The 57,671-nt window shown below is 44.4% G+C and carries 45 protein-coding genes (2 of these 45 cut by a window edge); 24 read left to right on the forward strand and 21 right to left on the reverse strand.

What is annotated here, in order from left to right:
- The 5 genes from ACZ2XM_RS04980 to ACZ2XM_RS05000 all read left to right on the forward strand — a co-directional run.
- Window positions 1–275 carry the 3' portion of a type IV pilin protein gene (locus ACZ2XM_RS04980; protein ID WP_490587269.1) on the forward strand. 217 nt of this gene lie to the left of the window's left edge, so 275 of the gene's 492 nt are visible here — the last part of the coding sequence; the start codon falls outside the window, past its left edge; it ends in the stop codon at window positions 273–275.
- Between the two features lie 447 nt (window positions 276–722).
- A complete protein-coding gene (locus ACZ2XM_RS04985; RefSeq protein ID WP_490587270.1) occupies window positions 723–1,184 on the forward strand; it encodes a pilin in 462 nt (153 codons plus the stop codon).
- An 88-nt stretch (window positions 1,185–1,272) separates the two neighbouring features.
- Window positions 1,273–2,955, forward strand: coding sequence for a phosphoethanolamine transferase (locus ACZ2XM_RS04990; protein ID WP_490587271.1), 1,683 nt, complete (start codon window positions 1,273–1,275; stop codon window positions 2,953–2,955).
- Window positions 2,952–3,566, forward strand: coding sequence for a fused MFS/spermidine synthase (locus ACZ2XM_RS04995; protein ID WP_490587272.1), 615 nt, complete (start codon window positions 2,952–2,954; stop codon window positions 3,564–3,566). Before ACZ2XM_RS04990 ends, ACZ2XM_RS04995 begins: the two co-directional genes overlap by 4 nt.
- Window positions 3,544–5,061, forward strand: a complete 1,518-nt coding sequence (locus ACZ2XM_RS05000; protein ID WP_490587273.1) for a fused MFS/spermidine synthase — start codon at window positions 3,544–3,546, stop codon at window positions 5,059–5,061. Before ACZ2XM_RS04995 ends, ACZ2XM_RS05000 begins: the two co-directional genes overlap by 23 nt.
- Before the next feature lie 399 nt (window positions 5,062–5,460).
- Here the strand turns inward: ACZ2XM_RS05000 and fdxA are convergent, their stop codons facing one another.
- Together fdxA and mutS are read right to left on the reverse strand one after the other, a co-directional pair.
- On the reverse strand, window positions 5,461–5,784 hold the full coding sequence (fdxA, locus tag ACZ2XM_RS05005) for a ferredoxin FdxA (protein ID WP_201498013.1): 324 nt from the start codon (window positions 5,782–5,784) through the stop codon (window positions 5,461–5,463).
- 78 nt (window positions 5,785–5,862) lie between these two features.
- The gene (mutS, locus tag ACZ2XM_RS05010) at window positions 5,863–8,976 is read right to left on the reverse strand and encodes a DNA mismatch repair protein MutS (protein ID WP_490587274.1); all 3,114 of its coding nucleotides are present in this window, start codon (window positions 8,974–8,976) and stop codon (window positions 5,863–5,865) included.
- A gap of 232 nt (window positions 8,977–9,208) precedes the next feature.
- On the opposite strand from mutS, the gene secA reads away from it, so the two are divergent.
- Together secA and ACZ2XM_RS05020 are read left to right on the forward strand one after the other, a co-directional pair.
- The gene (gene secA, locus ACZ2XM_RS05015; RefSeq protein ID WP_490587275.1) at window positions 9,209–12,037 is read left to right on the forward strand and encodes a preprotein translocase subunit SecA; all 2,829 of its coding nucleotides are present in this window, start codon (window positions 9,209–9,211) and stop codon (window positions 12,035–12,037) included.
- Between the two features lie 107 nt (window positions 12,038–12,144).
- Window positions 12,145–12,660 carry a hypothetical protein gene (locus ACZ2XM_RS05020; protein ID WP_490587276.1) on the forward strand — a complete coding sequence of 172 codons (516 nt, stop codon included), beginning with the start codon at window positions 12,145–12,147 and terminating at the stop codon, window positions 12,658–12,660.
- Between the two features lie 105 nt (window positions 12,661–12,765).
- On the opposite strand, the gene ACZ2XM_RS05025 is transcribed toward ACZ2XM_RS05020, so the two are convergent.
- The 5 genes from ACZ2XM_RS05025 to ACZ2XM_RS05045 all read right to left on the reverse strand — a co-directional run bounded on the left by ACZ2XM_RS05025 (window position 12,766) and on the right by ACZ2XM_RS05045 (window position 18,880).
- Window positions 12,766–13,386, reverse strand: coding sequence for a YsnF/AvaK domain-containing protein (locus tag ACZ2XM_RS05025; protein ID WP_490587277.1), 621 nt, complete (start codon window positions 13,384–13,386; stop codon window positions 12,766–12,768).
- Window positions 13,387–13,664: 278 nt separating this feature from the next.
- Window positions 13,665–14,510: a DUF2382 domain-containing protein gene (locus ACZ2XM_RS05030; protein WP_490587278.1), complete on the reverse strand. Its 846-nt coding sequence runs from the start codon at window positions 14,508–14,510 to the stop codon at window positions 13,665–13,667.
- A gap of 721 nt (window positions 14,511–15,231) precedes the next feature.
- Window positions 15,232–16,413, reverse strand: coding sequence for a thiolase family protein (locus ACZ2XM_RS05035; protein ID WP_490587279.1), 1,182 nt, complete (start codon window positions 16,411–16,413; stop codon window positions 15,232–15,234).
- A 192-nt stretch (window positions 16,414–16,605) separates the two neighbouring features.
- Window positions 16,606–17,937, reverse strand: coding sequence for a homoserine dehydrogenase (locus ACZ2XM_RS05040; RefSeq protein ID WP_490587280.1), 1,332 nt, complete (start codon window positions 17,935–17,937; stop codon window positions 16,606–16,608).
- A 169-nt stretch (window positions 17,938–18,106) separates the two neighbouring features.
- Entirely contained in the window at window positions 18,107–18,880 is a 774-nt protein-coding gene (locus ACZ2XM_RS05045; RefSeq protein ID WP_490587461.1) for a DsbC family protein, read from the reverse strand.
- Between the two features lie 691 nt (window positions 18,881–19,571).
- Here ACZ2XM_RS05045 and ACZ2XM_RS05050 point away from each other — a divergent pair.
- Window positions 19,572–20,495 carry a DUF808 domain-containing protein gene (locus tag ACZ2XM_RS05050; RefSeq protein WP_490587281.1) on the forward strand — a complete coding sequence of 308 codons (924 nt, stop codon included), beginning with the start codon at window positions 19,572–19,574 and terminating at the stop codon, window positions 20,493–20,495.
- 138 nt (window positions 20,496–20,633) lie between these two features.
- Here ACZ2XM_RS05050 and ACZ2XM_RS05055 read toward each other — a convergent pair whose 3' ends face one another.
- A complete protein-coding gene (locus ACZ2XM_RS05055; protein WP_490587282.1) occupies window positions 20,634–24,758 on the reverse strand; it encodes an Rne/Rng family ribonuclease in 4,125 nt (1,374 codons plus the stop codon).
- A gap of 1,372 nt (window positions 24,759–26,130) precedes the next feature.
- On the opposite strand from ACZ2XM_RS05055, the gene ACZ2XM_RS05060 reads away from it, so the two are divergent.
- Window positions 26,131–27,126, forward strand: a complete 996-nt coding sequence (locus tag ACZ2XM_RS05060; RefSeq protein WP_490587283.1) for an RluA family pseudouridine synthase — start codon at window positions 26,131–26,133, stop codon at window positions 27,124–27,126.
- Complete coding sequence (locus ACZ2XM_RS05065; protein ID WP_490587284.1) at window positions 27,119–27,802, forward strand: HAD family hydrolase; 684 nt, start codon at window positions 27,119–27,121, stop codon at window positions 27,800–27,802. The genes ACZ2XM_RS05060 and ACZ2XM_RS05065 overlap by 8 nt, the downstream gene beginning before the upstream one ends.
- A gap of 151 nt (window positions 27,803–27,953) precedes the next feature.
- Here ACZ2XM_RS05065 and yihA read toward each other — a convergent pair whose 3' ends face one another.
- The gene (yihA, locus tag ACZ2XM_RS05070; protein ID WP_490587285.1) at window positions 27,954–28,646 is read right to left on the reverse strand and encodes a ribosome biogenesis GTP-binding protein YihA/YsxC; all 693 of its coding nucleotides are present in this window, start codon (window positions 28,644–28,646) and stop codon (window positions 27,954–27,956) included.
- A 328-nt stretch (window positions 28,647–28,974) separates the two neighbouring features.
- Here yihA and ACZ2XM_RS05075 point away from each other — a divergent pair, with 328 nt between their 5' ends.
- The 4 genes from ACZ2XM_RS05075 to ACZ2XM_RS05090 all read left to right on the forward strand — a co-directional run bounded on the left by ACZ2XM_RS05075 (window position 28,975) and on the right by ACZ2XM_RS05090 (window position 32,317).
- A complete protein-coding gene (locus ACZ2XM_RS05075) occupies window positions 28,975–29,409 on the forward strand; it encodes a c-type cytochrome (RefSeq protein WP_490587286.1) in 435 nt (144 codons plus the stop codon).
- A 268-nt stretch (window positions 29,410–29,677) separates the two neighbouring features.
- Window positions 29,678–30,346, forward strand: a complete 669-nt coding sequence (locus ACZ2XM_RS05080; protein WP_490587287.1) for a c-type cytochrome — start codon at window positions 29,678–29,680, stop codon at window positions 30,344–30,346.
- Between the two features lie 373 nt (window positions 30,347–30,719).
- Entirely contained in the window at window positions 30,720–31,847 is a 1,128-nt protein-coding gene (locus ACZ2XM_RS05085; protein ID WP_490587288.1) for a hypothetical protein, read from the forward strand.
- A 104-nt stretch (window positions 31,848–31,951) separates the two neighbouring features.
- Window positions 31,952–32,317, forward strand: coding sequence for an RnfH family protein (locus ACZ2XM_RS05090; protein WP_490587289.1), 366 nt, complete (start codon window positions 31,952–31,954; stop codon window positions 32,315–32,317).
- Window positions 32,318–32,357: 40 nt separating this feature from the next.
- Here ACZ2XM_RS05090 and ACZ2XM_RS05095 read toward each other — a convergent pair whose 3' ends face one another.
- Window positions 32,358–32,786: an outer membrane protein assembly factor BamE gene (locus tag ACZ2XM_RS05095; RefSeq protein WP_490587290.1), complete on the reverse strand. Its 429-nt coding sequence runs from the start codon at window positions 32,784–32,786 to the stop codon at window positions 32,358–32,360.
- A gap of 556 nt (window positions 32,787–33,342) precedes the next feature.
- Here ACZ2XM_RS05095 and fur point away from each other — a divergent pair.
- Entirely contained in the window at window positions 33,343–33,780 is a 438-nt protein-coding gene (gene fur, locus ACZ2XM_RS05100; protein ID WP_490587291.1) for a ferric iron uptake transcriptional regulator, read from the forward strand.
- 363 nt (window positions 33,781–34,143) lie between these two features.
- On the opposite strand, the gene ACZ2XM_RS05105 is transcribed toward fur, so the two are convergent.
- A complete protein-coding gene (locus ACZ2XM_RS05105) occupies window positions 34,144–35,265 on the reverse strand; it encodes a PilT/PilU family type 4a pilus ATPase (protein ID WP_490587292.1) in 1,122 nt (373 codons plus the stop codon).
- A gap of 109 nt (window positions 35,266–35,374) precedes the next feature.
- Entirely contained in the window at window positions 35,375–36,412 is a 1,038-nt protein-coding gene (locus ACZ2XM_RS05110; protein WP_490587462.1) for a type IV pilus twitching motility protein PilT, read from the reverse strand.
- 563 nt (window positions 36,413–36,975) lie between these two features.
- Between ACZ2XM_RS05110 and ACZ2XM_RS05115 the strand changes: the two genes are divergently transcribed.
- Window positions 36,976–37,683 carry a YggS family pyridoxal phosphate-dependent enzyme gene (locus tag ACZ2XM_RS05115; protein WP_490587463.1) on the forward strand — a complete coding sequence of 236 codons (708 nt, stop codon included), beginning with the start codon at window positions 36,976–36,978 and terminating at the stop codon, window positions 37,681–37,683.
- Window positions 37,684–37,840: 157 nt separating this feature from the next.
- Here ACZ2XM_RS05115 and paeA read toward each other — a convergent pair whose 3' ends face one another.
- On the reverse strand, window positions 37,841–39,118 hold the full coding sequence (gene paeA, locus ACZ2XM_RS05120; RefSeq protein ID WP_490587293.1) for a polyamine export protein PaeA: 1,278 nt from the start codon (window positions 39,116–39,118) through the stop codon (window positions 37,841–37,843).
- 224 nt (window positions 39,119–39,342) lie between these two features.
- Window positions 39,343–41,028, reverse strand: a complete 1,686-nt coding sequence (locus ACZ2XM_RS05125; protein ID WP_490587294.1) for an NAD+ synthase — start codon at window positions 41,026–41,028, stop codon at window positions 39,343–39,345.
- A 1,018-nt stretch (window positions 41,029–42,046) separates the two neighbouring features.
- Here ACZ2XM_RS05125 and ACZ2XM_RS05130 point away from each other — a divergent pair.
- The 3 genes from ACZ2XM_RS05130 to epmA all read left to right on the forward strand — a co-directional run bounded on the left by ACZ2XM_RS05130 (window position 42,047) and on the right by epmA (window position 45,511).
- Entirely contained in the window at window positions 42,047–43,216 is a 1,170-nt protein-coding gene (locus ACZ2XM_RS05130; protein ID WP_490587295.1) for an AI-2E family transporter, read from the forward strand.
- A gap of 97 nt (window positions 43,217–43,313) precedes the next feature.
- Window positions 43,314–44,417: a 4-phosphoerythronate dehydrogenase gene (locus ACZ2XM_RS05135; RefSeq protein ID WP_490587296.1), complete on the forward strand. Its 1,104-nt coding sequence runs from the start codon at window positions 43,314–43,316 to the stop codon at window positions 44,415–44,417.
- 122 nt (window positions 44,418–44,539) lie between these two features.
- Window positions 44,540–45,511: an EF-P lysine aminoacylase EpmA gene (epmA, locus tag ACZ2XM_RS05140; RefSeq protein WP_490587297.1), complete on the forward strand. Its 972-nt coding sequence runs from the start codon at window positions 44,540–44,542 to the stop codon at window positions 45,509–45,511.
- Here the strand turns inward: epmA and ACZ2XM_RS05145 are convergent.
- The 5 genes from ACZ2XM_RS05145 to ACZ2XM_RS05165 form a co-directional block, all read right to left on the reverse strand.
- Window positions 45,508–45,957, reverse strand: a complete 450-nt coding sequence (locus ACZ2XM_RS05145; protein WP_490587298.1) for a YaiI/YqxD family protein — start codon at window positions 45,955–45,957, stop codon at window positions 45,508–45,510. The two genes, epmA and ACZ2XM_RS05145, sit on opposite strands and share 4 nt — an antisense overlap.
- 15 nt (window positions 45,958–45,972) lie before the next feature.
- On the reverse strand, window positions 45,973–47,172 hold the full coding sequence (locus tag ACZ2XM_RS05150) for a 5-(carboxyamino)imidazole ribonucleotide synthase (RefSeq protein WP_490587299.1): 1,200 nt from the start codon (window positions 47,170–47,172) through the stop codon (window positions 45,973–45,975).
- Window positions 47,173–47,407: 235 nt separating this feature from the next.
- Window positions 47,408–47,941 (reverse strand): 5-(carboxyamino)imidazole ribonucleotide mutase, encoded by a 534-nt coding sequence (purE, locus tag ACZ2XM_RS05155; RefSeq protein ID WP_490587300.1) that lies wholly within the window; start codon window positions 47,939–47,941, stop codon window positions 47,408–47,410.
- A gap of 152 nt (window positions 47,942–48,093) precedes the next feature.
- A complete protein-coding gene (locus tag ACZ2XM_RS05160; protein ID WP_490587301.1) occupies window positions 48,094–49,071 on the reverse strand; it encodes a metallophosphoesterase in 978 nt (325 codons plus the stop codon).
- Window positions 49,072–49,428: 357 nt separating this feature from the next.
- Window positions 49,429–49,584, reverse strand: a complete 156-nt coding sequence (locus ACZ2XM_RS05165) for a DUF1328 domain-containing protein (protein ID WP_490587302.1) — start codon at window positions 49,582–49,584, stop codon at window positions 49,429–49,431.
- 802 nt (window positions 49,585–50,386) lie between these two features.
- On the opposite strand from ACZ2XM_RS05165, the gene ACZ2XM_RS05170 reads away from it, so the two are divergent.
- From ACZ2XM_RS05170 to bfr (ACZ2XM_RS05180), 3 genes are all read left to right on the forward strand, one after another.
- A complete protein-coding gene (locus ACZ2XM_RS05170) occupies window positions 50,387–50,596 on the forward strand; it encodes a (2Fe-2S)-binding protein (protein WP_490587303.1) in 210 nt (69 codons plus the stop codon).
- Between the two features lie 419 nt (window positions 50,597–51,015).
- Window positions 51,016–51,504 (forward strand): bacterioferritin, encoded by a 489-nt coding sequence (gene bfr / locus ACZ2XM_RS05175; protein ID WP_490587304.1) that lies wholly within the window; start codon window positions 51,016–51,018, stop codon window positions 51,502–51,504.
- Between the two features lie 66 nt (window positions 51,505–51,570).
- Window positions 51,571–52,041 carry a bacterioferritin gene (gene bfr, locus ACZ2XM_RS05180; protein WP_490587305.1) on the forward strand — a complete coding sequence of 157 codons (471 nt, stop codon included), beginning with the start codon at window positions 51,571–51,573 and terminating at the stop codon, window positions 52,039–52,041.
- Between the two features lie 205 nt (window positions 52,042–52,246).
- Here bfr (ACZ2XM_RS05180) and ACZ2XM_RS05185 read toward each other — a convergent pair whose 3' ends face one another.
- Window positions 52,247–52,861, reverse strand: coding sequence for a rhomboid family intramembrane serine protease (locus tag ACZ2XM_RS05185; protein ID WP_490587306.1), 615 nt, complete (start codon window positions 52,859–52,861; stop codon window positions 52,247–52,249).
- Window positions 52,862–53,453: 592 nt separating this feature from the next.
- On the opposite strand from ACZ2XM_RS05185, the gene ACZ2XM_RS05190 reads away from it, so the two are divergent.
- Window positions 53,454–54,971 (forward strand): hypothetical protein, encoded by a 1,518-nt coding sequence (locus ACZ2XM_RS05190; RefSeq protein ID WP_490587307.1) that lies wholly within the window; start codon window positions 53,454–53,456, stop codon window positions 54,969–54,971.
- Window positions 54,972–55,492: 521 nt separating this feature from the next.
- Window positions 55,493–57,232, forward strand: coding sequence for an OmpA family protein (locus tag ACZ2XM_RS05195; protein WP_490587308.1), 1,740 nt, complete (start codon window positions 55,493–55,495; stop codon window positions 57,230–57,232).
- 233 nt (window positions 57,233–57,465) lie between these two features.
- On the opposite strand, the gene nagZ is transcribed toward ACZ2XM_RS05195, so the two are convergent.
- On the reverse strand, window positions 57,466–57,671 hold the end of the coding sequence (gene nagZ, locus ACZ2XM_RS05200; RefSeq protein WP_490587309.1) for a beta-N-acetylhexosaminidase. 871 nt of this gene lie beyond the right edge of the window; the window shows 206 of its 1,077 coding nt (coding positions 872–1,077); the start codon falls outside the window, past its right edge; its stop codon occupies window positions 57,466–57,468.

The following is a 57,671-nucleotide window of genomic DNA, read 5'->3' on the forward strand; positions in this document are numbered from 1 at the left end:
AAAAGCTAGCTACAGGTAGTTACACTAGTGTCAAGATTGATGGGCTAGCAGGAAACTTTCCACGTCAAGGATCTGCTGCATATACAATTGCTATTACTCCTATCTCAACTACTGCTGATGGCACTAAACTTACTAGTGGGAAGTGGACTATTACAGCAGCGCCAACCGCTGGACAAAGTGGAGATGGAACTTTAACCTTAGGGGCGAATGGTACTAAATGTCGTGTTATAAATAATGTGAGTAAATGCGGTATGGCAGACGAATGGAATAAATAACCCTAACTGGCTAGTGTATTTAGTTGCATCAGGTAGGTTTCCATAGCAATGCTTTAGTGACAATTTGCGTACGAAAATTGACGCTATGTTTACTCAACTATCTACGAGTGACGTAAATTGTCAGTAATTGACGCATTTCGTCACTATGAATTTTCTTTAAACCTTGATTTAGATGGTCACAACTTAGATGTCTGTTGCTAATTAAATTTTATCTTTTAGTAGCTACCGTTAATCGGAGCATTGATCAGGAAGTGTTAGACAAGGCTAGTGAATAGTAATAATATGCACAAGTTAATACACAGTTGGCATATAACCTGCAACATAGTTTATAACAAGAGCATAAAGCTCAAAAATTACTTATTAGGATGAAATCTTAGAGGATTCACCAGTCAACTTAACTGACGGTATTACTTAGATATTATCTTCTTTACTCAAAAAGGATGCATTATGAACGCTCAAAAAGGTTTTACCCTTATCGAATTGATGATCGTTATCGCTATTATTGGTATTTTGGCTGCTATTGCTATTCCAGCTTACACTGATTATACAACTCGTGCACGAGTTTCAGAAGCTATGACTACTGCTTCTTCTATGAAAGCAACAGTATCTGAAAATATTATCAGTACTGGTGGTGATACTATAAAAACAACAGTAGATAATTGTGCAGGAGTATTAACTTTTGCAGCAGCAAGCACTAACTCTACTAAAAACGTATCTTCAGCAGAATGTACGCCTGCTTCAGGTATTATCAAAGTGACCACTACAGCAGATGCCAAAAATGTACCATTAACTTTAACGCCTACATATACAGGCAGTAATGTGCAATGGAAATGTACTACTGATGCAGCTAGCCAGAAATATGTACCTTCTGAGTGCCGTGGAACTGCATCAAGCTCTTCATCTTCATAAGTAAAACTTCCTAACATTAAAAAAAGAGACGCAATTGCGTCTCTTTTTTATTTTAAATTTCTATAACTCTGTAGGATTGTATAAATAAATGATAAAAAGATATATTTCCATTATATTTATAGGTTTAATTCTACTCCCTAATATTTATTTATATTCTATAAATTTAAATATTCGCTCTTTAATATTAACTATCTTCAGCTTATTTTATTTAGGAAGTTTTTTTAAAAATAGTAGATGGATAGGATTTTTAATCCCATTATATATGTTATTACCTGTTGTCTTGGGGTACATATATTATTATAAGATTATGCCTGAAGAGCAAGTGTTTAGTATTATTTTAGAGACAAACTGGCAGGAAGCAAGCAATTATATTGGTACTATGATTAACTATTATATATTTTTAATAAGTATATGGATTTTTTCTTGCTTTTATTTCCTATATATAAATACTGGTTTTCCTTTACGATGGACACATCGTAGTAGGTATTGGGTGTTAATTGCAGGAACTATAGGACTAGTAGTTACTTTATTATCCGAATATAATTTCAAAAACGAAGCAATTAAAGATTTTGAATTAAACGATACATTCTTAGCTGAAACTAAAGCAAATATTAATAGTGAGCTTGAGCAGATTTATCCATTTGGAATTTTTATAAATTTATATGATATGTATTATGAACAGAATAAAATAAACAGTGCATTCGAGAGAAACTCTAGTTTTAATTTTAACGCTAAGTCAATGGAAAAAAATGATAAAGAGCAAATCGTAATACTAGTAATCGGTGAGACGAGTCGAAGAAATAACTGGCAACTTAATGGTTATAATAGAAAAACTAATCCGTTATTATCTCAGCAGTCAAATTTAGTTAATTTAACAGATATTATATCTGTATCTAGTGTTACAAGAACGTCAGTACCCATAATATTGACTAGAAAGCCTGCAGAACTTGTAAACAAATTTGAGTTTAATGAAAAATCTATAATTACAGCATTTAAAGAAGCCGGATTTTATACCTATTGGATATCCACACAGCAGAAATTTGGTTCATATGATACAAGTACTTCGGTATATGCTAAAGAGGCTGACGTTATGATGTTTTTAAACAGAACAAATTACAGTTATCGAGGCGATACAGATGCTGTAGTTTTGCCGATAGTTAAAAAAATATTAAATAAAAAGAATAAAAAAATATTCATTGTATTACATACGTTAGGAAGCCATTATAACTATTCTCACCGCTATCCTGCAGAGTTCAATTATTTTAATCCCTCATTAAGTAATTTGAAAAAGTATAGTTTACAGAATAGAAAATATAAGCAGCAACTGATTAATAGTTACGATAACTCTATTTTATACACTGATTATGTTCTTAATGATTTGATTGAAATTATTAAATCAAAGAGTGAAACAGAATCTTTTTTATTTTATAGTTCGGATCATGGTGAAGATTTATTTGATGGAAAATGTAATAAAACTGGGCATGGTAATGATACAGCTTATAATTTTGAAATTGCTAGTTTTATATGGTATTCAAATGAGTTTGAAAATAACAATTTTAGTAAAGTAAAAAATGTTAAAAACAATGCTAATAAAAAGATTAATCATACTTCGGTATTTCCGACACTAATTGACGCTGCTGGAATTAAAATTCCAAATTATCAGAAAGAGAAAAGCTTATTAAATAACTTACATTATTACCCTCGTATAGTAATGGGTAGCCATAATTATGATAAGACTAGCTATGATAATATTTGTAGAGAAATAAAATGAATAAAGAGCAAAAAAATATACTTTCTAACCTAGCCGCCATATTCTTTATATCAGGTTTTAGCGCTCTAATCTATCAAGTTAGCTGGCAGCGTTTACTATTTACAGGATTTGGGGTTGATTTAACATCTATTACTGTAATTATTTCTGTTTTTATGATGGGTTTAGGGGTAGGAGCTTTTTTTGGAGGGAGAATAGCAGATAAGTTTTCGAATAAAGTAATATTGATATTCTGTTTAGTAGAAATGTTTATTGGTATATTCGGTTTGTTCAGTTATATCCTAATATTAGGACTACAGTCTTTATTAGTACAGGCAAGCTTATATATTCTATCTATATTTACATTTTGTTTGCTATTATTCCCTACATTTTTAATGGGTTTAACACTACCGCTTCTCACCGGGTTTTTTAATAATTTTATTGATAATATTGGTCAATCAATAGGTATGCTGTATTTTTATAATACTTTAGGTGCTGCTATGGGATCACTTGCAACAGGGTTTATATTATTTAACTATTTGACCCTATCGCAAACAATTCAATTAGCTGCAGTTCTCAATATAATGATAGCTACTGTTATATATATATTATATGGAAGAAATGATGCCTTATAAAAACTATATTTATATTATTTCTTTTTTTAGTGGATTTCTAAGCTTATCGCAAGAAATAATTTTGATGCGTCTAATATCATTTGTGGGCATGTCAGTACCTCAAGCTTTTTCCTACACATTATCTATATTTCTATTAGGTATAGCGATAGGTTCTCAAGTCGGTAAAAATACTTGCAAACGTAGATTGGAAATTGATATTTCAACACTAGGTATTTTATTAGTAATTGCTGCATTCGTTGATGTTTTTCTTATAATTTTGCTATATGTATATTCTTTTATGTATGGCCCTTCTATTATATTACTAGGTATAATTACATTTGTTTGTGCTGCAGTAAGAGGTATAGCCTTTCCATTAATACATCATGTTGGTGCAGCCAGTAAAAAAACAGGGACGCAAGTCTCTAATATCTATTTTGCCAATGTTTTTGGCAGTACTCTTGCACCGCTATTGATAGGTTTTGTCGCATTAGATTACTTCAATACTCAACAAGTATATTTATTGATTTGTGTGATGACTTTAATTGTAGGGCTTTTCTGTTTTAAATCTTTGAAATTAAAGTCACTCTTGTTTATTCTAAGTACTGTACTACTAACCACCTTAATATTACCTGAAAAAATATTTCATGAATTATCGAAAGACAGTCATAAAATTAACCAATATCCTAGTCAGCTTATCGAAAATAAATATGGATTTATTCAAGTTTATGACGATAACGATGATAAAGTAATTTTTGGTGCAAATGTATATGATGGGAAGCTAAACACTAATATATTTAAAGATACTAATGGTATCGATAGAGCTTATTTGTTGGCAACGGTTAAACCAGAAGCTAAATCTGCTCTAATTATAGGTCTGAGTACAGGATCTTGGGCAAAAGTTATAAGCACTATGCCAAGTCTAGAGAAAATTACAATTATTGAAATTAACCCTGCTTATGTAGACTTTATCAAAGACAACCCAGAGGTTAGTGATTTGTTAAAGGATGATAGAGTTGAAATCATATTTGATGACGGTCGTAAATATTTAAGACAGCATACTAATAGTAATTTTGACATTATATTAATGAATACTACATGGCATTGGAGAGCATATACGTCTAATCTATTAAGTATTGATTTTCTTAATATTATTAAAGGTTCATTATCAAAAGATGGTGTGTTGTATTACAACACTACTAAATCAATAGATGCTTATTATACAGCACAGAATACATTTGACTACGTTTATCAATATAAGTATTTTGCATTGGCTTCTGATAGAGAAGTTACTCTTAATGAAAAATCTATAGAGAGTAACTTATGCTTATTAAAAAACTATATTACTAAAGAGCCAGTTTTTAGAAATGAGCAAGAGTGTCTTAATGCTGCTAAAGTCATCATGCTTAATCCTTTTTTACCATATAAAGACATAGATATGTTACAGATTAATAGAGAGCCGGTTGTCATTACTGATAATAATATGGCTACCGAATATAAATATGGTAAAGGTTTATAGAGACTTCATAAATTAATTACTACTAGTTTAAATTCTTAAATATTACTGGCTATATATGTATAAAAGTAGTAAATTTATTCTGATCAATATATAGATACAAACCTGCAAATTTTCAATAACCTTTGTTGCTAATGATAGTTATATTACTGATGCGATAAAATGTTCTTTCATTAATATACCTATAATTTCAGGGGAATATATATTCTTAGATAGGGAATAGTCTAGCAAATAGGTTTGTACACATTCTGCAGTTAGTGAGTCAGGATTACTACCTAACAGCTATCAATGGTAATAATTTAATCGACTATCATGAAAAAAGCCAAGCATAAAGCTTGGCTTTTCTTACTCTAACTCTAACTCTCTTAAAAGTAGCTAAGAGTATTAAATCAGTTTAAAGTCCTAACGCTCCAAATACTGAATCTTACCTTCCACGCCATCCCATTTCTCAGCATCCGGCAGCTTATCACCCATCTCAGTGATGTTCGGCCACTCTTCCGCGAGCTCAGCATTCAATTCAATAAAGGCTTCTTGACCCTTAGGCACTTCGTCTTCTGAGAAAATCGCATTGGCTGGGCACTCAGGCTCACACAGGGCACAGTCGATACACTCGTCTGGGTGGATTACCAAGAAGTTTGGGCCTTCATAAAAGCAGTCGACAGGGCAGACTTCGACACAGTCAGTATATTTGCAGCGGATGCAGTTATCAGTCACGACAAAGGTCATAGCGATGGCTACCTTAGGGTTTGTATCAGCAAGGTTTAATATAATTTAATGGCGTATTTTACTCTTTTACACCCCATTTCACAAATGTGTCTGAACACTGGCTAGTTGCTGCAATTGATAAAGTAAATCATGCGCTTCTTTAGGGCTCAGCTCATCAGGTTGGATTTTTGCGAGCGCAGAATATACCGCGTCTTCTTTATTAACCTGTTGATTTTGTTTAATTTGCGCTGTGCAAGAATCTTTCTCGCTAGCAGTAAGGTTATCAGCAGAGTAGTCACTAGTCCCATAATCAAGTTCAGGTTGAGCTACCATATCAGCAGTCCGCGACTTAGCTAAGTCATTTTTTTCATGAAGTAACTGTTTCTTCTCGCTATTATCACCGTTAATACTGCCGTTATGCGTCTGTTTTAGTTGAGCTTTCAGATAATGCTCAGCGGCGACGAGCACTTTCTGTGGGATGCCAGCCATCTTCGCTACGTGGAGACCAAAGCTAGAGTTGGCTGCGCCGTCCTTAATCTTATGCAGTAGTAACAACTGGCCATCGATTTCGCTAGCAGCGACATGGACGTTACGGATATGATCTGCCAAATCAGTCTGCTTTGTAAGTTGAGTTAGCTCAAAGTAATGGGTGGCAAATAGGGTTAAGCAGCCCATTTGTGCCAGTTGCTGAACACAAGCATGGGCAATGGCTAAACCATCGGTAGTGCTGGTGCCGCGACCGACCTCATCCATTAATACTAATGATTTTTCGCTAGCTAGATTGAGAATATGCGCGGTCTCTATCATCTCTACCATAAAGGTCGATTTACCACCGGCGAGGTCATCAGCAGAACCAATACGGGTAAAGATACGGTCGATATCACCGATTGTGGCAGATTCAGCAGGCACAAAACTGCCGCAACAGGCTAGCAAGACAATTAAGGCAGTTTGGCGCATATAGGTCGATTTACCGCCCATATTGGGCCCAGTGATTAGCAATAGCCGCTCTGGATGAGCATCGCTACCTAGTGCACAGTCATTGGCGACAAAGTGCTGAGCGGTACTTTGTAGTTTCTTCGCTGAATCCCTTTGAGCTATTGCGGCTTCGACGACCACATGGCGACCTTGGCTGATTTCAAGGCTGGGTTGCTGTTCGCCTTCTACCAGAGTAGGGCGCTGCCATTGATACTGCTGTGCTAATACGCTCCAATTGATTAATACATCAAGCTGGGCGATAGTCTGTGACAGTTGCTGTAGCTTGGGTAGGGCAGTGCTAAGAATACTAAGTAGCTCGTTATAAAGCTGTTTTTCTTTAGCCAGCGCTAAGGTTTGTGCGCCAAGGTATTCGGTCTCGATGGTTTTTAGCTCATCGGTAATAAAGCGCTCGCAATTTTTCAAAGTCTGGCGACGGATAAAGTGCTCGGGTGCCGAGGCCGCTTGCGATTTAGGCAGCTCAAAATAAAAACCACTGACCTTATTAAAGCCGACTTTCAGACTGGGCAGCTGATACTGCTCACGAACGGTGGCTGCCATCTCGTCTAAGGTCTGCTCGATATTGTCATGCAGGTGGGTAAGACGATCAAATTCTGCATCATAACCATTGGCAATCATGCCGCCATCTCGGATATGCGCAGGCGGTTCGGGCACGATAGCTCGTTGGATTAATTCAGCGACCGCTAAACTGGTTAAAGGTTTAGGGTTTTGCTCATCAGCTGCTAAGTCATCACTCACTTCAGTATTGGGCAAGGTATTAGCGTCATTATTGACGTTAGTCTCTACGTTTGAAGCATTCTGAGAGTTGGGCAATTGGCTTAGTAATAGTGGCAGTAATCCTGTCGCAGTAGGGTCAATACCCGCATTTACTAATTGCTTTTGTAAATTAGCCGCATAAGTAATACTTTCGCCCAATCGCGCAAGATCGCGAGGTTTGGCAGTAGCAAGCCCAATCCGGCCACTAATACGCTCGATATCAGCGATACCGGCTAAAGTATCTTGCAAATCGTCCAACTGTTTGCCGGTATGATTTAACAAAGCGTCAATAGCATCTAAACGTTGATTAATCGTGCTGCGCTGACGTAAAGGGCGTTTAAGTTGTTGCTGCAGCAGACGTTTACCCATTGCTGTTTTGCAATAATTTAGGACGGAAATCAGCGCCGTACCTTGCGCACTCGCGGGCGTGAACAGCTCTAAATTACGCTGACTGCCCGCATCGATGATCAGATAGTCCTCAGAATGCTCATGAATCAATTGATTGACATGGGGAATCTGTCGCTGCTGGGTCTGCCGCGCATAATGAATCAGTGCAGCACAGCTGGTTTGGATTAGTGGTTGGTCCGCTATGCCTAGCCCTTCTAATTGGCGCACTTCAAATTGCTGACATAAGGTCGCTGGTGCATGGGTAGGGTGAAAGTCGGCGGCGGCCACAGTGATAAGGGGACAGTCTAGTTGCGACGCTAACCAGCGTTGCCAAGTCTCTTGAATGGCCTCGCTAATAATACATTCGCTAGGAGCAAAACGCGCTAGGACAGTTAGTATTTGCGACTGTAGGTCTTCAGCGCTACTGGCTGTTAAGGCTTGCGTGACCACTTTACCGGCGGCCAAATCCAACTGACTCACAGCGGCTTGATAACTCGGGTTATTGACCTGTCTAGCTTTGGGTAAGGCAATATCGATAGCTACCACCGTTGGGGTTTTATCTGGGGCAATCAACGCATCATCAGTCAGCGTGCCTGCGGTCAAAGTACGCACAACCTCCCGGTGCATGATGCCTTTTTTATTGTCTGGTTTTTTATCGATGGGCTGTTTATGACTAGATTGTGTGGTGGTAGCATTTACCGTATTAGCATCGTTACTGGCCTGACTTTGGTTATCTTCCACATCTTCGACTTGCTCACAAACCACCACGGTTTGACCGGCAGCAATCAGCCGCGCCATATAACTATCAGCGGCATGAAAGGGCACCCCAGCCATCGCGATGGTATTGCCTGCTTTATCCGTGCCACGTCGGGTCAAGGTAATATCGAGCAGTTGCGCAGCTAATTTCGCATCTTCAAAGAACAGCTCATAAAAATCACCCATACGATATAGCAATAGCGCATGCGGATATTGCGCCTTCATAGTCAGGTATTGCACCATCATCGGCGTATGTAGCGCTAAGTCATAGGTTTGGCCAGCAATATTAAGGATGTTTGGCGAATTGTGCGGGTCAGTCATAAAGTTATTTGCCATAGATAGTTAGTGACCCATTTTAACATGACTGCTGTGACTTGCCCGGCAAAGACTGCTGCAAATTTGCCCTTGTATCCTTGAACTTCATAACCATATATAATGACGACACAATAAATTTGGGTGATAGCGTCAAGGCTTGGTATGGTCAGCTTTATATGGTCGACTAATCATAGTTATATGGCAAAGTTATCAGGGATTTCCATAGGTTAAAATAATTATGTTATCAAAGATTGTAGGCAGTGTGGTCGGCACCAAAAACGACCGTGAACTCAAGCGTATGCGTAAGATAGTGAGCAAAATTAATGCTCACGAGTCCAGTATTCAAGCACTGTCTGACGAGCAGCTGAAACAAAAGACTGCGGATTTTCAAGCCCGCCATCAAAACGGTGAAAGCTTAGACGCCTTATTACCAGAAGCTTTTGCGGTCTGCCGTGAAGCCTCTTTGCGGGTGACCGGCATGCGTCACTATGACGTACAGATGATCGGTGGTATCACTTTGCATGAAGGTAAAATTGCAGAGATGAAGACCGGTGAAGGTAAGACGCTGATGGCGACCTTAGCGATTTATTTGAATGCGGTCAGTGGCAAAGGCGTGCACGTGGTCACGGTCAACGATTACTTGGCCGCGCGTGATGCCGAGTTGAACCGTCCGTTATTCGACTTTTTGGGGTTGACGGTAGGGGTGATTTACTCGCAGCAGCCGCCACAAGAAAAAGTGACTGCCTATCAGGCGGATATCACTTATGGTACCAATAACGAATATGGCTTTGACTATCTGCGCGATAATATGGTGTTTAGCCTAAAAGAGAAAAAACAGCGTACGCTAAACTATTGTATTATCGATGAAATTGACTCTATCCTAATCGATGAAGCGCGTACGCCACTGATTATCTCGGGTCAAGCCGAAGATGCCTCGCGCACTTACGCCTTAATCAATACCATTATCCCGCGTCTGCAAAAATCTAAAGATGAAGAAGCCAATAAAAATAATGAAGAAGGCGACTTTTGGATTGATGAGAAAAACCGTCAAATCGAAATTAGCGAAAAAGGTTATGAGAAGATTGAGCGTTTCTTAATCGAAGTCGGTGAGCTTGACGCTAATGAAAGCCTCTATAGCCCCGTACGCCTGCCGTTATTAGCGCATGTGCAAGCCGCTATTCGCGCGCATCATATCTTTGTGAAAAACGTCCACTACATCGTCGATGATGGCGAAGTGGTTATCGTTGATGAAAACACCGGTCGTACTATGCCCGGTCGTCGTTGGTCTGAGGGTTTACACCAAGCGGTAGAAGCTAAAGAAAACGTCGAAATCCAAGCGGAAAACCAAACGCTGGCTACGACTACCTTCCAGAACTACTTCCGACTGTATGAAAAGCTGTCGGGTATGACGGGTACAGCCGATACTGAAGCGGCAGAATTTAAGTCTACTTATGACTTAGATGTGGTGGTCATTCCTACCCATAAGCCTATTGCTCGTGTCGATTTAGACGATCAAATTTTCTTGACTAAGCTCGGTAAATACAAAGGTATTATCCGCGAGATTAAAGAGATTCAGCAGAAAGGCGCGCCTACCTTGGTGGGTACTGCCACGATTGAAGCCAGTGAAGAATTGTCTTACTTGCTCGATCAAGAAGGCATCAAACATAACGTGCTAAACGCCAAACAGCATGAGCGTGAAGCCGATATTATTGCGCAGGCAGGTAGTCCAAAAGCCGTGACCATCGCTACCAACATGGCAGGTCGTGGTACCGATATTATCTTGGGCGGTAACTGGCAAGCGTATATTGAAAACCCAGAAGAAGTTAGCCCCGAAGAGATGCAGCGCCTTAAAGCCGCGTGGCAGATTAAGCATGATGAAGTGGTCGCTGCGGGTGGTTTGCATATCATCGGCTCTGAGCGCCATGAGTCGCGCCGTATTGATAACCAGCTCCGCGGTCGTGCGGGTCGTCAGGGTGACCCTGGGATGTCGCGTTTCTTTTTATCGCTAGAAGATGATTTGATGCGTATCTTCGCCGGTGATCGCGTGGTCAATATGATGCGGGCGATGGGCCTCAAAGAAGATGAGGCTATCGAGCATAAGATGGTGTCAAAATCGATTGAGAATGCACAGGGCAAGGTCGAGAGCCGTGACTTTGACTCGCGTAAGAATCTATTGAAATATGATGATGTTGCCAATGAGCAACGTAAAGTTATCTATGGCCAGCGTGATGACCTATTGGCTGAGATGGATTTAAAAGAAGCCATCGAAGTCATGCATCATGATGTCTATACGGCTTTGATTAATCAGTTTATCCCACCTGGCTCTGTCGATGATCAGTGGAATATTGATGGTCTAGAAGACGAGTTAGAGGACGAGTTCAAAGTCTATATGCCAATTAACGATTGGCTGGATCAAGACCGTCGCCTCGATGAAGAAGGGCTGCGCGCTAAGATTATCGAGACCGCTATTGCTCGCTATCATGAGCGCCGTGAGCTGATGGGTGAAGAAAATGCGGCTCAGCTTGAACGCCATTTTATGCTGCAGAGTCTAGACCGCCATTGGAAAGAGCATTTAACCCAGATGGATCAATTGCGTAAAGGCATTCATTTACGCGGTTATGCCCAGAAAAACCCTGAGCAAGAATACAAGCGCGAATCTTTCGAGCTGTTCCAAATGATGCTAGGCGCTATCAAATCAGAAACTGTGCAAGATTTATCCCGCGTCCATATCCCAACGAAAGAAGAAATGGAAGCGCTAGAGGCCCAGCAACGTGCTGATGCTGAACATATGCAAATGCACTTTGAGCATGATGAAATGGATAGCTTGACGGGCGAGACGCATGAAGATCCACGCATGGCCGCTCGTAATGCGCCTCAACAGCGTGCCAATGGTCAAATGCAGGTCAATCTAGGCGGCGCAGCGGTGGCTGGCCAGGCACAAGCGACTACCAATACTGGCGATGCTGACGTAGAAGGCAACCCTTATGCGGATATGAATATCAGCCGTAATGCGGTTTGTCCTTGTGGGTCTGGTCTGAAATACAAACAGTGTCATGGTAAGATTTAGAGTAAGACTATGCTAAGATATTGCTTATACTTAAACTAAAAATGGCCTTGGCTATTCGATAAACCTTTTTAATAAAAAAGTCTTTATAAGACCAACTGGGAGCCGCTATGCAATTACAGCAATCGAAGACGTCACTTTTGATGGTGGGACTGCTTACAGCAGTTATGGGCTTATCAGGCTGCCAAAAGTCGGCAGAACCAGAAGCAACAGATACGGATACTACCGCAGTAGAAAAAGATGTGCCTATGTCAGCTGAGCCGGCTGAACATGATGACCCAACGGCTGTTGAAGTAGCTGATGATACGGTAGCTACCGTAGTCACTCCAGTGATTAGCCAGGCCTCTTATCTTTGCTCACCAGAGCTAGAGTTCAGTGCGACTTATAACGACGAAGCTGGTCAAGTGACCCTAAAATCAGCTCAAGGCGAAGTCACGCTAGCAGCGGTAGGCGAAGATGGGGATAATTTTGAAGCTGCAAAATCTTTAGATGGTGGCGCAGGACTGACGCAGTGGCGTGTCGCTGAAGCCCGTGACAACTCAGGGGTACTGCGTGTCTCTGCTGGTGAAGGCCAAGACGTGACCGCGTATAACTGTGATGCGGTTGATGAGACTGCTGCTAACTAGTTATAGATAGCGAGATGTAGAGCGTAAAAACTAGCCCGTTAGAAAAAAGAAAAGCAGCGAAATATCGCTGCTTTTTTTATGGTCTAATTTTACTGAAACCTAAGGCTATGGGTTTTTATGATCTAAAAAGCCTTCTTCATTCACATCCAGCTCTTCGTGCTGTAGCTCGACAGTAATGTTATCAGTATGGGTATGCACAGACTTTTCAATATCGATGTCTTGGATAGCATAAGTCTCTTTGGTGATGGTGGCGACTTGACGTGAGATCACAATCTCCACAGGCTCACTACCCAGCTCAATCTTTTGGCCATTGATGGTGACGACTGCCGTGCTGCCTAGCGTGGGCTCAACATGGCGCAGGATATCTTGCTCATCATAGTTGCCGGTCAATAAGGCTTGGCTGTCTGCATCTTGATAGTCGGTGCGAATGGTGAGTACCTCTTCGACCAATTCGATAGGGACAGTCACGGTTTTGGTTCGCTGGTGCTTGGTCACAGTGACTTTACCGACGTCTAGGCGCTCTTTTTCTACGACAGCGCGCTCTTCTAAAAGCTCGATATGACCCACTTGTGAGCGATTGCCTTGCGCCGCCAGAGGGGCTTGCTGCTCAGTCAATGAGGCCGCCTGCGTGACCTCGCTATGAGCCGCAGTGTGGTCATCACTAGTAAACAGTGGGGCAGTGGTGTTATTAGTCGGCGTGTTGTTCAGGTTGTCTGATGGGTTCACGAGTATCTTCCTATGATCAATCTAACGGTTAAGTAGGGGTAACTTGCAGCAGTCAAGCGCTTAAAGCTTGTAAGGTCTTATTTCTCATATGGTACTTATTATCTAAGCCTTCTCTTTTATAAAATAGCACAAAAAAGGTCAGAGACTGGCTCTGACCTTTTTGTTTGAGCCAATAAGACTCAATGCCTATTTGACAGCGTTAGTTATAAAATAACAAATATAAGCTAACGGTCAAATACTATGCGGCTGCTAGTAATAAGCAAAGTAGCGCTTATTAATTAGATACCACGAGCGCGGCGTACGTCATCAGCAGTAATGCCATCACGGTTTACTAAGTTGCCTTCACGGTCAACTACGTTACCATCACGGTCAACATCAAGCTCTTCACGTTGGATAGTCTCAACGATAGTTTCAGTATGACGTTCAACAGTTTTGCCTACGTTGACTTCTTCAGTTACGAAGGTTTCTTTGCCAACACGAGCACGTTCCGCTTCAAGTTCGATTTCTACAGTCGCACCGGCGTCATCACCAATACGGCGGTCAGTAGGACGGTCTACGCTAGTACGTTCGATATGCGCATGCTCTTCTTCAAGCTCAACTTCTACATTACGCTCTTCAGTAACGATGTGCTTACCGATTTTTACTAGGCCCGCTACAATACGGTCCTTATTAACCGTTAGACGCTCTTCTAGTAGCTCTAGCGTGTTTGGTGCATCATAATGAGCATCAGCGATTTCTACACGCTCTTCTGTTGGGACAGTGTCAGCAACAAAAGCTTGGCGATCTTTTTCAAACTGCTCTTTATAGCTGTACTGATAGTCATGGTCATACTCTTCCATGGCTTCAGCTTGTGATTTAGTTAAGCTATCAAAGAATACGTCGTCACCAACGATACGAGCTAGACCTGCAGGGACTAAAACTTCTTTTGAGCTAAACCAGCCACCAGCATCAACGATTAAATAACGGATACGGCCAGTAGTGTCTTCTACTAAAGCGCCTTCGATTTTACCGATTTTTTCTTCGTTAGCACCATAAGCGCTTTTGCCTGTTGGATCGTAGTAGTCATCACCAATTAGGTCGCGGTGAGTAGCTTGAATGTCCTGTAAGCGAATTAGTTGACTCATTATTGTGTTCCTTTAATTGGTTAGTAAAATATAAAAATTATGGTTAATAAAAGCAGTCGATAACTAGCTATATTAAAATTAAAGATTTATCTTAAAACTTTAACGTTGCTAAATACTTAACATCAGTTCATTAGTTAATAGCGCATTAAAAATAGCCAATAGAATGACAAAGAATTTATTATTTAACTGTCTTTTTAGATAATTAAAAAGCATTATCCTCAAAGTGACTCTTTATCTGTTCTTTTATATATCTTCAAATTGTATTTCTTGATATTTCTAATCTTGCTACTTATTCCGCTATCGAGCTGATGTTACTAGCTTACGAGCGTGCTTGCCTCATCAACTTGGAACTATAGTAGCACTCACTTTTTACCTTGGATATATAATCCGAGTATCAAAATGTGCGTTGCACGTAATTCCCTGTTAATGGCTGTAAGTGCTATAACAGTCTAGAGAAGAAAAGTAACCTATCTTTACAGCTGTCGTCATACGCCTGTCATAATCGGCATTTGTTGCACTATAATGCTGCATTTTTTATTAGCGGTTATTGTTATTAACGCCTATTTTTATTAGAGATAGGGGGTGGTGGCAAACGATAGGCAATAAAAAAACGCCCAACCATGGACGTTCTTCTTTATATAAATAAGTTTTTATCTAAATGCTTTTCATCTCAATACCTAGCCTAGATGAGTAAAGCGTCTAAGCCTAAGTAGCTTATAGACTAAGCCAGTTCGATAGCTACCGCTACCGCTTCACCGCCACCGATACATAGTGAGGCCACACCTTTCTTACCGCCAGTACGCTGTAGTGAGTTGATTAGCGTGACTAAGATACGGGTACCAGAACAGCCTACTGGATGGCCTAGAGCACAAGCGCCACCTTCGATGTTCACTTTATCATGCGGGATGTTTAAGTCATCCATAGCAATCATCGTGACCATAGCAAAGGCTTCGTTGATTTCCCAAAGATCGACGTCTGCTACTGACCAACCCGCTTTTTCAAGTACTTTTTCCATAGCTCCGACTGGCGCTAAGGTAAACTCGCTTGGGTGACGTGAGTTAGACGCTGTAGCGATGATACGAGCTTGATAAGACAAGCCTTCTGCAACCGCTTGTGACTCTTTCATCATCACGACTGCAGCCGCACCATCAGAGATAGAGCTGGCGTTTGCAGCGGTAATTGTGCCGTCTTTAGCAAAAGCCGCACGTAGCTTAGGAATACGCTCAGCATCAGCAGTAGCAGGCTCTTCATCCGTACTAACTACGGTATCGCCTTTACGACCACTGACCGTTACGGGTACGATTTCATTCTCAAAATGACCTTCTTTATCGGCGGTTAAAGCACGGTTAAGCGATTCGATAGCGAAAGCATCCATCTGCTCACGGGTGTAGCCTCTCTCGTCTGCTTTTTCTTGCGCAAACTGACCCATAAGTTTACCAGTATCAGCATCTTCAAGACCGTCTAAGAACATATGGTCTTTGACTTCTTTGTGGCCCATACGGTAACCACCACGGGCACCTGGCAGGATATAAGGAGCGTTGGTCATAGACTCCATGCCACCAGCGACTGCCACATCAAAGCTACCGGCTTTAATGCCGTTATACGCTTGCATGACCGCTTTTAAGCCAGAACCACAAAGTTTGTTAATAGTGACCGCGCCCGTAGTATCCGGTAAGCCAGCTTTACGCATCGCTTGACGAGCAGGGCCTTGACCAACACCAGCGGTTAGAATACAGCCCATGATTACTTCTTCGACTTGCTCAGGTTTTACGCCTGAACGCTCGACTGCCGCTCTGATGGCCGCAGCACCTAAATCGGTTGTAGTAGCGTCTTTTAGTGAGCCTTGGAAGCTGCCCATTGGAGTACGAGCGCCGTTTAAGATGACAATTGAATCATTTGACATAGTGAAGTCCTTTTTATGTGAGTCTATAAAAATAGAAGTAATTAACCAATATAGAAGTCATTATCTAATATAAAACTAGCAGGTCTAAATAATAAGTCTAAATGCCAGTCTATATAATGGGGCTAGATGTAGTCCGTTCAATATATAGACCGTTCAATAAAAACTGAGTTTTAGCAAAGCTTGGTTAATCAATTAAGCAAGCTCATCAAGACGAATGCGCACAACCTTATCGGTAATGGCGGCTAGCTGCTCTATTTTTTCGATAGCTAGGTTCATCTGGCTCTCAACGACCGGTAGGGTCAAGATAATGACCGGTACTTGGCCGACTTTATGAGCCGGTTTCTGTAAAATAGCGTCGATATTAATACCGGCATCGCTCAGGATACGGGTAATGTCTGCCAATACGCCCGGGGTATCTAGCGCATGTAGGCGTAAATAATAGCCAGTGACCATTTGCTCAGCCGCCAATACGGGTGTGTCTGATAAGGCCTCAGGAACAAAAGCTAAATGCGGCACATGATGACCGTGACCATTGGCGCTCAGTACTCGCACGAGGTCCATCACATCTGCCATGACGGCAGAAGCAGTGGCCCCGGCGCCAGCGCCATCGCCATAATAAAGGGTTTGACCTAGCGGGTGCGAATTGACCAACACCGCATTTTTGACGCCATTCACATTGGCTAGTAGTGCCTCTTGTGGAATCAAGGTAGGGTGCACGCGCAGTTCAATACCCTCAGCGCTGTTTGAGTCGTCGCCCTCTTGCGTACGGCGAACCGCAAAACCAAGGTGTTTAATACGGTAACCTAGCTCTTCGGCATAATCTACATCTTGCAGGGTGATACCGGTAATGCCTTCGCAGTAAACTTTATCGAATTGTAGCGGAATACCAAAAGCAATCGAGGCGAGTAGGGCCAGTTTATGCGCTGCATCAATCCCTTCAACATCAAAGGTAGGATCCGCTTCAGCGTAGCCTAACTCTTGCGCTTCGGCTAAAACATCGGCAAAAGGGCGACCTTTATCACGCATCTCTGACATGATGAAGTTGCCCGTACCATTAATAATCCCTGCGAGCCACTCGACTTTATTAGCCGCTAAGGCTTCGCGCATGACTTTAATGATAGGGATACCGCCCGCTACTGCAGCCTCATAGGCGACATGCACGTTATGAGCTTCCGCTAATGCGAAAATCTCATTGCCATGTTCAGCTAATAAGGCTTTATTGGCGGTTACGACATGCTTGCCATTTTTGATAGCGTGCAAAATAAGCTCTTTAGCGACCGTAGTGCCGCCAATGACTTCAATGACAATATCGACATCAGCAGCGGCAACAATGGCCATAAGGTCATCACTTTGCTGAATACTTGGGTCGATATCGTCGCGTTGACGGCGCGTACCGACGTGGGTAATACGAATATCATAACCGCTGCGGCGTTTAAGCTCCGCTAAGTTATCATTGATAAGGCTGACGACACCCGTGCCGACAGTGCCAAGACCAAGTACCGCTAGATTGATAGAATGGCTCACAGTATCCTCAAAAAATAATGGAATGAAACAAAGTTATAGATTAAAAAAGAGGGCAAACTAGCTGACTTTTAATAAAAGACGCTTTTAATACAGATAATACTCTAAGCATGGCAGGGTAGCCCTAAAGAGGTTGACCCAAAATAGCAGCCCCCTTAAATACATCATTAGTCTAAGAAATACCTACGGCTTGAGCCATTTGCTCAGGAGGTAAGTACCCGCCAATTTGGCGACCATCTTCGGTATAGATAGCAGGGGTGCCATTCACGCCCAGACTCATGCCCAGCTCAATTTGCTCGCGCACTGGGTTTTGGCAGGTTGCCGCTGCAATATCACTGCCTGCCATAGCTTGGTTCATAGCTGTACTACGGTCTTTACTACACCAAATGGCTTCTGATTTCGGAATAGATGGCTCACTTCTTGGCCAAGCTAAATAACGAACTTCAATACCTGAGGCATTAATTTGGTCGATTTCTTCATGCAGTTTGTGGCAGTAAGGGCAATCGGCATCGGTAAAGGCATAGACCACCGCTTTAGTCTCACCTTTAGCGGGGTAAATAATCATATCTTTCTTATCAACCGCTGCCAACTTCTCTTTAGCGCCACTAGCCAGCATGGCCGCACTGATATCGACAGGAGCACCATCGCCAACTTGTACGATTTGACCTTGAATAATATGACGTCCTTCAGTATCTGTAAAGAAAGAAGGCAGACCTTCAGCGCTCACCCAATAGATGCCGGGCATGTCAGTGGGTACCGCAGAAGTAATGGTTTCGTTAATGCCAGAAGCCTTTAAGTTGGTCTGTAAGGCTTTCACAATAGCCGGGTCACTTTCTTTAGATACTGGGGTTTTGCTCGCTACTTTATTGGCATTGGCCTGGGTCACAATCTCAGATTTCTTAGCTGTGGTATCTTGCGCACTATTAGAGCAACCAGCACTGAGCATCGCTACAATAGCGAGCCCTAATAAGGAGAGACGCTTACTATGACTAGGAGCAGAGGGAGATAACAACATATACAGTATCCTTTGGCACTTATCAGCAACCTGTGCCCAGTCAGACTCGAGGCTTGCAATAAGCTAAAATTATAAGACGCTATCATTAAGTGTAGCGCGGTCCATCATGAGCTTTAAGCCCTGGGATGCGCCTAATGATTGCAGCAATTATGGTAGCATAGTTTGCTGCGTAACACTCCTATCCTACAGATATTTGCGCCAGTCTGCAGCCAAATATGTAGCGAAGCATTACAAAAATAGCTGCGAGGTCAATGGAAAAAATAGTGGGCAATGATACGGCTAATACAATGGCCTTAAATGTCGCTTCTAGCAACTGTGTACCGCAATTTGTAAACGGCTGCTTATATGGGTTGTGGCAACGTTACTCTTTATTTAGGCGGTTGTCATTTGCTTTAGCTGGGCTAGTGATACGGACTGTTATAAGTGGCGAGTAACTTGGAAGTTTTAATAAAGACAGCTATTAAGATACAGTTATGCTATTTAAATTGTGGGAAGGTACGCTAGACTAACGAAAAGTCTGCATAGAGTTCTGTATCTTAGTACTCTGCCAGCTTAAGACTATCCATCTACTATATATAACTGAGATAGCCTTTTTAACTACTGCTCAACTTAAGGAGAATTTATGGCAGGTGCCAGTTTATTAACATTACTCGATGACATCAGTGTAATTTTGGATGATGTCTCCGTGATGACCAAAGTCGCTGCGAAAAAAACAGCCGGGGTACTCGGAGATGATCTCGCACTCAATGCTGAGCAAGTCACTGGTGTGAAAGCCGATCGTGAGCTGCCTGTTGTCTGGGCAGTGGCCAAAGGCTCGTTTGTCAATAAGCTCATCTTAGTACCTGCTGCGTTATTAATCAGTGCCATATTTCCGCCTCTGGTGACTGTTTTATTGATGTGTGGTGGGCTGTTTTTATCTTATGAAGGTGCGGAGAAAATCATCCATAAGTTTTGGCCGCAACTGCTGCCACACGATGAAGTACAAAACGAGCGCATCCGGGCCAATGCAGACGAGAGCATAGACTTGGTCGCTTTCGAAAAAGATAAAATTAAAGGCGCTGTACGCACTGATTTTATTTTATCAGCAGAGATTATTGTGATTGCCCTAGGTGCCGCTGCAGGAGCCACCTTGCTAGAGAAGACTTTAGTGCTATCTATCATTGCGATAGCGATTACGGTAGGCGTCTACGGTTTGGTGGCAGGTATCGTCAAAATTGATGATCTTGGCTTATATCTGACCAAAAAAGACAGCGCATTCCAGCAAAAACTGGGTGAGTTCTTACTAGCTGCAGCCCCTAAGTTGATGAAGTTTTTATCCATTGCAGGTACCTTAGCCATGTTCTTAGTCGGTGGGGGTATCTTGGTACACGGCATTAGCTTCTTACACCATAAAGTTGAGGATTTAGCTCATCTAACCGGGATGTTTGATGGCCTCACCACGATGTTGCTCAATGCTTTAGTGGGTCTAGTCGTCGGGGTAGTACTAGTGGGTATTATCACCATGATTGGCAAGATGCGTGGTGGCAATCAGTCTGCAGCTCATTAATCTAACGGGTATTAACACGCAATAAATTACCCCACATAAAAAAGCCTCATCATTGGATGAGGCTTTTTATTGGTCGAAATAACTAACTCAGTAACTACCTATATAGCATGTTTGCCAATAGATTTAACTAACTGCTACTTAGTCTTCATTGTTCGAGTCAGGGTTACTTTCTACAGCAGCATCCTGGGGCTTTTGCTCAGACTGAGTGGGCTTTTTAGGCTCATTTTTAGCCTTACGACTGCGGGCTTTAGGCACCTTAGGGGTGGTTAGATTAAAGCGATTGTTTTGCTGCGGCAACAGTTGCTCCGCCACATTCTCAATCATGTTTTTATAGCTAGCAATGGTCGTCTTCGAGGGAGCTGCTTGCTCCTCTTCCGATTCTGCACTAGCTGCACTAACGTCCTCTTGAGGAGCAGAAGCTGCAGTATTTTCTACCGACTCCTCTGCTACTTCCGCAGGGGTTTCTTCGTCTACCGGTGCTGCTATAGACTCAGGTTTTTCTGCGACTTCTGCTAGATGCTGTTTTACTTCAGCATCTTCAATAAGCAATGCAGCACTTTCCTGTTCCACTTCTGCCGTTTTTGGCTCGCTGGTTAGGGCACTGGCCACTACCTTATGGGCATCAAGATCCGCTGTGCTTGGCGCTTGATACTCAGGGTGCTGACCGCGTGGATCGTTGCTAGCACGACGCGTAACAGGGCGAGGGTTGACCGCAGTCTTACCTTGCTCGATAGCCACTTGACGGACGGCTTGGGTCATACGGTTAAAACGACCCAGATAAGTCTCATCCAACGGGGCATAGCCGTAGTTGCTAAAGTTAAACTCAGCCACCGTTTCCGCAGGGCTAGTGGCCGCCGCTACTGGGCTTTGCGCCGCTGCTACAGCCTGAATGAAGCTGGCTATGACGCCTTGGTCTTCTAATAAAGCCGCAGCATTCGGTAGCGCCGCTTGGATAAACTCACCCACGGTACCGCGAATAGGCGTGGCCTTTTTCTCAGTCGCAGACGACTGCACCGCTTGTCCCGTTTGCTGAGCTTTGACAGCACGCGGATCATTGGTGGCTAGACCAAACTTCTTGGCAGTGACATAACGGTCAGCAAACAAGGCGCTAGCATCATAACTTGGTGCAGCCGCAGTATCGTCTGCAGTAGCAGCCTGAGCTGTATCAGCCTTAGCAGCTTCCTCTTTTACAATCACTTGACTCTCTGTAGCAGCCGAGGCTTGTGCAGTAATAGCCGTGCTAGTTTCGCTACTGTTGAGAGCGGGCGTAATCTCCGTCTGTTGCTGGGCAGCAGGTTGCGCTTGCTCAGGAGTCTCTGTTGCTGCCGGCTGGGTAGTCTCAGCAGGGGCGGTAGTCGTAACAGCCGGCTGACTAATAGCAGTGCTATTTTCTGCTACCGAATTAGCAGCAGCCGGAGCACGCTCGCTTACTGAGCTCGCCGATAGCGCAGTAGTAGAGGTTGCTGGCGTGACGGTTGCAGGTTCATCGCCCTTTTTTTTAGCATCTACAGGAGCAGACTCCGTCGTAGAAGACGACTGTTTCGTCGTTTCTGCCGCGTTGGCAACCGCAGTGGTGATACCGCGTGAGCCGTTTTGCTGCGCTTGAGACGCCTGATTACTCTGGGCTTTGCTGTCGTCTAAAGACAAATGCACGACTTCTTTCGGCTTGTGCTGCACCGGAGCCTCATTCACTTGTAGTGAGACTTCATTCGGGCTAGTGACTTTGTTGGCATCATTTCTACGGCGCTCATGGTCTGCACGGCGTGATGAGCCAGCGTCTCTCTGCTGATTTCTGTCGTTAGCTTTGGGGCTCGAGCGGTCAGCGTTTCTGTCATTACTTCTATCGCTGTGTCTCTCCGTATTTCTACCCTGGCCTTTATTTTGCTCATCCGCCTGGTTGCTGCCATTAGCATGGTCGGCGTTCTCAGCAGTAGCATTGGCCTCTTGCGGAGCTAGCGTTTCGCCACGCGGCATCTTGCCACGTGAGTCACGACGACTGTTCGCGCTACGACGGTTCGGGGTCGGTTTATTCTCATTATCCGAGTCTGTCTCTGCGGCTACTGGCTCATTACTGGTAGCCGATTGCGATTGCTCAGTATCATCACGCTTGTCTCTTCTTTGGCGCGGCTTATTGGTTTTGCCTTTACGCGATGACTTACGACGGCGACGCTCTTGCTCGTCTTGGTCCTCAGAACGCTCGCTATCAGTAGCTTCGTTATTAACGGCAGTGCTATCCGTGCTACGTGCCGTCGTTCCAGCATTGTGTTGCTCACGGCGTTGGGCGCTGGCCGCTTGAGCAGCGAGTGCCGTAGCATCGACTTGGCCCTGCACGCCCAGACTCTGTGCGCCTGTATTAACAATAGCTTCGATGGCTTCAGCCGCGGCTTGACTGCTAATAATATCGGTAGTCTTAGCTTGCGGGGTCGGCGCAAAAAGGTTAGATAACCAAGCAACTGCGTGTGGCGCTTGGGTCGCTGCAGGTGCATTATTGGCAGAATGAGCCTGCGCTGCTACCGGTTGCGAGCTGTTAGCGGCTCTCTGCTCTTGTTGGTTATTAGAGCGAGTAGGGCTATGAGCTTGAGCATTTTGGCTATTATTACTCTGCTTAGTGGCTGAGTTTGAATTGTGCGGGGCAGGCGCGTTACTGCGTGAGTTCGCTGATGCCTCTGACTGACGCGGCTGGCGGGTAGGCTGCTGCTCAGGACGCTCTTTATCAGCGGTCTGCCAATCCACGTCATAGCCCAATTCATTAGACTCTTGCAGCTGCATATCCGTGATACGCTCATAGCTCGACGGTGCAAAGCCATCGCGGTTAAAGTGCAGCTTAAAGTTTGGCGACTCTAAGTGAGCATGCGGTAGGATAGTAATACGCGTGCCACTGTCTTGCTCAAGGTAAACCAGGCTGTCACGCTTTTCATTCAATAAGAAAGCCGCGATATCGGTAGGCACTTCGGCCTGTACTTCACCTTGGCGCTCTTTTAGCGCAATTTGTTCGATCTGACGCATGATAGACAGCGATAGCGAGCGCAAATCACGAATCATGCCATTGCCATGACAGCGTGGGCAGATATAGCCGGTCGACTCTTCTAGCGAAGGACGCAGACGTTGACGGCTCATTTCCATCAAACCAAAGCGCGATATCTCACCAAACTGTACCCGTGCGCGGTCATATTTGGTCGCATCAACCAAGCGCTTTTCGACGTCTTTTTGATGCTTACTGTCATTCATATCGATAAAGTCGATGACGATAAGGCCGCCCATATCGCGCAAGCGCAATTGACGAGCAATCTCATCAGCCGCTTCTAGGTTGGTATGGTAAGCCGTTTCAGCGACATCAGACCCTTTGGTAGATTTTGCTGAGTTAATATCAATAGAGACTAAGGCTTCGGTCTGATCGATGACGATAGAGCCACCAGAAGGCAGGCGCACTTCACGCTGATAAGCGGTTTCAATTTGTTTTTCGATACCAAAACGCGCAAACATTGGCTCAAAGTCAGTGTATTTACGCAGTTTATCGGCTTGTTTAGGCATAACCGCATCGATAAAGCCAGCCGCTTCAATATAAGCGTTTTCGTTATCAATCCAGATTTCGCTGATGTCATCACGTAGGTAGTCACGGACGGCACGCGTGACCACGCCCGCTTCTTGATGGACTAGGCGAGGTGAAGGGTATTTGCTATTTTGCTCTTGGATAGCTTGCCAGATATTCAGTAGGTGGTTTAAATCGTGCTGCAAGTCTTCTTGCGTTTTGCCAATTCCTGCCGTGCGAATGATGACGCTCATTCCTTTTGGCAAATCAAGGTTGCCTAGCATGCGTTTCATATCTTCGCGCAATTTGCCTGAAATCTGACGAGAAATCCCACCACCACGTGGGTTGTTTGGCATCAATACTAGGTAGCGACCGGCGAGCGAAACATAAGTAGACAGTGCTGCGCCTTTATTACCGCGCTCTTCTTTTTCTACCTGAACGATGAGCTCGTCGCCTTCTTTAATCAGCTTACGAATATTCTCATCACGGGCATTGCCGGCCAGATATTCATTGGCAATTTCGCGAATAGGCAAAAAGCCTTGACGGCCCGAACCATACTCAACGAACACCGCTTCAAGCGAAGGCTCGACGCGAGTGACATGACCTTTATAAATATTGGATTTTTTCTGTTCGCGGGTACGATTCTCTAAATCGAAATCGTATAAATGATTGCCTTTACATAAGGCGACACGAATCTCTTCGTTATGAGTAGAATTGATTAAAATGCGTTTCATATCAGTTTCCTATGAATACGCTGAGCGCTTGAAGGGCGTTATAACCGCAGCTTAAACGTTAATTTACTCTGTTCAATATCCCCAGTATTCCTAGGCAAGGTAGAGCAAAATTAACTGAGCGAGCCAATAGCAAAAATGGCTATCTTAACGCTGGTGAGTCGCTAAAGCTGGGAGCATGTCGCTACTGACGGGCAGTAAGGACGGGAGAGTAGGGCAGAACCAAAGTACTATGTCGAGTAAGTCGTAACCTAATGGGCAGGCTCATCTGGCGATGAAGCGGTCATTAGGTCGCTAACTAAGGCTGCCATGATAGCTATCGTTATCAGCTAAGTAGTGAATTTGAAAGTCATAAGTCTTTTTTATAGGATTAAAGTGTCAGCGCAGTCAGCGCGACCAGATATCGCCAGATGGTCAAAAATGACCTTCTGCTAGCAGTAAATAAAGGACAACTTCCGTATTAATATGAAACTTCCAAGTACTGTACTACTAATTCATTATCTTTTGCCGTGCGCTTTGCTATCCCTAAAGGGTAATACTTTCAAGGTTTCAATACTGTAGGTAGCTAGGGATAAGTGACGGTGTAAGGGTCAATTATCGGCAGTTACTCAGTCAAAATATCGCTATAGATAACTTTATATAAATTTATTTATAACGATAAAAATGGGGGTGACAAAGTCTATTATTACTTGTGTTTACCTACCAAAAACAGTGCAATCCTATTAGCGGGGCGTACTTGGCAAATAAAGAACTCTCTATTTGACCGCTAACAATCAATGCAGGGTAGACACACTTAGACCAGTGACTTATTTTGGTTTTACCTTCATCTACAACTCGCAACGGCGACGGTATTCAGCGCGGTTACCACGTCCAATCAACTCAGCTAAAGGTTTTGTAAGAACCCACATCAAGCGGTGTAAGGGCTTAATTTGCAAGCTGATCAAGCGTCGAGCGTATTATGAATAAAGTAAGTAAAGTCGTCAGCTCATTGAGTAGGATAATCCCAAATAGGATAGACCCAATCAATCAGCGACTACTCAATAAAAACAGCAACCACATGGTGCCATCTTGGTATCAACTTGCTAGCATCGTGACCTGGTGTAAGGAGGTTACGAGTGCCATAAAACTATAATGGTGGTCGAGCAAAGCAATGATAGCGTTAAGTCTGCTATAGCCCTCTGAATAGTAACTTATGCAAGCTTTTTAACAATGGCTTTTTATAAGTGCTTTAGAGGTAAGCCAACTTAAAGTAAATCGCAGATAACACTGTAATAATAAGCCGATAAATCGGTCTAATTCTACTTATTGATACCTGCTTAATTGCATCTCAACGTGATAAACTATAACAAATCTTTGTGTAAACACCTAACTAAATATGTCAAATACCCCCAAAAGCGCGCCAGCGACCAGTCAATATTTTCCGCAGAGCGCCGACGATGAAATCGAAAACTTTAACCTAGTCAACTATCTAGAAGTGACCCGTCATCAGCATGACCAGCGTGTGGATAACTTTTTATTGGCCCGCCTAAAGGGCTTGCCGAAGTCGCACCTTTATAAGATGATTCGCTCAGATGAAGTGCGGGTGAACAATAAGCGCTGTAAGCCTTACGATAAGCTATATCGTGGCGATGTGGTACGTATTGCGCCTGTAAAACTGGCCACACGTGATAAACCTATTATTAGTCAAGACTTTGCTAATGGGTTGCTAGCGCGCGTCGTCTATGAAGATGAGGGGCTTATCGTATTAAATAAGCCTTCTGGCATCGCTGTTCATGGCGGTAGTGGCTTGGATTTTGGCGTTATTGAAGCCATGCGTGAGGTCACTGGTAAGAAATATCTCGAGCTGGTACACCGTATCGATAAGGACACCTCTGGGCTATTAATGATCGCTAAAAAGCGCTCAACCCTAAAGACTTTGCAAGAATATCTGCGCGATAAGACTATCCAGAAATCTTATCTTTGTATCGTGAAAGGTCAACCGGTCCTGAACGAGCAGCAGATTGATGCCCCGTTATTGCGCTATACCTTGGCCAGTGGCGAGCGCCGTGTCAAAGTGGATACGCAAGATGCGCAGTCTAAGCCCAGTCAGACCGATATAAAAGTATTAGGACGTTTTGAGCTAGCCGGCGCCCCCGTCAGTCTGATTGTAGCCAAGCCTCTGACCGGGCGTACCCATCAAATTCGCGTGCATCTCACCCATATTGGTCATCCTATCCTCGGTGATGATAAGTATCATGCGACCGATAAGTCAGGCACGCATCGCTTATGCTTACACGCTTGGCAGCTTGAGGTGCCGGGTTATGAAGTGATTACGGCACCCCTACCAGAAGATATCGCGCAGCTGCTACCTGACACGGTTGTCTATGAGTAATCTACTGGCCGATAAATCCCTGATTATCTTTGATTGGGATGGCACTTTAATGGACTCGATTGGCCTGATTGTCGAGGCCATGCATGTGGCCGCCCAAGCGCAAGGGTTCACGACTAGCGACGAGGCCGTGAAGGGTATTATTGGCCTGAGTCTTATGCGTGGTATCGAGATACTGTTTCCCAATAGCACGGATGAGCAAAGACAAACGCTGCAAGCAGATTACGCTGAGTACTATATTGCTAATAGCCATAAGACCCCGTTTTTTAAGGGTATTGAAGCTATGCTGCAGACATTGATTGAGCAAGGCAGACAATTGGCGGTGGCAACGGGTAAAAAACGAGCCGGTTTAGACCGGGTGCTCACGGCATCTGCCAGCCATAAGTATTTTATCAGCAGTCGCTGTGCCGATGAGTCAGGCTCTAAACCAGACCCGCAGATGTTGTTAGATATATTGCAAGAGACCAGTCATAGCATTGCAGACGCGGTATTTATTGGCGACAGTATCCATGATATACAGATGGCTCAGGCCCTAAATATGACCAGTGTCGCGGTGAATTATGGGGCAGCAACGGCGGCGACGCTGACGGGTGAAAATCCTACCTATCAAGTCGACTCGCCCCAAGCGTTGATAGCTTTATTAACCAGCACCACACATATGACCGCCACTCAGTCCTAGCCTTATTTATTGCCCTAATTAATTACTCTAGTTACTTTCTCCTAAACATAAAAAACCCTGCCATATGGCAGGGTTATTTTTATTCACGGTTTAGAAAAAGGTTAAACCAGATATTGTATGGACCGTAACCGGCCTCTCTCTTATCTTTCCCTTATAGCTCTTCTTCTCTAGTGTCGGCTAACGTAGAGTTACCAAATTCTAGCCAATTGCCCATGACGCCAGCTAACTCATCAATGCCTTTTTTACGCAATGCTGAAAATAGCTGAATCGTGCAGGGCAACTCTAATTTTTGCAGTTGGCGTTTGGTCTCAAGTAGGGCTTTTTGTGAAGCGCCATATTTAAGCTTATCTGCTTTGGTCAGCAAGATATGCACGGGTAGGCCGCCATCTTTGGCCCAGTGCAGCATCTGCTCATCGAAAAATTGTAGGGGGCGGCGAATATCAGTCAACAGCACTAGACCTGCTAGACTTGAGCGAGACACCAAATACTCCTCTAACTCTACCTGCCATTCCTTTTTCATCTCGAGCGGTACAGCCGCATAACCGTAGCCGGGTAAATCGACCAGTCGGGTCGCCGGCGTCTCAATCTGAAAAAAGTTAATCATTTGTGTACGGCCTGGCGTCTTTGATGAGCGTGCCAGCTGACGTTGGTTGGTCAGTGCATTGATAGCCGAGGACTTGCCTGCATTCGAGCGTCCAGCAAATGCCACCTCAAACCCTGTATCTGCTGGGCACAGGCGAAAAGTCGGCGCAGAAAGCATAAACTCAGTCTGCTGAATACGCTGGCGTGACTGAGTGTTAAAAGTAGCCGCATCAACGTTAAGGGTGTCGGGAGAGGTCGTCATAAAAGGTCTTTATCTCGTTAAAATAGAGGGGGAGCAGTCAAAATACAGGAGCAGTGCTATATAGTCATTGTCATATTTGCACTGTATTATCGGCACTGGCATATCGGCACTGGCATCATATTAGGTACTATCATATCATGCCCGCTGATAAACAATGTAGTACGCCATAAAATTGTCTGAACGCATCTCAAAAATTACCTGAGATAAGTCTTAATAATTAGTAGGATAGGTAAATGTATGTGAGTGTTTGTACACTTAGTTACCCATGGTATACTGAAGTCTAGACCTGTCCTAAATTAATGGGCAGCTCTAACAAAGGAGATATCCTATGCGCTTTAAGTTTGTTCAGCCAATAGCTAGCCGTGGTGCTAACGCTGCTGCCAGCCAAAATAGCCAGAGTCAACCAATGAGCTTTTCATTCACGACCCTTTTCCTCCATAAAGCCTTTACTAGCGCCAAGCTATTGCTAATCAGTGGGGCTTTATTAGCGGGTGCGCAACTTGCGCAGGCTGATGTGGGTAGCCTCTATAATGACTCTTGCGCTGCTTGTCATGACAGTGGTGCTCTAAACGCGATCAAAAAGGGCGATACAGCCCGTTGGAATGCACTCATTCAACAAAAAGGCATGGACGCTCTGGTGAAATCGGTCAGAGTAGGCATGATTCAGATGCCAGCAGGTGGCTTATGTAAAAGCCCTACCAATCCTAAAGAAAACTGTAGCGATAAACAGTATCGCGAGTTGATTCAATATATGAGTAAATAGGCTGTGCTTAATATGAGCAAGTAGCCTGTGCTCTACTGTGTATGAGTATAAAAAAAGCTATAAAATTACAGTTGAGTAGGGAATTTTCTCTATAATTAGTGAAAAATAATAGCAAAACCACAATAATGACATGGCATACAGCGAGTCTTGCCTAACCTGACTTAAAGGTATTTATTAAGTAGGAAAAAATTACAAAGACTTGCTATAATAGTCACAATTAACCCCCAAATACTTTATGGCTTACGTCAAGTTAGTAGGATCTTTCACAATGAAAAAGTTAATCGCTGCCGCCAGCTTATGCTTCGCCAGTATCAGCGCTCAAGCTGTTATTACCGTTCCTGAATACGACGTTAAGGCTGGACAAAAAGTCGTTGAGACCGTCTGTGCCGCTTGTCATGGCCTTAATGGGGTGAGTATTGTTCCTGCTCAGCCTAATCTTGGTGGACAGAATGTTCGCTACTTATATAAGCAGCTGTTAAACTTTAAAACTGGCTATCGCAAGAATGGCATCATGCAGTCACAGGTTGCCGCCTTGACCCAGCAAGATATGGCCAACGTTGCCGGCTATTATGCCAGTCAGCCCGTGTGGGGATTCGCTACAGGTAATCCAGCGACCAACCATGAAGCCAGTAAGTTATTCTTAGGTGGCGACAAGTCACGTGGCGTGATTCCTTGTGCTGGTTGTCATGATCCAGAAGCTCGTGGCAATGAGTGGGCAGCGTTCCCGCGTCTAGGCGGTCAACACGCGCAATATATCTCGACGCAGTTGAAGCTTTTTCGTGCTGCGGGCCGTGAAGACGATATCGCTAGCGATGATCAGAAACGTGTTAACGATGCTGATAAAGAAGGCAATAAGGGCATGATGCAGATGGTAGCTTCGCGTCTATCGGATCGCGATATTCGTATCCTATCTGACTATATCAGTGCTGTACACTAGTCTTAAATAAGGCGGCTGTTGCGTCATTATTTAAGGCACAATAGCTCAGTGCTAGTCTGCTATCTTAAAAACCCCACTTTGGGGTTTTTTTTCGGCTGTACTACCCGCAAATTTTAGCTGAAGATTGTTATTTAAGCGCCATGGCTGAATGATAATGTTTGCTTATAGGCTATTGGTAGTCGTCATACTCTTGCAAACAGCTTATGTGCGAGACAGTCTATTAATCTATATAATAGCTTTACTAACTAAGCTTTAATAAGTAGCTTTTAATAAGTGCTCCTTACTAAGCAACCCTTTAATAAGTGATCTTTATTAAATAACTCTTATTGATTCACTTTGCTATCCCAATCAACTTTCAAGTTAGGTCGAAACTATGATGGTTCGCTACGCTTCTTATCTTATGGCAGCTATTTTACCGCTGCTATTATTCCATTGGTTTACGCCGGCCTCTATTGGTCAAATCGATTTCTGGTTATTGTGGTTACTGGCTATGGTCATCGTAGCCTTGCCTATGGTCTATGCAGAAATAGCTTTAGCCTATCGCAGCCGCCAAGCCCCAGTAGGGGGCATGCAGGTCTTAACGCGTGAAGCGGATGCTAGTATTTTATGGCGCGGTTTTGGCTGGCTAGCCGCTATAGTAGCCATTGTTATTGCGGCTTTGGCAATCTCTGGCGCTAGTATGGGGGTGCAGGGCGCACTAACTGAGTTTGGTATCCAGCTGAGCATGCCCACGTTTGCGTTGTCCGCTGGTCTCATTGTTATTGCTATGCTGTTGAGCTTACTGGGCGCAGGTACTTTACCTGTGGGATTTGTCTTGATGGGTGTGGGCTTGCTGTTTGGCTTGTTTTCCGGTCACCCGGCTTGGGACTTTGCGATGACTCAGGTGAGTTTGGCCGAATGGGGCCGAGCTGTGGCGCTAGCCTTGGTCAGTGTGGGCGCAGGTACCGGTATTTATTGGTACGCACAAAATGCCGCAAATACGACCGCAGAGCAGTTGGGTCAGGATGGCTACCCCATAGCTGCTAGCAAAAATAATGGGCTACGAGCTTCTCAGCAGGTACTACCGATTTGGGGTTTACAGCTGGTGGCGGGTCTGGCGGCCTTATTGATTAGCGGGATTAACCTACCGCCGCTTGGCGCACTATTTTATCTGGTCGGGGTGCTGTGTGTGTCCGCGTATTTATTACACTATGCTGCAGAGCAATTTAAGGTCAAGTTTGGTCTTATTATTAGCTTAGTACTGACCTTATTGATAGGCATCGTCTTAGCTGCGGCCTTACCGACCACATGGTTGGTAATCGTATTGGTAATTAGTAGTAGTGTGGCGGCCTTATTACTGTCTGTATTTGCCGGTTGGCAGATGAAAATAAGCCATTTGCGCAAGTCGCTTAATTTTGGCAATGAAGCTTTCTATAATCTATGGCGTATCGCTATTCGTATCTTAGTGCCGTTAGCGATGCTATTGGCCGCTATTGGGTGGCTAGGTGAGTGGTTGGGCTAAGGCCAGTTGTCCTATAGCAACCTGTCTGTTGATAACGTGACTGTTATTTGCTAAATAAAGATGACAGTCATTCGCTCAAGTATAAATATTAATGAGTAAAGCCTATGTCCCAACTGTCTACTCCTCACAGCAGCGCTGCAACTGATATTACTATTAGTTTGGCTTATGCGCCCACAGCTGAGCAGCAATACTACGAGCAGAGGCAGGTCGCTGTCGGGACTACCTTATATCAAGCTTTGGCACTGGCTGGCTGGTTAGAGCGTTTTCCTGTATTAGCCCATTGGTGTGAGCAAGTAGAGGCTAGCGAAACCCCTACAGCTAAGCTTTGGCATGTCGGGGTTTACTCACATAAGCAACCCCTCAACTATGTGTTAAAAGCGCAGGATCGTATCGAAGTCTATCGTACGCTACAGCTGGATCCCATGGGCAAACGTAAAAATAGAGCCATAAAAAAGCAGCAGAGCCAGTAAAGTGGCCGTGCTGCTAGTAAGCTTTACTTGGACTAAGAGACTATTTCTTCATTTTAGTCGCAGGTAAGCTTTCAATACCTTCAACGCGGCTGACTTGGCCGGCAGCATCAAAATAAACGACTAAGTGTTGGCTGGCATCATTAATGTCAGGACGGCCCTGACGTTTGCCTTCAGTGCCCGCTTGATAGTCATAGATATAGTCCCAACGATTGGGCGCTAAAGTATCTTTTAAAGCCGGACTGCCCAATAAGTATAAAACTTGGCTTTGGCTCATACCGACTTGCAATTTGCTGGCATCAGTCTGCGTAATAGGGGTGCCTTGTGGCAAATCAATCTTATAGACGCTAAATAGTGAGCAGCCAGGCAAAGTAGCGACAGCAAGCAGTCCCGCTAATAGGGGAGTGGCCAGTACACGGGTAGAAAGCAGCTTACGATAGAGACGGGGCTGAGTCATAGGAAAGTCACTCATTATTATCAGATCATATCGCTCAATACTACTAGCACGAGGGGCATTTAAGCTTAGCCGGTATCAGCCAATCTCTCGACCGATAGCGCCGGGCGTCACTTATAGTATTCGTAGGGTAAAATGAGCAGGTATGAGAGGTTAGTACGAATATAAGGATATTAGAAAAGTAATTACGCCCAAATGATACGTCATTTACTTGCAATTGCCTACCACTTACGACATTATTTACTAAATTGCTGGCTTATGCTTGCTTAATATCTAGGGGTCTATACAGTGGTAGTCAGATAGCTAGAATAACCGCTAGCGCTTATACCACGCCTTATTACCTATTACAGTCATTCGCATAACCCTACTGTAGCTATGCAGATGCTTTTCTATATTAAAGGTGGGCAATCACAGGGTTAATACGTAGGCGTAAGCTTACCTCTACAATGTGCTACGCTAACCCATAAGCTACGATATAGCGAATATTATAATGACTCGTAGCACTGTGACAGCCTACCTTGAATTTAGGTAAGTTTAATTTTTAGTCAGTTGTTTGAACCAAGGATAAATGAATATGACTTCAAGATTTACAAATCAGGATTTACGCAAGGCAGGCCTCAAAGTCACCTTACCACGCATCAAAATTTTAGAATTACTTGAGCGCGCTGAGCATCACCACATGAGTGCGGAAGACGTGTATAAAGCGTTGATTGAGCAAGGAGAAGATGTGGGTCTAGCGACTGTATATCGTGTCCTTACTCAGTTTGAGCAAGCCGGTATTGTGGAGCGTCATAACTTTGAAAATAATTTATCTGTCTTTGAGGTTATGCAAGATGAGCACCATGACCATTTGGTCTGTGATGTGTGCGGTAAAATCATCGAATTCCATAACAAGGTTATTGAGTCTGAGCAGCTAAAAGTGGCGGCAGAGCATGGCTTTAAATTGTCTGGTCACTCTTTAGTACTGTACGGAATCTGCAGCGATCAGGCGTGTAAAGACAGCGTCAGATAAGAGCGTAATAGTAGCAATTGGTAACAGGTAACGGGCAGTTTGACTATAACCACAGCGCCTACGGATTAAAACCACCTGTCAGTGCTACAAGCAGAGCTACAAGATTTAGCCCTTTAATAATAACGACTGTCTTTTAACTCTCAGGTTCAAGACAGTCGCTTATTTAGGTAGTTTCTTACTTCAATGATTTATCTATCTATACCTACCTTTTACCCGCCTTTTCTCTCAAGCAACCCGGTTAAATCAACAGCGGTTATTATGAGCTCTTTACCCTAAATCATGCCAAATTAGCGCTTATCTTAGCGCCAATAATAGCTCCTTTAGGTTTTATGAGACTATTTTAATAGCATTACTGCTACCTTCTTAGTTAATAATGAGAGAGAAACCATTACTCAGTTGCTCATCGACTGCCACCACATATTTAGTCTCAAGTTTAATCCGGAGGCGTAAATCGTTTGCGGAGTCAGCATGTTTAATAGCCTCATCGTAACTAATCTCTCCCGTCACAAACAAATCGAATAACGCTTGATCGAAAGTCTGCATACCGATGTCTCTAGAGCGGGTCATGATGGGCTTAATTTCATGTATTTCGCCTTTACGGATATGGTTGGCAATCAATTGGGTGTTAATCAATATTTCGATAGCGGCTCTACGACGCTTGCAGTCTGTAGTCAGTATTAACTGCTGGGCCACAATAGCCTTTAAGTTTAATGAGAGATCCATCAATACTTGCCCGTGACGCTCTGTATCAAAAAAGTGCAAGATACGATCAATAGCCTGATTGGCATTATTGGCATGCAAAGTGGCGAAGACTAGGTGACCGGTTTCAGCATACTGAATCGCATAACCCATAACCTCACGATTGCGAATTTCACCAATCAAGATCACATCGGGCGCTTGGCGTAAGGTGTTTTTTAGGCCAGCCTCAAAAGATAAGGTATCGATACCGACTTCACGTTGCGTGACGATACAGCCTTGATGTTGATGAATAAACTCAATAGGATCTTCAATACTGATGATATGACCACGCGAGTGCTTGTTACGATAACCCGTCATGGCGGCTAGGGTCGTTGATTTACCGGTTCCGGTACCGCCCACTAACAGAATAATACCGCGTTTAGTCATCGCCAGTTCATTCAAGATAGGCGGTAATTGCAGCGATTCCGTAGTCGGGATTTTGGATTCAATCTTCCGCAGTACCATACCCGCGTTATCACGTTGGATAAAAGCACTCACCCGAAAGCGTACCGATTTAGCCTTATTACAGATAGCAAACTGACATTCATTGGTGCGTTCAAACTCGCTAATCTGCAGAGGGGTCATAAGGCTACGAGTCAGCGTCATGGTCTGTTCGCCGGTCAGAGCTGTCTTACCAATGGGCCGTATCTGCCCATTAATTTTCATCGAGGGTGGTAAATCAGTAGTGATAAACAGATCCGAGCCATTGTTATCGATCATAAGTTGGAGGAGTTTTTCAATGTCCATAGATCACCTGGCTTGCGAGTTTATTAGTATAGAGTTAGGCGGCGTAGTCAGCGTTTTGACCCAGTTAAGTCTGCTACAGTAACTGTGGGGCAGACTGCTAGTGGGTAGCCTAGAAAAAAGCATCAGGCTGCTTAGCATAAGGACGGGCTACCTCTTTACTAATAGTGCCTTTCTGCACTAAGTTCTTCAGCGTTTGATCCAAGGTAATCATGCCATCGCTAGCTCCCGTCTGAATCGCAGAATACATCTGGGCAATTTTGTTTTCACGAACTAGGTTGCGTATGGCGGGAGTCCCTAACATGATTTCATGGGCGGCAACTCGGCCGCCAGTATTACGCTTGAGCAGCGTTTGCGAGACGATAGCCTGTAATGATTCGGATAACATGGCACGAATCATATCTTTTTCAGCAGCTGGGAAAACGTCGATAATACGGTCAATAGTTTTGGCCGCAGAACTGGTGTGCAGAGTACCAAAAACCAAGTGCCCCGTTTCAGCGGCGGTAAGTGCCAAACGAATAGTTTCAAGGTCACGCAATTCACCGACGAGAATAACGTCTGGATCTTCACGTAGTGCAGAGCGTAGTGCCTCATCAAACCCTAGGGTATCACGGTGGACTTCACGCTGGTTCACTAAGCTTTTTTTGGATTCATGGACAAATTCGATAGGGTCTTCAATCGTTAGAATGTGCTCTTTGCGGGTCTCGTTAATATAGTTAATCATAGCCGCTAAGGTGGTCGATTTACCTGACCCTGTAGGCCCCGTGACCAACACAATACCCCGTTTAAAATTGGCCATACGCTCAAATACTTCTCCCATACCCAGCTCTTCCATGGTAAGCACTTTGGAAGGAATAGTACGAAAGACGGCACCGGCACCACGATTTTGATTAAAGGCGTTAACACGAAAGCGAGCTAAGTTAGAGATTTCAAAAGAGAAATCCGTCTCATAAAATTCTTCAAAATTAGCGCGCTGTCGGTCATTCATGATTTCATAAATAAGCTGATGCACCGTTTGATGGCTTAACGGCGGCATATTGATTCGAGTAATCTCACCGTCTACTCGAATCATGGCAGGCAAGCCCGCTGAAATATGTAAATCTGAGGAATTTTGCTTAACAGAAAATCGTAAAAGGTCTTCGATACTGATATTACTTTTTTCAGCCATAGTGGCGGTTCCTATTTATAGTAGGGTGATAGTCAATAGTAGGGGATGAACTTGCTAAAAAATGGCTGCCTATGGCATAACCTAGATAAGCGTTAGTACGGATAATAAAAGTAACGTCATCATGGCGTACCAATGGCCGTTTTAAAGAGCCTTACCTGCTGCTTATCAACACACTAGCGGGCTTTTTTAGAAACGCTTTAACAGGACTAGACTGAGACAAAGTCGCGCATCTTTGCTATCGTTAACCTAATAATAACAAAAAAGCATAAAGAAATGACTAACTTATTATAATAGTTTAATAAAAAATTATAAGAGTTCAATAATGTCGATTAATATTAACCCAAATGTATAATTGCCTTTATTTATTTTTAATAAAGCGCCCCTAGATGATAGAGCCGAAAGCGCTAGTAAGCAATTCTTATGCCAACTAGCAAGCCTGATATACTAAAGGTTTTAGAATTTTTATTATTCGCAAACAATGAGAGGTAAAAATGCCATCTGATAACCATGAGCTTGCCAGCATGACCCCACCGCATGACTTAACTATGCAAGAGCAAGAAGCGCTCGTTGCTCGTTGGCAGCAGGTAGGTAGCGAGTTAAATGCGGTCAGTAAGCCAATAGCAGAGACAGAATCAGCAGATAATACTGTGACCTTATTAGCGGTGTCTAAAACTAAACCTGCGGCAATGATAGCCACGTTAGCGCGCGCTGGACAACGTCACTTTGGCGAAAATTACTTACAGGAAGCGCTAGAGAAGATTCAGGCGCTGCAGCGAACAGAGGCAGGAGGGCAGATCGTTTGGCACTATATCGGCCATATCCAACGTAATAAAACCCGTGATATTGCTGAGCATTTTGACTGGGTACATACTATTGAGCGTGAGATTATCGCAAAGCGTTTACACGAGCAGCGCCCTGAAGGGCTAGCGGCGCTCAACGTGTTAATTCAGGTCAATATCGATGACGAAGACAGTAAGTCGGGCTGTCAGCCTAGCGAGTTGCCAGAGCTGATAGCAGCGATTAAACAGTATGATAGGCTGCAGTTGCGCGGCATCATGATTATCCCTGCCAAAGAAGATTCAGATGCTTTCGCACGTACGAAGCAGCTGTTTGATGAAATCCAAAAACAGCATCCTGACTTAGCGCAATGGGATACGCTAAGCATGGGCATGAGTGGCGATATGAGCGAGGCGGTGGCTGCTGGCTCGACCATGGTCAGGGTAGGCACGGCTATCTTTGGTGCCCGTGATTAGCCAGTGCTACCCATAGTGACTCCTTAATACCTAATATCTAATACCTAATATTTAATATCTAATATTTAATATCTAATATTTAATATTTAATATCTAATATCTATATTGATAAGAGCAGCGATTGTTTAAAGGCATGCAGCAAAGCAAACCAATGCATTTATTTTTGCTCATCTTGCAACTTCGTGACGAGTAATTGGTTAATCTTGAGCCGTTCAGTATCTAGTATTTCGAAATGAAAACCGGCATGCTCAATAATGTCGGTTTTTTTAGGAATTTTGCGCAGCATATACATCATAAAGCCGCTAATAGTTTCGTAGTTTTCGGAGTTGGGTAGGTTAATGATACCGAGGGCACGAATCACATCTTCAATAGGGGTCATACCATCGACCAACCAAGAGTTGTCGGTACGTTGGACGATAGCTTGCTCTTCAACCGTGACCAGCTCGCCCATCACAATACTCATGACATCTTTTAGGGTAATGACCCCAACCACCATGGCGTATTCATTGACGATTACAGCAAAGTCGCTCCCTGTAGACTTAAAAGTCTCTAGCATCTCAAACAGTGACAAGGTATCTGGAATAAAGAGTGCGGGGCGTAATAAGCTTTGAGCCGTTAAGCTAACCTGTTGTTGCTTCAGGATAAGCGCAAGATACTGCCGTGACTCAACATACCCAATAATCTGCTCTAAATCATCTTCTAAGCATACCAAAAACTTATGGTGAGGCGCGTCAATCATAGTATCGACGACGTGCTCGTTGCTTGCTGCCGAGTCAAAATAAACAATCTGCTCGCGAGTGGTCATCACTGAGGTGACGGTCCTTTCTTGCATTTCAAAGATATTCTCAATCAGATGGTGCTCATGGTGTTTCAGCACGCCCGCTTCTGCACCGGCATCCATCACCGCATAAATATCTTCTGAGGTCAATTCGTCTTTACGCACAGTAGAGATGCCCATAAGTTTAAACAGGCTGTCGGCCGCCCCATCAAAAACCCAAATCAAGGGTTTAAAAATGAAGATTAAAAACAACATGGGACGTACCATTCTTAGCGCAACTGCTTCAGAATGCGACATAGCCAAGCGCTTGGGCATGAGATCGGCAAACAACACAAAGGCGCTGGTCACAAGGATAAAGGAGATGACGGAAGCTATGGCTTCGTGTCCTATGAGTTCAAAGAGATAGGGGCTAAGAGCCGCTTCTCCGATGACCCCTGCTAAAATGGCGACTGCATTTAAGGCTACCTGCACTACGGTGATAAAGCTGCCTGGGTGCTCCTGCATCGTTAGTACTTCTAGCGCACGAATATCTCCGTCTTTTGCCAAGATTTGCAGCTTAATCTTGCGAGCGGAGGCTAGGCCTAACTCGGAGCTGGAAACGACGGCACTGATGGCAATCAGAATGATAATAAATAGGCTGGCAGTAGCTAAGCTCATGAGGCTCTCGTAATAGGGGGCAGGACTATCAGTGAAGGTAAGTGTAGGATAAAGTTGAGATTGTATTAGATAAGGTTGAAATAAAACGGGCTTAAAAGCAGACGTATACTTTATAGTAGGCATTAAAAAAAGCTGGGCAAAAGCACCCAGCTTAACGGTCATTCAGCAAGTGCAGGGCGTGGCTATATAGTATTAGCCCTGCATTGTGTTAGCCCATCATTACCTTAGCCTTTAATAGACCATTTGTTCACCAGCGGATAACGGCGCTCACGACCAAAGGCCTTGCCGCTAATCTTTGTACCAATAGCAGATTGACGACGTTTGTATTCGCTGTTGTCTACCATCTGCAAAGTCTTTAGGACGAGCTCGCTATCAAAGCCTTTATCCACGATTTCTTGGTAGGCCAAGTCTTCATCGATGTAATGGCGCAAGATAGCATCTAAGATATCGTAGTCTGGCAAGCTGTCTTGATCCTTTTGATCAGGACGTAGCTCAGCCGATGGTGGTCGCGTAATGACCCGCTCTGGAATTACGGGGGTATCTTCTAGACGGTTACGATAATTGGCTAGCGCATATACTTCTGATTTATAGACGTCTTTTAATACGTCAAAGCCACCGGCCATATCGCCGTATAGGGTAGAGTATCCGACCGCCATCTCTGACTTATTGCCCGTAGTAATCACTAAGTGACCGAATTTATTGGACAACGCCATCAAAATCATGCCGCGAGCACGCGCTTGGATATTTTCTTCCGTAGTATCAGCACGCGATTTATTAAACAGTGGCGCTAGGGTAGCGCGGATACCTTCGACCGCATCAAATATTGGGCAGACGGTATAAGAGACGTTGAGACGACGGGCTTGCGCTTGCGCGTCCTCCAAGCTGATTTGCGAAGTATATTCATACGGCATCATGACCGCGTAAACTTTATCAGCGCCTAAAGCATCGACTGCGATACACAAGGTCAATGCTGAGTCGATACCGCCAGACAAACCTACGATGATACCGCCAAAGCCTGAGTTGTTTACATAATCGCGTAAGCCCACGACTAGCGCTTGGTACATCTCAGACTCACGGCTCAGCCCTAAGGGCGCTTTTTCTTGGCAATCAAACTTTTTCGCTTTAACATCAAAAGTAGCAATCAGCGTCTGGTTCAAAAAGCGTGAAGCTTCATGAGCGATAGTGCCATCTGCTTGGAACACTAAAGAGCCGCCATCAAAGACAAGGTCATCTTGGCCGCCAACCGCATTGACATACAAGATAGGCATTTGCTCTTCGCTACTGCGTTTGGCCAATAGCGCTTTACGACGGGCTTGTTTATCGGCTTCAAAAGGCGAAGCGTTCAAGGTCACGACTAAATCGGCCCCTTGATTCTTCAAATCTCTGATAGGCGTGTCTTCCCATACATCTTCACAGATTAGCAGACCGATAGTGATGCCTTTATAGTCGAATAAGACTTGATTGCGGCCTTTATCGAAATAACGACGCTCATCAAACACCCCATAGTTCGGCAAAAACTGCTTATGGTAAAAGCCTTTTTGTTGACCATTATGCAAGATGGCCGCTGAGTTAAAAGTACCATGGTGATCGACGTGCGGGTAGCCCACAATCATCACGATATCTTCTACATCACTCAGCGCGTTCAAAGCACTTTTTACCCGACCTGATAGGCTAGGGCGCAGCAGTAAATCTTCTGGTGGGTAGCCTAGTAGTGCCAGCTCTGGGAAGACAATAACGTCGGCCCCTTGCTTACGGGCTTCTACCGCCAACTGACGCATTTTGTCAGCATTACCAGTGATATCACCGACTAAAAAATGCGACTGTGCTAGAGCAAAAGTAACTTTATCGTAAGAGACTTTATCAGGCGAGTCGTGCTTAGAGGTAGCGCTATTATTAGTGTCTTTAGACATCTTTGTTGTTCCTATTTCTATAATACGAGTTTCTTTAATACGAATTTTTATCTTACTTTGAGCTTAAAAGGCTGAAATTATTCGCCTTAAAAGACAGTAAGGATGAAAAAAATGGGGTAAACCTTATCGCCTATACCTTATTACGCTAATCTTCCGTGGCCGTTTTTTAATTAGAGGCCTTCCGTCATAGTCTGGCCGGAGGCTCTATTTAATTGTTGTATAGCCAACGATTAGGCAGATAGTGACCCAATATAAGCAAAATTGTCCTACTGGCTAGCTATAATTATCCTCATTGTAGTCGCAACTTGGCCCAATTTTAGAGTAAATAAACGACTTATGAGTAATAATGAAGCAGCTTAGAGACGACAAATAACGGTTATCGAATAACGAATAGGGGTTAGCTCTATCGTAGGGTACCGGTAAGGCAGTGATAACGTGGTTAGTATAGCATCAATTGTGGTCAGCTTTTTTTACTAAACAAAGGCAGTAACAAAGTCAGCGGCTTAGTTGCTGCGGTGTTAATAAGAGACAACAGTTAGGTAAGGTAAAGACTATATGAGCTAGGCCTTGACGTTGTACTAGGTTAGGGCTTTTTTTAAGTAGGTAGCGAGCCAACTGTATAAGACATACCTTACTGCCCTCATGGCTTAATAAGCTAACCTTTGCCCTTATTCTGTAATGTTATAATAACCGTTAGCGCTTAGCTATTATTGAATCTATTGTGGGCCTTTTATAATCCTTATTAAATGAATACTTTGCTCTCTAAAAAAGCCTGTTTTATAGTTCAGATGCTATAGTTAGCGCACAAGTAAAATTGTAAGTAAAAGTTACAAGTTATAATTATTCATTCATGCTAACTTAGAGCATAATAATCACCTTATCCCATCCTAAGTTTTGCCGAATAGGGTCGGGTGCGCTTGCTGAGCTGCGCAACGACTTAACTTTAGCCTAGCCGCTTTATTTTATTAAATGTTTTACTTTTAGATGGTCACTTCTCACGCTATTTGGGTTACCTGACATGATTGAAAGCTGGACAAGAGAGCTGGTGACGCAACGTCTACTGGCCACCATATTGCTATTTGGGCTATTTATTTTATGCTTTAAAGTCGTGCACTTTTTTATTGTGCCGGCTTTATGGGCAGCGATATTGGCGTATGTGACTTTTCCAATTTATAATTTCTTTCATAAAAAGATTAAGCTGAGCCCCAATACTAGCGCGGGGCTTATGACCGTGGCCATTTCATTGATGATAGGTATCCCGCTAGTCGTGGGCTTATTTGTCTTGCAACAAGAAGCGCTGAGCGTTTATGGGACTTTATTGCGTCGTCTCAAAGCCGGCTACGTCGACTTACCAGAGAATATCAAAGACTTACCAGTGATTGGTCAGCAAGTTAAAGACATTTTGTGGAATATTAATAAAGACCCTGAAGCGTCTTTAGCCGCCTTCAAAGCGTGGCTACAATCGCATCTGTATTATGGCAAAATTGCCTTGGATGTGGCCTTTAGTAGTCTGGCTAAAATGGGCATGGCGCTAATGACGTTATTCTTCTTTTATCGAGACGGCATCAGTCTGGTCAAGCAAATTCGCCAAGCGCTGCGCAATATTATCGGCAACCGTATTGATGGCTATATCGACTCTGTCGGTACCACCACTCAAGCTGTGGTTTATGGTATTGGCTTGACCGCATTAGCACAGGCTTTACTGGCAGGGATTGGCTATTATTTCGCGGGTGCGCCCAGCCCTATCTTGATGACCCTTATTACCTTTGGTGTGGCGCTGATTCCATTCGGTACGCCTTTCGCTTGGGGCGCTGTGTCGCTGTGGCTATTGAGCAAAGGTCATACCACTGAAGGGATAGGCCTAGCGCTATGGGGGGTCTTAGTCATCAGTTGGGTGGACAACCTCATTCGTCCGATTGTCATCTCTGGCGCGACCAAAATTCCTTTTATCATTATCTTTATTGGCGTACTGGGCGGGCTGACGGCCTTTGGTTTTGTCGGGCTATTTATTGGCCCTGTGGTGTTAGCCATTGCCCTAGCCATCTGGCGCGAATGGATTGCCCAACATCGCAATCAAATTTTTGCCCCGCGGTTTATTCAACTCAAAGACCATCAATGGGTGCCTGTACATAATGGCTTAGTAAAACCGTTAGCGAACCCTACGGATTTTGATGAGGCGGCTGAGTAGCGCTGGGTAGTCATACCTTAACGAATAATATTGATTTAACACATCCGTCATATAACAAGAAAAGTAGACTTTCTATTTAACAAAAAAGTGGACCTTTATGCTGACCCTCATCGCTGACAGTAATATCGCTAGCCTCCATGACTACTTTAATGAGCAAGTGCTGGGACAGCCCGTCCATATTGTGGCTATGGCGGGGCGTGATATCACCGCTGCAGTTTTGGCAGAGTATCAGCCCGAGGCGCTGATAGTGCGCTCAGTCACGCTGGTTAATGAGACCTTATTGGCCGGCAATGAGAGCGTTAAGTTTGTCGGGTCAGCGACCATTGGTACCGACCATATCGACCAAGAATATCTGACTGCTAGACAGATTATGTTTAGCAATGCGGCCGGCTGTAGCAAGCACTCGGTCGCGCAATACGTGCTCACGGCTATGTTGACCTTGCGCCCCGAGTACTGGGACAGCGCATCTAGTCGAGCGCCTGTTAAGCTGGGTATTATTGGCTTGGGTAATATCGGCAGTACTTTAGCGCAATATGCCTTGGATTTAGGCTGGCAGGTTTTAGGCTATGACCCCCTTATCTCAAGCTCGGCTATTAACAATGCTAGTCTTGAGCAAGTGCTGACGCAAAGTCAGGCGATTAGTTTGCACGTGCCCCTCACCACTGCCGAGCAATCGGACTATCCTACCCAGCACCTAATTGATAACGCTGCCTTGGCGCAAATGCATGCGGATACGCTCTTAATTAATACGGCGCGTGGTCCTGTGATTAGCGAAGCGGCTTTGTCCGCAGATATCGCTGAGACCGGTAGGAAAGTGGTGTTAGATGTCTTTGAGCATGAGCCTATAGTGGCCGCAGCACTGCTAAATCAGTTGGTCATCGCAACACCACATATCGCAGGATATACCTTAGAGGGTAAACTGCGCGGAACCCAGATGGTCTTTGAGGCATTCGTTAAGGCGTTTAGCGAGCAACTAATTATAGAAACGACTTCCTTAATGGAAAGTCTATTGCCCGATAATCCCTATAGCTGGCCGGCCCTACACAGCAACCAGCAGCAGCTGGCCGAGTTTTACGATATCCTAAAAGACGATGCGCTATTGCGCAATGCGGTTGATGAGACAGCAGGGGAAGTCCCTGGGCTGGCTTTTGATCAACTGCGCAAAAACTATCCGTTACGACGTGAATGGCAGTATGGTTAATCGCTAACCATTTTTCCTATTGTGCTAGGGAAGTGCTGCATCGCTATCGCAACATCCTGTATTGCTATAACTCTTTATTTCTATAACTCTGTATTCCTATAACCCTATAACAAGACTGTGCCATGACCCCAACTGATTATCACCCCACCATGACCCTAGATATGGCGTATAAACGCGCTAATATGCTGACGACTATCCGTCAGTTCTTCGCAGAGCGTGAGGTGTTAGAAGTGCAGACGCCATTACTGTCGCAAGCGGGCAATACCGATGTTTTTGTGCCCTCGGTCTCAGTCAATGTTACGGTAGAGGATAAGCCGCAGACCCATTACCTGCATACCTCGCCTGAATTTGCGATGAAGCGGTTATTGGCGAGCTGGCAAGTGCCAATATATCAGCTGTGCCCAGTCTTTCGGGATAATGAAGTGGGCAGTCGCCACAATAGTGAGTTTACTATGCTCGAGTGGTATCGTCCCGGCTTCAGTTTGGCGCAGTTGGGCGATGAGCTGGCGGATTTGCTGGCGGCGGTGTTTGGCTATCGGCTGATTATGAATCACTATAGCTATGCGCAGGCGTTTATGGATTATGTGGGCATTCATCCGCTAAAGGCCAGCTGTGAGGTATTGTCTGCTATTGCGGCGGATAAAGGGCTCGCCGGTATTGACCTGGGTAATGACCACCAAGGCTGGTTAGATTTGCTGTTTAGTCATTTGGTGGAGCCGCATTTAGGCCATGATTTGCCCACCCTGATTACCGACTATCCGCCGGCAACAGCGGCGCTTGCCAAGATTAAACAAGACAAAGAGGGCAATGACGTGGCTTGCCGCTTTGAGCTCTATATCAATGGCTTAGAGATTGCCAATGCCTATGATGAGCTCGCTGATGCGGTAGCTTTGAAAGCTCGGTTTGAGCTAGACAATAGCGAGCGCCAATCACGGGGCTTGCCCACTATGCCTATCGATAAATATTTATTGGCTGCCAGTGATGAGCTGCTCCCCTGTAGCGGTATCGCCTTAGGGGTGGATCGCTTGCTAATGGTGGTGACGGGGGCAAAAACGATAGAGGAGGTGTTGAGCTTTCCGGTAGGACAGGCTTAACGCACCAAGCGATTTAGCCCATCTGCAAAGGCCTTTTTGTCTTTATCAGAGTAGGGCTTTTGTCCTGCCATTTGCGTGAGGTCTATCGCGCCAGTACCGCGCATCATGTCCATAAAGTCGCGGCCATTGAGCTTTTGCTTGATGTTGTTTTTGTCATAAATCACCCCGTGCGGAGTCATCACTTGGCCGCCATTATCCAGCACATCGTTGGCTAAGGGGATGTCGCTGGTGATCACTAAGTCGCCAGGCTCGACATTATCGGCAATGTAATCATCTGCGATATCAAAGCCTGATGACACCACCACCATGCTAATGAGCGGCGACTTGCGCACTTTGATGGGCTGATTGGCGACAAAGATAGCAGGTACCTTAGTACGCTCGACGGTCTTAGTCACCAAGTCTTTGACCACCAAGGGGCAAGCGTCCGCATCTATCCAAATTTTCATTTATTCAAACCTGCCTTATTCATCCAACCCTACTTTATTGGGCAACACCTTAACCAACTGCTCGAGAGCGGCCTCTAACTTAGCCACATCAGTAGGCATCAAGGTGATATGGCCAATCTTACGGTCTGCGCGCTCTTGTTTATGATAAGTGTGATAATGCGCGCCATCAATGGCCAAGACGTCACTGACATTGGGATATTGGCCCAACACGTTAATCATCACGGAAGGGTGGACATTATCGGTATCACCAAGCGGTAGACCGACGACGGCGCGAATATGGTTTTCAAACTGGCTGGTGACCGCGCCTTCGATACTCCAATGTCCTGAGTTGTGCACGCGTGGCGCAATCTCATTGGCCAAAACGGTATCATTGCCCTCAGCGTCTTTACAGACGAACAGCTCGAGTGCCATCACGCCCACATAGTCTAAATGGTTCATTATGGTGCTGATGGCCGACTGCGCCCTAGCCAATAGGTCGCTAGTGCCGACCGCCGGCGCATGGGTCTTGGCCAAAACACCTTGATAATGATGGTTTTCTACCAAATCATAGCTGCGGATGCTGCCATCTTGTGCGCGCGCAGCAATAATGGACACTTCACGGCTAAAGTCAATAAAGCCTTCAGCGATCAAAGGAGCCGGCGTCGAGGTTAAGCTGCCGTTACCTTTGACCGCGCCCCCTAACTCATCCCAAGCTTGGGCCACATCGGCCAAAGTCTTTAGGACAAACTGACCTTTACCATCATAACCCCCACGGCTGGTTTTGAGCACTAGCGGTAAGCCTAAGGTGGTGCAAGCTTGTTGTAGCTCCGCTTGGGAGGAGACCGCTAGAAAAGGCACGGTGCTAACATTGAGTTGGTTAAACAAAGACTTTTCTTTAAGTCGATCTTGCGCCACTGCTAAAGCTTGCGGCGGGGGATACATGCCTTGTTTATGGCCTTGTACTGATAGCTGTGCGAGCTGTTCAACCGGTGTTAAAGGGGTGTTTTCAAACTCTAGGGTAAAGACATCAGCGGCGGCAATAAAGTCCTCTAGCTGCTCAGTGCTATAGACGTCGCCATAGAGGGAGGCCGGGCAGTTGGGGCTGTCTTCTAAAAAGACACAACGGTAGCCGAGAGGCATAGCTGCTGCGGCCAGCATCATACCGAGCTGACCTCCTCCTAAAATACCGATAGTATGAATAGTTTGGCTGGCTGGATAAGCGGTAGCTTGGGTCATAAAAGGCTCTTAAAAACAGGAGTAAAAAGGGGGAGGTGGCTGAGCATTAATAGAGTAGGGCGCTCTAGTATCGATAGCTGTGAATGAGATAGCCGTATAGTAGACAATACTAAAAAAACACGCATAACAACAGTTAATTCATAGCGCTGCGATAAAGTAATGGCACGGTTGTAACATAAAGGAGCTGCTTATTAAAGGCAGCCCCTTAGCAAATTTGCTTGAAAGTACCAACCGTTTAAAGGTTTATTAAACCTGGCGTTGGGCTGGCTAGTACCGTATCGGTCTGGTGTTGGCGCATGATTTTTAACTTTTCTGCTAAGGCTTCATCATGTAGGGCTAGGATTTGAATGGCTAGTAACGCCGCATTATAAGCGCCCGCCGTACCAATCGCTAGGGTACCCACCGCGATACCTTTAGGCATCTGTACGATAGATAATAAGCTGTCCCAGCCACTTAAGGTTGAGGATTTCACCGGCACACCCAATACAGGTAGTGCCGTCTGACTGGCACACATACCAGGCAGATGCGCTGCGCCACCGGCACCGGCGATGATGACTTGTAGGCCACGCTCTTGAGCCGTTTTAGCATAGTCAAATAGGCGGTCGGGGGTACGGTGAGCGGATACCACTTCACAGTCGAAAGGGACAGCAAAGTCAGTCAGCAGCTGTGCGGCCAGACTCATCGTCGCCCAATCGGATTGCGAGCCCATAATGATACCGACTTTGGCACGGCCTTCTGGTGAAGCGATAGGAGCAGGAGAGGAAGTCATGGCGCAGTATCCTTACAAAACGACCATCATACAAAAAAACGACCGCGATAAAAAGCAACAATTAGGTTTAGTTACGTCTTACTGTCCGAATTTCTAGTTTGAGCTGCCATCTAGGCGCAGATGAGGTCGCTAGCCCTCAGATTAGGCGCGTATTAAGTATGAATGTACTGGACAAAATTATCCGCACTAAGGGGCAAGGGTTGTGCAGTATCCAGTAAATAGGCAGTCAGATAACCAGGTCCTGCTGCTGAATAGTCGGTACAAACAACCTGCGGGCTCAGCGGTACCGGCGTACCTGTAAGCCAATAGTGCCCCATAAAGACCGGCTTATCCGTAAGTAAGGTAAAGTCCAAACCTTCCGCCCGCGTGTCTTTAGGGATTTGCGCTAAGTCTGACGAGGGTGCGCGTGCGATATCGACTATATACTTATCATGTAAATCAGGCAGCCACCACTGTACGCGCATATTGCGGCGCACGGCACCATCTTTATCGGTAAAGGTCAGCCCTTGCGGCAGTGGAATCTCTACCCCTTTGAGCACGCGCTCGAGCGCATCATATTCTTTAGTGCCTTTTTGGCTGGTCCGCTGTAGCGCTGCTGGCGTTAGGCAATTGTCTTCGGTCAATAGCGGCTTGAGTACCGCCATATTATCGACATCCCAGCAGGCATGCACAAAGCAAGCGGCTTCAGTCTCAATCCACAGCGGCAACTCATAAAACCGCGAGAGCCAATAGTGATGCTCTGCGGAACCAAACGGGACTTCCGCTAAAAACTCTTGATGCTGACGCTCATGGGTGACATTGTGCGAGCGCAAATAGCGGCTCTCCGCCTCCGGACTAGACTCATCTAGAGTGGCATAGGCCAAAGCATTGTATTCATGATTGCCCATAATAGCTTGGGCAACTCCGGCGTCAATCATTGCAAAAACGATCTCTAAGGTTTCTACTTCTTGTGGACCACGGTCAATAAGGTCACCAATAAATAGGGCATGATGGCCAGCAGGGGGCGCATAGTAGCTAGTATTGCCCGTATCCGTAAGCTTATCAGTCGTTAGAGTATAACCAAGTTTAGCCAATAGACCTTTAAGCTTAGTAGCTTGGCCATGGATATCGCCAATGACATCATAAATCATAAGGTACTTCTGCCTTTTATTAATAGAGTTTTTATCAAAATGGTTGTTTATTGAAGGAGGCTTTATGGAAATTAAGGGGTGAATAGCAGCTAGCTAACGCTAAGAAAATTAGCAACGACTGTAGTTAAATTTTTGTAGCATCTCAGCAGCATTATAGCGTTAATGGTGGGCTGATAGGGCTGCTAAAACCGACTAGCCATTCGGTAACTTAGCTATATGGGACTAATTTCACGCGTAAAAAAAGGCACCTATTAAGATGCCTTCTTTCGTCACGTTGCTTTTATTAAAAGCCAGTATTAATGGCCAGCTTCTTTAGAGGTTATCTACTAACAACTCTCAATTAAGCGGCGCAAAAAATTATACTTTACGTGAGATGAAACCAACGATGAACAAGATAACCGCGATTACTAAGAAAATGTACGCAAAGTTTGAACTTAAACCTGCGACACCACCGAAACCAAGGAAGCTGGCAAGTAAAGCGATAACTGCGAAAATGATAGCCCATCTAAACATAATATACTCCTTTAAAATAGAAAAATAGTTCCCTAGGGATTCCTAGTATTATTAATAAATTTGGGTAAGTCCTAATCTAAGTCTGGTTCACTACTTAGCACTTATCAAAGAAAGATAGTTTTATTAAAAACACATATCTTAAAGTAAGCGCTGCTAGAGGTTAACTTAAACTTAGAATCAACTGACTGGTACTGAGTTACAAAACATATAACACCCAAGTCCCTAGTTGTAAACAAGTTCAAGATAGCACTAGCGATGGCGCTTTAATTCGCTATTTTAGTAATGCTTTGTATGTTATGTAGCCGCTACGTTGATATCGTGCATCCTTTCGGAGTACTTGCGTTAGAAAACCCTACATCGCGTTAACTTACTTGAATAATAGGGAAAGCATGTATCTGACATCTGACAAATTCATGATTTTGCTCTAATTAGATCTTAATTCTGTAATTGGTCTTGCAGAGAATTAACCCACGATTTCTAGCAGCCTAGATGTAGCTACAGACACAGTAAGGCTAGACAAGTAACTTGCAACAATAATGCATGAAAGGTATTGTAAATAGTAATAATTATCGTTACCATAGCTGTATTAGTGAGTCGCTCTTCTATTCCAAGGGATAAGATTTCAAGGAATAAGCAGGCAAGATATAACTGGTTAGCAGTAGTGAGTCAAAGCTGGGCTATAAAGTAAAAGCGGCTAAACGATAACGCTGTCTCGTTAGAGCAGGGCGGCATTATGATTATATTAATTAAGTCAAAGAGTGATCAGGATTATTCCCTGTCATAGTGGCTTAGGAGCAATCGCATGTACGTGTGTATCTGTAATGATGTCAAAGAAAAGCAAATCAAAGCGGCTATTGCCTCGGGTATTGATACTTTAGCTGGCCTGCAAGAGACCTTAGATGTGGCAACTTGCTGCGGCTGTTGTGAGCCTATGGTGAATGACTATTTGGATGCACATCATGAGATGATGGCCGATAGCGAATTGGTCAGTCAATTGGCCTATGCGGTTTAGGTTTTAAAGCCATTTTTTACAGCAAGTTTTTAAAGCAAAGTTTAAGTAGTAAGTCGGCTAAATTTTGATGGGTTACCACGCTGGTTATTTCCTTTTCAGACTGCTTCGCAATTTATAAAATGAGTCATTATTATTAATTACTGTCCTAAATGGGCTTTATATTAAAATAATGGCTATTTTTTTGTCAAAAAAACGCTGTTTGCCTTACTAGGGATGGGGTCAGCCTACCTAATAATTTAAAGTATTCCTCAGCTTATCTCAGTAATCTAATCAGGTCTTATTCTCAATTCCCCCTTCATTCCCAGTTCTAAATGTTGCTAGTATATCAAGCTGTTTGTGTTAAAATTTTGTTTAAACAATACTCCTCATTTCTAAAAATAGACTTAGAGCCATTTACTCTTAGACGCATAGGTGCACCCATGAAAGGCAGCCCACAAGTTATTGATTATCTAAACTTTTTGCTCGGCGGTGAATTAGCCGCTCGCGATCAGTATTTCATCCACTCTGAAATGTATGCAGAATGGCACTATGGCAAGCTGTATGAGCGTATTCATCATGAGATGGCAGACGAGACTCTACATGCTCAAGCCATTATTCGTCGTATCATGATGTTGGGCGGCAAGCCTAATATGAAGGTCGATGAGATCAACGTTGGTACGACTGTGCCAGAAATGCTGCAATTGGATTTAAACCTGGAATATCAGGTACAGCAGCATCTTAAAGACGGTATTACCTTGTGTGAGACTGAGCACGACTATGTCACGCGTGATATGTTGGTCGCTCAATTAGAAGATACTGAAGAGGATCATGCACATTGGCTTGAGCAGCAACTGCGCCTTATCGATATGATTGGCCTACCCAATTACCTCCAAAGCCAAATGGGTGAGGTCGAACCCGAGCTGAAATAAGCTAGGTCACTGCCACCATTTAAGAGATATTGACTGGAACTATTAAGCAAAATAAAGGGGTAGGATATGAAAGGGGATAAAGAAGTCATCCGCGCATTGAATAAAGTATTGGGCCAATCACTGATTGCCATTAACCAGTATTTTTTGCATGCTCGTATCGCCAAAAACTGGGGTATCGAAGAGCTGAACGAGAATTTCTATAAGCAATCCATTCAAGAGATGAAGTGGTCAGATGCTATTATCGAACGTATTCTGCTGTTAGAGGGTCTGCCCAATCTACAAGACTACGGCAAACTCTATATCGGTGAAGACGTGGAAGAAATGATTGAGTGCAATGTGCGCCTAGAAGATCAGAAATTCGCCATGATTACCGATACCATGACGCTGTGTGAACAAAAACAAGACTATGTCTCGCGCAAGCTGTTATTAGGGATTAAAGACGGTAACGAAGAATACATCGATTGGTTGGACACGCAAAAAGACTTGATTCGCGACATCGGTATGCAAAACTATATCCAAGCGAAAATCGACGATTAAGAGGCGACATGGTTAGGATTCAGCAATGCTAGGATTAAACGTAGCTAGCATTGAGCAGGGCTAGCATTAAGCACAGCTAAGATGCAGAGCAGTCAGTGAGCTGACCGCGTAAAGTTAAATTTTCAGCATAAAAAAAGCCAGTATCATTAAGGATGCTGGCTTTTTTTATGGGCGGCTCTACAACCCTTGCTAAGCTACTGTTGGTTTAAAAATTGGGATACAGCAACGCATTAAAGAAATGCGGTAAGACATTAGGATTTAATAAAATGGTTGCGACGACCCCAAAGGCGCCGCCCCATAGATGGGCCAGATGATTGACATTGGAGGTGCCTTTACTATTGGCGTAGATACTATAACCAACGTAGGCAATCGCAAACACAATCGCTGGGATAGGGACGATAGCGAATAAATACAGCATGTCCCAAGGGGCCATCAAAATAAAGGCAAATAGGACCGCGGATACGCCGCCGGATGCCCCGAGACTGAGGTAAGTGGCATCGCCTTTATGCTGCAAATAACTAGGAATAATGGCCACAACGATAGCCGCTAGATAGAATAGAATAAAACCGAAACCATTAAAGTACTGCGCATAAAATTGCTCGATAGCGCGGCCAAAAAAGTACAAGGTAAACATGTTGAAGAGGAGATGCGTGCTATCGGCATGGATAAAACCATGGGTGATTAACCGATACCATTCGCCTTTAGCAATCGCTGGCGGGTAGAATATTAAACGGTTTAACAAAGCTTTGCTTTGCCACGCTAGCAAACTGACGATGACCGTCACGATAATAATCAGCGTGGTATGGTCTAAATTCAACAATGGAAAGTCCTCATCCTATTTATAGGGCAATAAGAAGTTATAGGGTTATGGGTTAATAAGTAGTTGTCAATCAATGACAAAGTAGATGGGTTAAATAATAAAGCGCCTACAGCGTAAAATTATAGTTTTAATGTTAAAAGTATCCAACGTCATCCACGATATAGAAACAGTCAGGCTATTGATTTGGGCCATAAGCCCGTCAATAGCAGCCGCTAGAGACACTATTGTGCAAGTGTGCCACAATTGGCTATTGGATATCGATATTAATCGACAGTTATAACGAAAGCTCACGAAAACACTACTTTAGCGGTTGAGTGATGTCGGCTAGCCAAAAATTTCATAGCAGCGACTTATGGCATAGCGGCGCTCAACAGAATTGGCTCTAGCAAACACGCTGCACAACTCTAACTTTTTCATAATTATATGAATGATAAGAGAAGGTTAGCTTATTGCGTGAATAAGATGACACCATTGCCTATGAACAGGTAATATGAGCTTATTGTTCAGTGGCCACTAAACTCTGCTAATCGTGTCTCGTGGACTAGCGTGCGACGTTGCAACCTTCTTCTACTTATCCTATAAAAAGACCACTATGACTCTAATCTCTCAGCTTGCCCAGCGCATTACCCCTTTGATACTCAACCACAGCTCGCCAACTGGGGCCGCAGAGCCAACGTCCGAGCAGGCTTTATTAGAGCAGTTTTATGCTTTAGTAGCGGTGCGCTTAACCGAGGCTCCCGTACAGCAGCGCCTATCCGATGCGAGCCCAAACTCGCTAGCAGACGACTTATCCGCTGAGAGGCTGTTTGCGCAATTATGGCCGGTTGCCAGCGATCGTCAAACCCTCGTTGACGAGTTGGCTGATAGTTACTATATGACAGCGCCGCAGACCGAAGACTTGGTCCATACCGCCTTGCCACTGCTCTATAGCGAATTGCAGCATTTAAGCCGGCAACAGCGCTTATCGTTAACGGAGTTACTAACGCCACAATTGGCGGTCATGCGTGCTTATATTGCGCCTTGGGCAGCGCCTTTATTGTCCTTGGAGCAGACTCAAGCACAAGCGGGTCAACCGGGAACTAATAGCGTCGCTTATCCCGTAGATGACCATGTAGATAATCAGGCAGATGACCACGCAGCAATCAATGCCCTGCACGCCAGTCCAGCTGATGAGCACGCTGACCACAATGACGCTAGGCTGCAAAAAGTCCGTAAGCGCCCCAATAAGCGAATACTATTAATAGTCACGCTGCTGCTTGGGCTCCTGATTTTAGCGGGGCTAGCTTGGTTAGCCTTCAACTATTATCAGCAGCAGCAAGTCACTGATCCTGTCGTCACCACACCAGTAGTACCCGCTGTCGCCAAACCGCCGGTCAGTACAGCATTAACTCCTGCAAAGCTGGTCATAAAAATGGATCTGGGGCAGAGTTTATACGAGTGCCAAGCCACGGTAGGTAACGCTCAGTTAGAGGCGTCTTTGTTTAATACTTTGACGACCGTACTAGGGGAGCAGGCGCGCCAATGTGTCGTAACCATTGATGCCAATACTGCTACTGAGATGACCAGCTTGCCCAGCTTAGCCGGTATTCTCTCTGTGATTCAGCCTGTCGCCTTTGCCACTTTAGAGCTCCAAGACAATACCTTAAGCTTGTCTGCGCCTGACCCTAATGCGTTAAATCAGATGATTATGCAAATACAATCTATAGCCCCGGCGCTGACTATCCGAGCCTTAGACCCTATAGTGCCTGCGGGAGCTAACGCGAATGGTATGCCCGGTAATAACGAGGCTATGGGTATGGAGGGGAATATACCGGCAAACTCAGACCCCAATGCTATGAATAATCCAATGGATATGGGCGCTAATACTCCGAATATGCCGAGTAATAATAACTCTGGTTATGCGGGTAACGAGGGCGCTTATAATAATGGCGGCATGCCCAACTATGAGCAAAATATACCGGCAGCTCCACCTGCTAATAATAATTCAGATATGAATAACGGGTCTAACTATACCGGCACAGTCTCAGAAAATGAGCTAGATGAGCTCGCTAACATGAATATTTACGCTGAGCCTGCGCAAGGCGGTAGACCTATTCGTTCTGTCGAATAAAGCGAGATTTTCGCCAAGCTAAAAACTGGAGAAATGCCACAAAAAGGGGAAAAACACGGTTTAAAGTGCCAAATTGATGCATTTAAGCGAATATTTGATAAAGAAACAGGCAAATTACTTACGTGGGTTGACGCAATCACTACCTAACGTAGCATTTGCACAACATCTACATCATTGAGCGCAACGTAACTATGTCTTTATAATTACTGCAATGGCTAATAAAGCCAATACCTAGCATTTGGTTCACTGCTTAGTGATTATTTATACCGCTAAGCTACTTTATGCTCATTACTTCTACTAATTAATAAGTTTCGATGACTTTATAACCTTGGCCGTAACGGCAGTTCAATATTAGGTTTAAATATTCGTCATTTGTTAAGAAGTTAGTCTTTTTAAGACATTTAAAAGTTGGCTGATAGTACGAAGACAAGAGCTGCAAGAGAAGAGCAGATAGGTAGCTTACTGAAAAAAGCTTTATCAAAATAGAACCTTAAAAATTATTTTCTGGAGGAAAACAATTCATGGATATCATCAATCATCTAGCCCGCACTGTAACGCCTGCTGTTTTAGGCGATAACCGTACCCCACAAAACGAAAGCTTATTAGAGCAATTCTACGCTATTTTTGCTGGCCGTTTAGCCGACGAAGACACTTATGGTCGTTTTTCTGGTCAAGAAATTGCCCGTGATGACCATGGTTTCTATGACCGTGTTTGGACTGATCAAACACATCGTACGAGCATTTCACGCGAATTGGCTAGCGCCCATAACGTTGATGAGTCTTCAGTCCAAGGTCTAGTAGCTGCCGCCGCTCCTTTGGCCTATCATGAGATTAGCAGCCTAGCAGGCACGACTCCTGTACCACAATTTTTACGCGATAACTTATCGACCTATCGTGACCATATTCCAGCTTGGGCCACCACTCTAGTTCCTGCAAGTCTATTAGCAGCCCAACCTGTAGCTGCGCATGCTGCTGGCCATCGTATCTCTGATACTGTTAGCACAGCACCACTACAGCGTGAAGAAGAGAAGGGCGGTAGCTTTATGAAAGCGCTATTGCCAATCATTGGTCTAATCATCTTAGGTGCGCTAGCTTGGGCTTTACTAAAAGGCTGCCAAGAAAATCCAGAGCCTGTGGCTACTCCGGTAGTGACCGAGCAAGTGGCTGAAGGCGATAACGCTACTGCCGTTGCTGCTGATATCGAGCCTGCCTCATTACGTATTGCTACTGGTGAAGACAACATGCTTTACGCTTGCCGTATTAACGCGGGTGACGAAGCCTTGAGAGATCAAATCATAGATGCTGTCCGTGGTGTGTTCGGTGATGAAGCCGATAAATGCCGTGCTGACATCGATGATAGCTTTGCTACCGATATGCCAGCCGCAGCCAGCTTAGCGACTATTTTACCTATCGTGAAAAACTCACCTAATGCTAGCATGATTATCAAAGGTGACCAGATTGTAGTCAACTCGCCAGATGCTGCTGCTTTAGAGCAATTGGTTTCTGATATTCAAGCCGCCGCGCCTGGTATGACAGTAGTAGCTGAAGGCCCATTAGACCTACAAAACGAAATTGATAACAGCTTAACCGCTTCTGGTGCAGCAATGGACGGTCTTGGTGAAAACCCAGATCCACGCGATGTAGCTCGTGCTTTAAGCTTACAGGTTATCAACTTTGAAGTAGATAAAGCGCTTATTCCTGACGTGAACAAGCCTTTGTTAGACCGTGCTGCAGAAATTATGAAAGCTGTGCCTGATATGCAGCTTATGATTATGGGTCATACCGATAGCCAAGCCTCTGATGCTTATAACATGGAGCTATCACGTGACCGTGCTGAAGCGGTTAAAGAGTACTTAGTATCGAAAGGTGTGGATGCTAGCAAATTGCAGACTAAAGGCATGGGTGAAACGGATCCAATCGCCGATAACTCAACTGAGCAAGGTCGCTTCCGTAACCGTCGTATCGAATTCACAGTCTATGACGAAAGCATGGCTGCTGATGCTAACGGTATCGCAGTAACTGCCGGTAACAATGGTGATGTTGGTATGGGTACTACGGCACAAGCAGGCGCTGCCTCAGCTGCTGCAACCGTCGGTAATGCGGCTACTAGCGCTGGCAACGCTGTGAAAAATGCGGGTAATGCTGCTTTGAACGCTGATCCAGATTTAAACCCATTAGATAGCAACAATGATGACTTGCTACCAGATAGCGATGACCCAACTAAAGGCACTGCTTTAGACCCTAAAGCCAATACTCAGTAATCTTCGCTAGTGATAAATCGTTACTGACCCAGTGTTAATGACGAACTGGCTTATCTAAATTAGCTTATAGGTAATAAAAGCTAAGGTCTCATAAAAGATAAGTCAGCGAATAAAAAGACCGCTCCTGCGAACAGGGGCGGTCTTTTTTTATGTGCCTAAATAATTAGCCTGTTAGCTGTTGTTTAGTTAAGCGCAGTCTATATTGAACTGGAGCAGTAGCTAAACTGTAGCCTTTATTGCACCTTATAGTGGGTCGGGTCAACTGCATCGTCGGCGGTAGTAGCTGGCTCAGCAAAAAAGGCCTGATGGACGTTTTGCTTAGCTTGCGCCCAATAGTCAAACTGTGCACAGGTCGTGGCAAAGTCAGCTTGCCAATCGGGAATATTACCCGATAAAGCGCGTAAACGCTCTTGGTTGGGGTAGGGCAAATCATGGGCAC

The sequence above is a fragment of the Psychrobacter sp. CoH-33_TS_01 genome (genome assembly GCF_058189395.1).

Bases quoted from the DNA above. Each gene is read 5' to 3' on its own strand.
- fur (WP_490587291.1), top strand. From the start codon at position 33,343: ATGACTTCAAGATTTACAAATCAGGATTTACGCAAGGCAGGCCTCAAA.
- ACZ2XM_RS05145 (WP_490587298.1), bottom strand. From the start codon at position 45,957: ATGAAAATTTGGATAGATGCGGACGCTTGCCCCTTGGTGGTCAAAGAC.
- ACZ2XM_RS05125 (WP_490587294.1), bottom strand. From the start codon at position 41,028: ATGTCTAAAGACACTAATAATAGCGCTACCTCTAAGCACGACTCGCCT.
- purE (WP_490587300.1), bottom strand. From the start codon at position 47,941: ATGACTTCCTCTCCTGCTCCTATCGCTTCACCAGAAGGCCGTGCCAAA.
- ACZ2XM_RS05115 (WP_490587463.1), top strand. From the start codon at position 36,976: ATGCAAGAGCAAGAAGCGCTCGTTGCTCGTTGGCAGCAGGTAGGTAGC.
- ACZ2XM_RS05085 (WP_490587288.1), top strand. From the start codon at position 30,720: ATGATGGTTCGCTACGCTTCTTATCTTATGGCAGCTATTTTACCGCTG.
- yihA (WP_490587285.1), bottom strand. From the start codon at position 28,646: ATGACGACCTCTCCCGACACCCTTAACGTTGATGCGGCTACTTTTAAC.
- mutS (WP_490587274.1), bottom strand. From the start codon at position 8,976: ATGACTGACCCGCACAATTCGCCAAACATCCTTAATATTGCTGGCCAA.
- ACZ2XM_RS05050 (WP_490587281.1), top strand. From the start codon at position 19,572: ATGGCAGGTGCCAGTTTATTAACATTACTCGATGACATCAGTGTAATT.
- ACZ2XM_RS05195 (WP_490587308.1), top strand. From the start codon at position 55,493: ATGGATATCATCAATCATCTAGCCCGCACTGTAACGCCTGCTGTTTTA.
- ACZ2XM_RS05160 (WP_490587301.1), bottom strand. From the start codon at position 49,071: ATGATTTATGATGTCATTGGCGATATCCATGGCCAAGCTACTAAGCTT.
- ACZ2XM_RS05075 (WP_490587286.1), top strand. From the start codon at position 28,975: ATGCGCTTTAAGTTTGTTCAGCCAATAGCTAGCCGTGGTGCTAACGCT.
- ACZ2XM_RS05080 (WP_490587287.1), top strand. From the start codon at position 29,678: ATGAAAAAGTTAATCGCTGCCGCCAGCTTATGCTTCGCCAGTATCAGC.
- epmA (WP_490587297.1), top strand. From the start codon at position 44,540: ATGACCCCAACTGATTATCACCCCACCATGACCCTAGATATGGCGTAT.
- ACZ2XM_RS05190 (WP_490587307.1), top strand. From the start codon at position 53,454: ATGACTCTAATCTCTCAGCTTGCCCAGCGCATTACCCCTTTGATACTC.
- ACZ2XM_RS05105 (WP_490587292.1), bottom strand. From the start codon at position 35,265: ATGGACATTGAAAAACTCCTCCAACTTATGATCGATAACAATGGCTCG.
- ACZ2XM_RS05060 (WP_490587283.1), top strand. From the start codon at position 26,131: ATGTCAAATACCCCCAAAAGCGCGCCAGCGACCAGTCAATATTTTCCG.
- ACZ2XM_RS05055 (WP_490587282.1), bottom strand. From the start codon at position 24,758: ATGAAACGCATTTTAATCAATTCTACTCATAACGAAGAGATTCGTGTC.
- paeA (WP_490587293.1), bottom strand. From the start codon at position 39,118: ATGAGCTTAGCTACTGCCAGCCTATTTATTATCATTCTGATTGCCATC.
- fdxA (WP_201498013.1), bottom strand. From the start codon at position 5,784: ATGACCTTTGTCGTGACTGATAACTGCATCCGCTGCAAATATACTGAC.
- ACZ2XM_RS04995 (WP_490587272.1), top strand. From the start codon at position 2,952: ATGAATAAAGAGCAAAAAAATATACTTTCTAACCTAGCCGCCATATTC.
- ACZ2XM_RS05090 (WP_490587289.1), top strand. From the start codon at position 31,952: ATGTCCCAACTGTCTACTCCTCACAGCAGCGCTGCAACTGATATTACT.
- bfr (WP_490587304.1), top strand. From the start codon at position 51,016: ATGAAAGGCAGCCCACAAGTTATTGATTATCTAAACTTTTTGCTCGGC.
- secA (WP_490587275.1), top strand. From the start codon at position 9,209: ATGTTATCAAAGATTGTAGGCAGTGTGGTCGGCACCAAAAACGACCGT.
- bfr (WP_490587305.1), top strand. From the start codon at position 51,571: ATGAAAGGGGATAAAGAAGTCATCCGCGCATTGAATAAAGTATTGGGC.
- ACZ2XM_RS05065 (WP_490587284.1), top strand. From the start codon at position 27,119: ATGAGTAATCTACTGGCCGATAAATCCCTGATTATCTTTGATTGGGAT.
- ACZ2XM_RS04990 (WP_490587271.1), top strand. From the start codon at position 1,273: ATGATAAAAAGATATATTTCCATTATATTTATAGGTTTAATTCTACTC.
- ACZ2XM_RS04985 (WP_490587270.1), top strand. From the start codon at position 723: ATGAACGCTCAAAAAGGTTTTACCCTTATCGAATTGATGATCGTTATC.
- ACZ2XM_RS05130 (WP_490587295.1), top strand. From the start codon at position 42,047: ATGATTGAAAGCTGGACAAGAGAGCTGGTGACGCAACGTCTACTGGCC.
- ACZ2XM_RS05000 (WP_490587273.1), top strand. From the start codon at position 3,544: ATGGAAGAAATGATGCCTTATAAAAACTATATTTATATTATTTCTTTT.
- ACZ2XM_RS05035 (WP_490587279.1), bottom strand. From the start codon at position 16,413: ATGTCAAATGATTCAATTGTCATCTTAAACGGCGCTCGTACTCCAATG.
- ACZ2XM_RS05030 (WP_490587278.1), bottom strand. From the start codon at position 14,510: ATGAGTCAACTAATTCGCTTACAGGACATTCAAGCTACTCACCGCGAC.
- ACZ2XM_RS05150 (WP_490587299.1), bottom strand. From the start codon at position 47,172: ATGACCCAAGCTACCGCTTATCCAGCCAGCCAAACTATTCATACTATC.
- ACZ2XM_RS05020 (WP_490587276.1), top strand. From the start codon at position 12,145: ATGCAATTACAGCAATCGAAGACGTCACTTTTGATGGTGGGACTGCTT.
- ACZ2XM_RS05135 (WP_490587296.1), top strand. From the start codon at position 43,314: ATGCTGACCCTCATCGCTGACAGTAATATCGCTAGCCTCCATGACTAC.
- ACZ2XM_RS05170 (WP_490587303.1), top strand. From the start codon at position 50,387: ATGTACGTGTGTATCTGTAATGATGTCAAAGAAAAGCAAATCAAAGCG.
- ACZ2XM_RS05045 (WP_490587461.1), bottom strand. From the start codon at position 18,880: ATGCTCAGTGCTGGTTGCTCTAATAGTGCGCAAGATACCACAGCTAAG.
- ACZ2XM_RS05165 (WP_490587302.1), bottom strand. From the start codon at position 49,584: ATGTTTAGATGGGCTATCATTTTCGCAGTTATCGCTTTACTTGCCAGC.
- ACZ2XM_RS05095 (WP_490587290.1), bottom strand. From the start codon at position 32,786: ATGAGTGACTTTCCTATGACTCAGCCCCGTCTCTATCGTAAGCTGCTT.